We start from the raw sequence: 57,671 nt of genomic DNA on the forward strand, positions 1-57,671 counted from the left end.
GGTAATCCGCGCCTACGTCGAAAAACCGCGCACCACCATCGGTTGGAAAGGCCTGGCCTACGACCCGCGACTGGATGGCAGCGACGACATGGCCGCCGGCCTGAGCCTGTCCCGGGAACTGATGCGTGAAATGCTGCGCCTGGGCTTGCCGGTCGCCACCGAGCTGCTGCAACCGATGGCTGCCGGCTACTTCGATGACCTGTTGAGCTGGGTCGCCATTGGCGCGCGCACCACCGAATCGCAGATCCACCGCGAAATGGCCAGCGGCCTCGGCATGCCCGTGGGCTTCAAGAACGGCACCGACGGCGGCGTGGCCATCGCCTGTGACGCCATGCGTTCGGCCGCTCACCCGCACCGCCACTTCGGGGTCGACAGCCAGGGGCATCCGGCGATCATCCAGACGTCGGGCAACCCCGATACCCACCTGGTATTGCGCGGCGGCCACCGTGGGCCGAACTACGATCGCCAGAGCGTGGCGCAGGTGCACGCAGACCTGGCCAAGAGCAAGGTCGCGCCACGGATCATGGTCGATTGCAGCCACGCCAACAGCGGCAAAGACCCGCTGCGCCAACCGGCGGTGTTCAACGATGTGCTGGAGCAGCGCTTGCAGGGCGACACGTCGCTGATCGGCATGATGATCGAGAGCCACCTGTTCGAAGGCTGCCAGCCACTCGGCCCGTCGATGAAATACGGCGTGTCGATCACCGACGGCTGCCTGGGCTGGGACGGCACCGAGCAGTTGCTGCGCAGTGCTGCCGAGCGGTTGCGGGCACACAATCCCGCCTGACAATGAAGATCAAATGTGGGAGCTGGCTTGCCTGCGATAGCGGTGTATCAGTTACCTGACAGGCCGACTGATGCACCGCCATCGCGGGCAAGCCCGGCTCCCACACTGGTTCCTCACTGAGTTCAGGCTAGTGGATAAAGAGCCTCATCAAACTGCGCCAACTTCGGAAACACCAACGGCTGCTCATCCGCCAGCCCTTCCAGCCGCTGCTGGTAACTGCGCAGGAAATCCTGGCGCGCCTCGGCGCTGATATACGGCACATGCCACGCCACAAAAGGCTCCAGCACATCAAACCCGACATACGCCAGCGTGCCACGCAGAATCGGCCGCAGCATATCCTCCAATGGCCCATGAATCGCGCCCTCGCCAAACATATGCTCGCGCCCGCCCAGGGTCACCGTGACGAGCGCTTTCTTGCCGGCGAGCCCGCCCTGATCATAAAACCGCTTGCCGCCATAACACACGCCCGACACCAGTACCCGGTCGATCCAGCCCTTGAGCATTGCAGGCGCCGAAAACCAGAAGATCGGGAAGTTGAGAATCAGCAAATCGGCCCACAGCAGCTTGTCCAGCTCCTGCTGGATATCCGCCGCGATAGACTGGCTTTTCACCCCCAGTCGCTGCTCGAGCGCATACACCAGGTACTCGGGATTCTCCCGCGAAGTAAAGTCCGAGGCGCTGGCCACCGGGTTCCAGTTCATCGCGTACAAATCACTGACCTGCACCTCATGCCCCTGCGCTTGCAGGGTGGAAACGGCCTGGTCGCGCAAGGCCGCGGTGAACGACTGCGGCTCGGGATGGGCGTGGACAATCAACACCTTCATAGACATTCCTCAAGAAGTAAGCGCGGCCCGTTCGGCCAGCAGATGGTCGAGCCAGTCGGGGTCCATCTCCGGCTCCGATGAAAACAGCAGGCCGGTGTAGTCGTGGTAGGGCGGAGTGAAGATCGCGCTGCGGCTGCCCTGGTCCACGACCCTGCCGCGCTGCATCACCACCACCTCGTCAGCGATGGCGCGTACGGTGGCCACGTCGTGGGTAATAAACAGGTACGCCACGCCCAATTGCTGCTGGATACGGTCGAGCAGTTTCAGCACGCCTTCGGCCACCAGTTGATCCAGGGCGGAGGTCACTTCATCGCAAATGATCAACTGTGGGTCGGCCGCCAGTGCGCGGGCGATGCAAATCCGTTGTTTTTGGCCGCCGGACAGTTCACGGGGCTGACGCTCCATGAAGGTGGCCGGGTCCAGCTCGATCATCTCCAGCAGCTCGGCGACCCGGGCGCGCATGGCCTTGCCCTTGAGGCCGAGGTAGAAGGTCAGTGGCCGGCCGATGATATCGACGATGCGTTGGCGCGGGTTCAGCGCGGTATCGGGGATCTGATAGATCATCTGCACCCGTCGCAACTGCTCCTTGGTGCGCCGACGAAAATCCGCCGGCAACGCTTCGCCGTCATACAGCACCTGCCCTGCCGTGGCCGGCAGCAACCCGGTAATCAACCGTGCCGTGGAGCTTTTACCGCTGCCGGACTCCCCGATCACCGCCAGCGTCTGGCCGCGATACAGGCTCATCGATACGTCGTGCAGCACTGGCTGATGCCCATAGCTGGCGCACACCTGGCGCACTTCCAGCAACGGCACCTGCTGCTCGGGGCAGGCCTTGGGCTCGGTGCGAAAACTGCGCACCGCCCACAGGGATTTGGTGTAGTCCTGCTGCGGTGCGCTGAGCATGGTGCGGGTCTGAGCCTCCTCCACCAATTTGCCGTGGCGCAGCACCATGATGCGGTCGACCATTTGCGCGACCACCGCCAGGTCATGGCTGATATACAGCGCGGCACTGCCGAAGGTTTTTATCGCATCACGAATCGCCGCCAGCACTTCAATCTGGGTGGTGACGTCCAGCGCCGTGGTGGGCTCGTCGAAGATGATCAGGTCGGGGTGACAGGCCATCGCCATCGCAGTCATCACCCGTTGCAGTTGCCCGCCGGAAACCTGATGCGGATAACGCTGGCCGATGGTTTGCGGATTGGGCAGGCGCAGCACGCGGTACAACTCCACCGCCTCGCGTTCAGCCTGGGCACGGCTGACGCCGCCATTGATCACGGCGGTTTCCACATGCTGGTCAATCAGCCGATGGGCCGGATTGAACGACGCGGCGGCGCTCTGCGCAACGTAGGCAATGCGCAGCCCACGCAACTTGCGCAAAGCTTCGGGCTTGGCCTGCAACAGCTGGATGCCGTCAAAGCACACCGAGCCGCCGGTGATGCGGCAACCGTCGCGGGCAAAGCCCATGGCCGCCAGCCCCAAGGTTGATTTACCCGCGCCGGACTCCCCAATCAGCCCCAATACCTCGCCCCGCTGCAACGTCAGGTCGATGCCCTTGATCAGCGGATGCCACGCATCCTCATAGTGCCCTTCGATCTGCAGGTTGCGGATTTCCAATAATGGCTTGTCCATCCTCAACACTCCTTCAGGCCGCTGGATTTATGCAGCATCCAGTCGACGACAAAATTCACGCTGACGGTGATCAACGCCACCGCCAGGGCCGGCAGCAACGGGCTGATGTCGCCGAAGGTAATCAGCACCGCGTTGTCGCGAACCATGCTGCCCCAATCGGCAGTCGGCGGTTGAATGCCCAGGCCGAGGAACGACAGCGCGCTGATAAACAAAAACACAAAGCAAAAGCGTAAACCGAACTCGGCAATCAACGGTGCGGCGGCGTTGGGCAGCACCTCGCGAGTGACCAGCCACCACAGCCCTTCCCCGCGCAGCCGCGCGGCTTCGACAAAGTCCTGCACCACCACGGTCATCGCCACGGCGCGGGACAGGCGAAACACCCGGGTCGAATCCAGCAGGGCAATCACCAGCACCAGCGACGTGGCATTGGTGCCGACCACGCTGAGGATCAGCAAGGCAAAGATCAGTTGCGGGATCGCCATCAGGATGTCCACCACCCGCGACAATCCCTGATCGACCCAGCCACCCTTGATCGCCGCAACCAAGCCGCTCAAACCGCCCAGTAAAAACGCCAGCACCGTCGTCAAAAAGGCGATGCCCAGGGTATTGCGCGCGCCAAACACCAGGCGACTGAACATGTCCCGCCCGAGGTTATCGGTGCCCAGCAAAAACTGGCCGCTCCAGGGCGCAAACCCGTCGCCCACCACCTGGGTTTCGCCATAGGGCGCGAGCACCGGCGCAAACAGCGCCACCAGCACGTACAACACGATGATCAGCAGGCCGAACTTCGCGCTCAATGGCGCCCGGGCCAGTTGTGTGAGAAGGCTCATGGTCTACCCCTTGGGATGCATCAAGCGTGGGTTGGTGGCGATGGACAGCACATCGGCGCCGGTGTTGAGCAGGATGTAGGTGGCAGCGAAAATCAGGCTGCACGCCTGCACCACAGGAATGTCGCGCTTGGACACCGAGTCCACCAGCAACTGGCCGAGGCCCGGGTACACAAACACCACTTCGACCACCACCACGCCCACCACCAGGTAAGCCAGGTTCAGGGCGATTACGTTGACGATCGGCGCCAGCGCATTGGGCAACGCGTGGCGCCAGATAATCCGTGACTGGCTGATGCCCTTGAGCCGGGCCATTTCGATGTACGGGCTGGCCAGCAGGTTGATCAGCGAGGCGCGGGTCATGCGCATCATCTGCGCGATCACCACCAGGCTCAGGGTGGCGACCGGCAGCACCGAACGTTCAAGGATGGTGCCGAATGACGCCTCCGGTGCCAGGTTGGACAGGCTCGGAAACCAACCGAGCTTGACTGAAAACACCAGGATCAGCAGGTACGCGACGAAGAACTCCGGGAACGACACCGCGCTCAGGGCCGAGGTGTTGAGCAGGCGGTCGAACCAGCTGTTGCGGTACAGCGCGGCGAGCATCCCCAGCACCAGCGCCAAAGGCACCGAGACCAGCGCGGCCAGCGCCGCCAGGCGCAAAGTGTTGCCCAGGCGTGCGCCGATCAGCTCGGCAATGGGCCGCTGGTTGGCCAGAGACGCGCCAAGGTCACCGTGCAGCAGACGCAATAGCCATTGCACAAAGCGGCTCAGGGGCGGCAGGTCCAGGCCCAGCTGGGCGCGAAACGCCGCCACGGTTTCCGGCGTGGCAGACTGGCCGAGCATGGCCTGGGCGATATCGCCGGGCAGCATGCCGACGGCTAGGAAGATGATCACCGAGACGGCGAACAAAGACAGCAGGCCGAGGGCCAGGCGTTGGAGCACCAGTTTGAATAGGCTATTCATGTTCGGTTCTCATGAGTTGGGCATGTTCTCGACGGCGACAAATGTCCCCTGTGGGAGCTGTCGAGCTTTAGCGAGGCTGCGATGCAGGCGCCGCGGTTTAACAGGGCACCGAGGTGATGCCATCGCAGGCAAGCCAGCTCCCACACTTGATCTTCATTGCCTGAGCGATAGCGTTCGACACAAGAGTCACGCCTGCCACCACCGCTCGATCAGCCGCAACCCATCCAATTCGCCATACGGCGCCGTCAGCGGGCCATGGCTGACGCGGTTCGAGCGTGCCGCCACGGAGCTGGCAAACAACGGCACAATCGCCCCGCCATCGTCGCGGCACAGGCTCTGCATTTCGTTGTACATGTCCTGGCGCAACGGCGCGTTCATCTCGCCCCGCGCGGCGGTGAGCAACTGGTTGAAGCGGGCGTTATCCCAATGGGTTTCGTTCCACGCCGCGCCCTTGGCATAGCCGATGCTGAACATGCGGTCGGCGGTCAGGCTGCTGTACCAGAACGAGGTGGTGAACGGCTGCTTCATCCACACGTTGGAGAAGAACCCGTCCGCCGGCTCGCGCACCACGTCGATATCAATTCCGGCCTGGCGTGCCTGTTCCTTGAACAACACCGAAGCGTCCACCGCGCCGGTGTAGGCGGCGTCGGAGGCTTGCAAGCGTACCTTGAGCGAATCCACTCCGGCCTTGCGCAGGTAGAAACGCGACTTGTCCGGGTCGTAGGCGCGCTGCTCCAACGCTGCGTTGATAAAGCGGCTGCCGGGCTGGATCGGATGGTCATTGCCCACCAGGCCATAGCCATGCAGCACCGAGGCCAGCAGGGTCTCGCGGTTGATCGCATGCTTCATCGCCATGCGGATATCGTTGTTCTTGAACTCGTTGCTGTCGCACAACATCGGGAAGGTGTAGTGCTGCGCGCCCTTGGTTTCTTCGATGACCAGCGTGGGATTGCGCTTGAGCAGGGCCACGGTTTTCAGGTCGACTTTGTTGATCACGTCCACTTGCCCTGTGACCAGTGCATTCACCCGCGCGGCTCCGTCGGCAATCGCCAGCAGCTCGGCACTGGCGAAATGCGCCCGCCCCGGCTTCCAGTAGTCGGGGTTGCGCTCCAGGTCCATGCGCACGCCGGGCTCGAAGCTTTTCAAGCGATAACCGCTGGTGCCGATCCCGGCCTGCCAGTCGGCGGCGCCGTCCTTGGCGGGCATGATCACCAAGTGGTAATCGGCGACCACATAAGCGAAATCGGCATTGCCCGAGTGCAACTCGAACACCACCGCATCGGTGCCCTTGGCGCTGACACTGGCCACATCGCCGAGCACGGTCTTGGCCGCCGAGGTGGAGTTGGCCGCCAGGTGATGGTTGATCGAGGCCACCACGTCTTCGGCGGTCAGGCTTTTACCGTTATGGAAGGTCACGCCCTGGCGCAGTTTGAAGGTCCAGATGCGCGCATCCGGCGTCGACTCAAAACGCTCGGCCAATTCGGGGATGGCGGAGCCGTCCACCGCGATTTCAGTCAGGGTGTTGTACACCGCCGAAAACCCGACGAAGGTGAAGGTGTCGACCCACGAGCCAGGGTCGCGGGAGTCGGTGGTGCTGCCGCCGGCCAGCCCCATGCGCAGCACACCGCCCGGCTTGGGCGTGGCCTCTTCGGCGAAGGCCTGCAGCGGCAGGCCCATTGAGAATGCGGCGGCCACGGCACCGGCGACGGCGCTGTGTTTGAGGAAGTCCCGTCGGTGCATCGCTTGAGTCATTTTGTTGTTGTTATCGCTCATGGTGTTGCTCCTCTAAAGGTTCACACAGGCATGCTTCAACTCGATCAAGGTCACGCCGTTGCGCTTGAAACCGTTACGCAAATCCGTCTGCAGCTCATCCAGGTTCTGTGGCTCGCTGACCGTGCAACCGAATGCCCGCGCCAGGGCGGCGAAATCCGGGTTACGCGGCAGTACGCCGATGGGTTCGATATCCAGGTTCAGCATGTCGTCGCGAATTTGCCCCAGGGCATCGTTGTTCCAGAGCAACACCACCAGGGGGCTGTCCAGTTCTTCCACCGCCGTGGCCAGCTCCTGCGCGGTGTAGAGGAAGCCGCCGTCGCCCACCAGCACCAGGCCGGGCCGTTCAGGCGCACCGAACTTGGCACCGATACCGGCCGGCAGGCCAAAGCCCAAGGTGCCGTAGCCGGTGAGATGCAGCCAGCTACGAGTTGTGTTGCTGGGGAAGGCGTAGTTGCCGGTGTAGGCCAGTTGGGTCATGTCGCTGCTGATGAAGGCATTGGCCGGCAACTCGGCGGCGACGCGGTCGAGAATTGCCTGGTGAATCCGTTGCAACGGACCGTGCCCGTTGCTGATCGCCTGGCGTAATGTCGCAACCGCCCTGGTCGCTGAATCGGCGTTGCGTGGCGTGGCTGGCAGGCGCTCCAGCAAAGCCTGCGCGGTGTGTTGGGCATCGCCGTGCAACGCGACGGCACAGGGGTAGAAGTCGTTGAACTTGCGCGGGTCGATATCCACTCGTAGCAGCTCGCCGTTAATCGGCAGGCGTTCGCGCCAAAAATCGGTATCGGCCATTTCGGTGCCAATGGCCAACACCACATCCGCCTCGGCAATCAACTGCCAGCCGGGCTCGACGCACAAGGTGGACCCGGCATTCAGCGGATGCTCTACCGGCAACAGCCCCTTGCCGGCAACGCTGCTGAAAAACGGCGCGGCCAGTTGTGTACTCAAGCGCTGCAAGGCATCCGCCGCCAACAGTGCACCACCACCGGCAATGATCATTGGGCGCTTGGCACCGCTGAGTTTCGCCACGGCCTGATCGAGGCTTTCAGCCGATGGCAAACCACGCCCGGGGCGGCGCACCACGTCATTGCTCCAGTCCCGCGTGATCGGCGCCGACAGTACATCCAGCGGCACCGAAATATGCACCGGCCGTGGCCGTTCACTGTCGAATACCGCATAGGCCCGTGCGATCAGTTCCGGCAAATCCTCGGCGCTCAAGGCCACCGCGGAAAACGCGGTGATGGGCGCGGTCATCGCCCGCTGGTCCTGGGTTTCATGCAGGCAGCCCCAACCCTTGCCGAGGCTGGCGGTGTGGTTGACGCTGGAAATCACCAGCAACGGAATCGAGTCGGCATACGCCTGGCCGATAGCCGTGGCGGCATTGGTCACGCCCGGTCCGGTGATGATGAAACACACCCCTGGCTTGCCGCTGACCCGCGCATAACCGTCAGCCATGAAGCCGGCGCCCTGTTCGTGACGGGTCAATACGTGGCGAATGCCACTGCCGGGCAAGCCGCGATACAGCTCCAGCGTATGCACGCCGGGAATCCCGAATACGGTGTCGACGCCATAGTTGGCCAGTAATCGCACCAGGGCCTGGCCGCCGGTCAAGGTTTTGCTGTGCATCGTCATCTCCTTCACGCCTTGGCAAGACGGATCAATGCATCGACCGCCGTGGCGCCCCGGGCATTGACCAGCAATGGGTTTACATCCAGTTCCAGCAACTGCCCGGCGTTGGCACAGGCGTAGTCGGCCACCGCACGAATCGCCGCCACCAGCGCGTCCATGTCGGCCACCTCCCGCCCGCGAAAGCCTTGCAGCAATGCGGCGCTGCGCAGACTGAACAAGGCATTGCGGATCGCGTCGTCGGTGGTCGGCAGCAGCAGGCTGCGACTGTCCTTGAGCAGTTCCACGAGGATGCCACCGGCGCCGATCACCAACGCCAGGCCGAAATCGTTTTCGCGCTTGATGCCCACTATCAGCTCGGCCAGCGGTGGCGCGGCCATGGACTCCAGCAGCAGATAATCAAAAGGTACATCCGGCGCATACGCAGCGATTTGCTCACGCATGTGGGCCAGCGCGGTGATCAGTGCGAAGCCATCCCGCAGGTTGAGCGCCACCGCGCCGGCTTCGGTTTTGTGCGGCAGCTCGGCACTCACGGCCTTGAGTACCAGCGGGTAGCCCAGCACTTTTGCGTCGGCAACGGCCCGCTCGGGCGTACTCAAGACACCGGGCGGCGTCATCAACCCAAACGCGCGTAAGGCTTGCTTGGAGTCCCACTCGTTAAGCGACTGCCCATGTTCCTCAAGCGCCTGCGGGCACAGCGGAACCAGTATTGATTCGCCCCGAGCGAGCAGCGCCCGTCGATTATTTTGGTAATCGGCGATCCGGCCCCAGGCCATCAGCGCGTCTTCCACACCCTGTAACGCGGCAACACCCTGGGCATGCAGGCGCTCGCGGGCGTGGGCCGGCAGCAGTTCGGGGAAGGCCGAGGTGACAAAACCTGTCTTGGCGTGACGAACCAGTGCGCTGCAGAACAGGTCCAGCAGCAAGTCGCATTCCTTGCGCTCGCCGGTAAATTCGGCCGGGTAGTCGAGTACCAGCATCGCCGCATCCGCTTCGGTGCGTAGTGCCGTGTCGAGCATCGTGTTGAGGGCTTCGCGGTTGCCCCAGATGGCCGTGGTGAAATCCAGCGGGTTGACCAGGTTGGCGTAGCTGGGCAGTACCTGCGCCAGTTCCGAGCGCTGGATTTCATCGAGCTTGGGCAGGCTTAAGTCGTTGCGCTCGGCGTAGTCGGCAATCAACCCGGCATCACCACCGGAACAGGCCAGGGCGATCAGGCTGTTGCCCGCTGGCAGATTCCCGCAGGCCGCCGCCTTGAGGGTTTCGACAAAACTCACCGGCCCGCTCACCCGAATCACACCCAAGCGCGCAAACAAACTGTCGTACAGCGCATCGGAGCCCGACAATGAACTGGTATGACTCAACGCCAACTCGGCGCCGATCTGCGACACGCCGCTTTTCAGGGCGATGATCGGAATGCCTTTTTCCAGCGCCTTGTGGGCCGCACGCGCGAACCCCGGCACATTCTTCAAGCCTTCCAGGTGCAAGCCGATGGCCGTGACACGGGGTTCATCCAGCAGCACATCCATCAATTCGGCAACACCCAATTGCGCCTGGTTACCCACCGACGCCATATAGGCCACCGGCAGCGAACGGTCGCTCATGGACAGGTTGTAGGCGAAGTTGCCGCTTTGGGTCAGCACCGCTACGCCCTTCTCTACCGGCTTGCCGCCATGGGCCACCGGCCACAACGCCGAGCTGTGCAGGTAATCGAGCAGGCCATAGCAATTGGGGCCCAGCAGCGCCATCTCGCCCGCAGCCTCAAGCAGTTGTTGCTGCAAGGCCTGGCCCTCGGCGCCGGTTTCGGCAAACCCGGAGGCGTAGCAGATGGCGCCGCCGGTGCCGATGGCCGCCAGTTCGGCGACGCAGGTCAGGGTCAGCTCGCGATTGGTGGCGATAAATACCGCATCCGGGCCGCACGGTAAATCAGCCACGCGGCGCACGCAGGGAATACCGTCGAGGCTGTCATGCTGCGGGTTGACCAGCCACATCTGGCCGGCAAAACCACCCTCGGCGCAGCGCTTGAAGGCACGGGCCATGCTGCGCCCACCGACAAACGCCAGGTGACGGGGCGCCAACAGGCGCTTGAGGTTGTCGCGAGTAGCCTGGGACATAAGCGTTCTCCAACCCGATCAACGCAACAGTGGCCGCAACAGTTCGCGGGCAATAATGTGGCGCTGGATTTCCGAAGTGCCTTCCCAGATCCGCTCGATCCGCGCGTTGCGCCAGATACGCTCGACCGGCCCTTCATCCATCAAGCCCATGCCGCCGTAAATCTGCACGGCCTCGTCGGCAACCTTGCCCAACACTTCGCTGGCAAACAGCTTGGCCATACCGGCATCGCCATCGGTCATGCTGCCCTGGTCCATTTTCCAGGCGGTGTTCAGGGTCAGCAGTTCGGCTGCGCGAATTTGCGTGGCCATGTCGGCGAGCTTGAACGAGATACCTTGATAGGTGCCGATGGGCTGGCCGAATTGCTTGCGATCCGCCGCCCATTGCAGGGATACATCCAGCGCACGCTGGGCCTGGCCGACGCAGTTGGCCGCCACCATCACCCGGCCTGCGGTCAACCAGGCGTTGGCGACTTCCCAGCCTTTGCCGACTTCGCCGAGAACCTTGGAAGCCGGTACGCGGCAGTCGTCGAAGAACATTTCATAGGTGTGGTAACCGCGATTGCTGACGCACTTGGGGCCACGACGAATAGTCATGCCCGGCGTGCCCCGGTCCACCAGGAACGAGGTCACGGCGTTGCGCTGGCGACCGTTGTGTTCGTAGGTGTCGGTGACGGCAAACACGATGGCGAAATCCGCGTGCCCCGCGTGGCTGATGAAGTGCTTGCTGCCGTTGAGCACGAAGTCATCGCCGCTGCGCACGGCGCGGGTCTTGATCGCATTGGCATCGGAACCGGCGCCCGGTTCGGTCAGGGCAAAGCAGTCGACCTTCTTGCCCTGCACGCACGGCAACAGGTATTCGCCGATCTGCTCGCCGGTGCAGGCCATGAGGATTTTCGACGGCCGGGCGACAAACACATGCAGCGCCCAGGAGACCTTCGACAACTCCCGCTCGATCAACGCCTGGGACAGGTAATCCAGGCCGCCACCGCCCACTTCTTCCGGCATGTTGAAGGCATAGAATCCGGCGGCAATGGCCTTGTCACGAATCTGCGCTGCAAGATCCGGCGAGACTTCATCGGCCCGATCGACCGCCTCCTCGTGCGGCAACAACTCCTTGGCAACAAAACTGCGTACCGCGTCCACCAACATGTCTTGTTCTTGGCTGGGCTGGAAATTCATGGCGCTACCTGTCGATCGTTCGAGGGTGTTTTGAGGAGGGATTATTTGCCGGAGAAATTCGCTGGGCGCTTTTCCATCGAGGCGCGCAGGGCTTCAGCACCGTCGGCGCTGCGTCCACACAGCAAACCGGCGGCGAGTTCAGCCTGGAGCTGCTCGGGCAAGCCGCGTCCGGCGCCTTCGCGGATGAGGGTTTTGGTCTGGGCGAAGGCAAAGGTCGGGCCGTCGGCCAGGCGCGTCGCCAGGTCGGTGACGTGAGCTTGAAGCTGCTCATCGGCGACGACTTCGCCCACCAGGCCGGCGGCCAGGGCGCGGTCGGCACTCCACAGTTCGTCGAGGAACAGCAGGCGCTTGGCCTGTTCGCTGCCGATCAAGCGCGGCAAATGCCAGCTGGCACCGGCGTCCGGCGAGTAAGCCATGCTGGTGTAGCCGGCCTTGAAGCGTGCCGATTGGGCCGCCACACGCAGGTCGCAACACAGGGTCAGGTCCATGCCGGCGCCAACCGCCGTGCCGTTGATGGCGGCGATGGTGGGTTTGTCGAGGGTGTGCACGCGGGTCATCAGGGCGTGGGCGGTTTCGGTCCAGCCGTAGGTTTCGAGGGCGCCACGGGCTTCCGCGTCGGCCCATTCGGCGAGGTCGGCACCGGCGCAGAAACTGCGACCGCTGGCAGTCAACACCACCACGCGCACCGCCGGGTCACTGTTGAATGCGTCCAGCAAGGCATGCAGGTGCTTGAGGGTCGGGATGTCCAGGGCATTGCGCTGGGGGCCGCGATTGAGGGTGATCCAGGCAACGCCTGCCTGCACCTGAGTGAGCACGGACGGATCTGTAGTCATGGAATCCTCGAATTATTTTAATTGGCGTGAGGGGTGCGACATGGGGCGATACTAAACGAGTGTTCAGTAAGGAGGCAATCAGGTAACTGCAAATATTTTTCGAGGGGGGAATGCCGGCCCGGACATTGCGTCCAAGCGGCGCGGAATCGTCAGTTCAGGGTTTGCTCTGGAAGCGCTTGCGCCCGCCCGACTGCAAGCCATCGACCCAGGCCTCGCAGATCTGGATGCCCTGCTCCGGGGTGAAGGTGCCGGGATTTAGCCCAGACTCCAGCCACAAGCCGTCGAGCAAGGCGCTCAAGGCGATGGCCGCCAAATCGGCGTCGAACTGCTTCCAGCCCTCCTCCCCGGCCATGTCCACCAAGGCCAAACGCATGATGGTGCGGTACTCGCCATAGGAATGTTCGTGGGCCTGGTTGATCGCCGGGGCCGTCTTGACCGCGCCCCAGAATACCAGCCATGCATCCAGCAGTTGCGGGTCCAGCAGCTCCGGAGAAAACGAGCCGCGAAAGAACGCCGACAGCCGCTCCCTGGGGCTCGGCGGCGCCTTGGCCATGGCATCACGCAGCAGGTCCATCACCTGCCGGGTGATCGACCGATAGGCCTCGGCCACCAGCTCATCCTTGCCCGAATAGTGATGACTGATCAGCCCCACCGACACCCCGGCCTCGGCGCTGATCTTGCGGATCGACGCGCCCTGGAAACCATCGCGCTTGAGGCACACCAGCGTCGCCTGGACCAGATTGGCCTTGCGCAACTCCGGTTCCATGCGGGAGAAACGGGATTCCTGGGTCATGAGGCAGTGTCCTTGGGTAGAGTCGGCTGCACGACTCTACCTCACTCGCGGAACCCCGGCGACACCCGATCCAGCAACCGCAGCAATGCCGCCCATGCCAGTTGCATGGCGTCCGGGTCTGCCAGTTCGCCCTCTGCCAGCGGTCGGCCAGGCTCATTGAACTGGCGCTCGGTGTATTCACACACATCCGCGGGCGGCAGGATCAGCTTGCCACACGCCTGGGCGGCGATCTGGATATCGCAGGCTTTTTCCAGGTAATACATGCGCAGGAACGCCTGGCTGACTGTCTCCCCCACCGTCAACAGGCCATGATTGCGCAGCATCAACACCGGCTTGTCGCCGAGGTCGCGAACCAGTCGCTGTTGCTCGTCCATGTCCAGCGCCACGCCTTCGTAGTCGTGGTAAGCGACCTTGCCGTAGAACTCCATGGAAATCTGGTTCACCGGCAACAGCCCGCATTCCAGCGCCGCCACCGCGCAGCCTGCGCGTGTGTGGGTGTGCAGCACGCAGTGGGCATCTGCGCGGGCGCTGTGAATCGCGCTGTGAATCACAAACCCCGCCGGGTTGACGCCATGGCTTGAGGCCTCGACCGCGCGCCCGTCCAGGCCGATTTTCACCAGGCTGGACGCGGTGATCTCCTCGAACATCAGCCCATAGGGGTTGATCAAAAAGTGATGCTCGGGCCCCGGAATACGCACCGAGATGTGGGTGAAGATCAGGTCGCTCATGCGAAAGTGCGCGATCAGCCGGTAGCAGGCGGCAAGCTCATCGCGCAGCTGTTGTTCGGTGGCCCCAGTCATTTTTTATTCTCCAGGCGGGTGGGTGATGTGGCTGACGCTAATCCACTCACCAGTAAAAAAACAAGTTGATTTTTTACTGGCGCTGACCTCCTATAGAAAAATAATAACAACAGCGCCTGGAGTATCCGCACCATGTCGCCCCATGCCTTCCCGCATCTTTTTGAACCATTGGTCCTGCGCGGCAAACGCCTGAAAAACCGCATCATGTCCAGCGGGCACGACACCTCGATGCCCACCGACAACCGGGTCAACGAGCAGTTGATTGCCTACCACCGGGCACGCGCCGAGGGCGGTGTGGGGCTGATTGTGTTGCAAGTGGCCGGGGTGCATGACAGTGCCCGCTACACCTCCCATGTGCTGATGGCGACCGATGACAGCTGCATCGACGGCTATCGCCAACTGGCCGACACCTGCCACGCCCACGGCACCATAGTGCTGTCACAGATTTTCCATCCGGGGCGGGAAATCATGGAGTCTGCCGACGGTTTGCTGGCGGTGGCGTACTCGGCCTCCGGGGTTCCCAATGAACGGTTTCGGGTGATGCCCCGTGCCCTTGACCAGGCAATGATCGACGAGATCGTCGCAGGCTACGGCGCTGCGGCAAGGCGCCTGTATCAGGCCGGGATTGACGGCGTGGAAGTGGTCGCCAGCCATGGTTACCTGCCGGCGCAATTTCTCAACCCTCGGGTGAACCGCCGCACCGACGGCTACAACGGCGAGCTTGAACAACGCCTGCGTTTCCTGCGGGAAATCATCGCCGCCGTGCGGGCCGAAACCGACGAGCATTTCATCATCGGCCTGCGCATTTCTGCCGACGAGCGCGACCCCGAAGGCCTGACCGAAGATGATTCCCTGGCCGCCGTGCAACAGCTGCAATCACAGCTGGACTATGTGCACATCGTCGCCGGCACCTCGGCTTCCGTCGGCGGTGCGATCCATATCGTGCCGCCTATGGCTATTGCGCCGGCTTACCTGGCGACCGAAGCCGCAACGTTCAAGGCCAGCCTGTCGATTCCACTGTTTGTCACCGGGCGCATCAACCAGCCACAGGAGGCCGAACTGATGCTGCAACGTGGCCAGGCCGATGTGTGCGGCATGACCCGCGCGTTGATCTGCGACCCGCGAATGCCAGCCAAAACCTCAAGCGGCCATGCCGAGGATGTACGGGCCTGCATTGCCTGCAATCAAGCCTGTATCGGCCACTTCCACAAAGGTTTGCCGATCTCTTGCATACAACACCCAGAGACCGGCCGCGAGTTGCAGTTTGGCCAACTGCAACCAGCACTGCGGCGCAAGCGAATCATGGTGGCTGGCGGCGGCCCGGCAGGGATGAAAGCCGCTGCGGTGGCGGCCCAGCGCGGGCATGAGGTGACCTTGTATGAAGCCAGTGCCCAGTTGGGCGGCCAGGTACTGCTCGCACAGTTACTGCCACGGCGCAGCGAGTTCGGCGGCGCCAGCACCAACCTGCAACGCGAGATGGAACTGGCCGGGGTGCGCGTGATACGCAACACCCGCGTCGACCGCGCATTGGTGGAACGCGAACAACCCGACCTGGTGATCATCGCCACCGGCGCCGAACCCTATTGGCCGGCTTTCGAACGCGGCGGCGAATTGCAGGTGGTGGACGCCTGGCAAGTGCTGCGCAATGAAATCCCGCTGGGCCGTTCGGTGGTGGTGGTGGATTGGCGTTGTGACTGGATCGGCCCGGGCATTGCCGAACGCCTGACCCGCGCCGGCCATCAGGTGCAACTGGCGGTGAACGGCACCCATTGCGGCGAAAACCTGCCGTTGTACGTGCGTGATCAACTGGCTGGCGAACTGCATCGGCTGGGCATTGCGATCATCCCTTACGCCCGTTTGTACGGCTGCGACGACACCACCGTGTACCTGCAACACACCGCCAGCGGCGAGCCGATGCTGCTGGAAAATATCGACACCCTGGTGTTGTGCCAGGGCCATCAGCCAGTGGACACTCTGGGCGCAGAACTGGAAGGCCTGGTGGCGTTCCGGCGCATCGGCGATTGCCTGGCGCCGCGTACCGCCGAAGAGGCAATTTATGAAGGACTAAAGGTAGCGTGGGACATTTGAACGACCAACCGCCACAACTGTTTCTCGGCACCCGCATCCGTGGCCTGCGCAAGGCCCGGGGCATGACCCTCACGGCCCTCGCCGAATTGAGTGAGCTGACGGCCGGCTACATCAGCCAGTTGGAAAGGAACCTCGCCTACCCCTCGATCCCGGCGCTGTTCAATATCGCCCGTAGCCTGGGCGTGACGATCCAGTGGTTTTTTGCCAGTGAAACCACACCCGCAGTGGAAGACGAAGGGTTTGTGGTGCGGCAGGACAATCGCCAGAGCATTCACTATGAGGACGGCATCGTCGACCAGTTGCTGACGCCCCTGCCCAACCATCAGCTGGAAATGCTGCATTCGCGTTTCCCGCCGGGCACCTATAGCCAACAGAGTTATAGCCACGAGGGTGAAGAAGCGGGTTACGTGCTGAGTGGCAAATTCGAGTTGTGGGTGGGCGAGCGGCATTTTCAGCTAAATGAAGGGGACAGTTTCAGCTTCCCCAGCAGTGAGCCCCATCGGTATGGCAACCCCGGAAAGGTGGATGCGGTGGTAATTTGGGTGATTACGCCGCCGACGTTTTAGACCGCAGGTGTGCATGGAGACGTTGCCTACGGGAACTGGCGACGCTGGTACGCCGCTGCCCGGGGTGAAACGGAGTCACTACTGGCCTAGAAAACGGTAGTCGGCGCGGTAAGGCTCCACGTGCAGATCGCCATCGTGCTCACAACTGCCGCTGAACACCCCACCTTCGGTATGCAGCCGTTGCACCGCCACCACCGCAGACAACCCGCCAACCCCTTGATGGCTCACCACGTCCAGGCGTAACAGCGCAATGTCCCGCCCCGTTGCCCCCGGCGCCTGGGCAGCCACTTTGCCGACCACCGCACTGCGATCATTCAGTTCCCAGGTCGGCCCCGCAAAGTGCCGGCCCACTGTCTTGCCGTTGACCATCAAGGTCGCCAGCGGCTCGCGAAACTGCCAGGTCAATTGGCCATTGTTGTCCTTGGCGCAGTTGTAAATCTGTACACCTTCAGCGCGTACGGTCAACAGGATCGTTTTGGCGTCGCCGCTCAACGGGTCAGGCAAGTCCTGTGCTTGTGCCCTTTGGGCATCGATGGCACAGGCGATCAGCACGGCCATGCCAATCACTTGCAACGCCAGCAGCGCCAGGCGGTTACGGCGTGCCACAACATCAGGGTCGGTGCTGCTCATCACGCGCCTGCCAGGGAGAGTTTTAAGAAAAGTCAGTGCAATCATGTTGAAGTCCGTCTGGGATCAATTGTCAGCGTCTGCAGGATGAACAATTGGCCATCAGTTTTTATTCCCGATTATTTTTTCAACCGGGGCATTACCAGACTTCAACCTTGAGCTCCGTAAGCCGGCTGGCCGGCATTGGCAGCGCCTTGCCGCTGTGCACAACGCCATGGCGTGGAGATTCGCGCTTGAGATTGGGCACCGGTATGCGCCCGCCGCCGCGCACGGTTTGCGCGCCATTCATTTGGAATTTACTGTTGGAAAAATTCAGCCCCACACCGTTCTGGCGTTGGAAATAAATCCACCAGCGGCCTTCCTCGAACTTCATGAATGCAAAGCCGCGGGGGTAGGCATCCTCGCCATAGTCATCAAAGGTCATCGCCGTGGCGAAGCCCAGGCCATGGCCATCGAAGCGACTCAGGTATTCCTTGTTCAGGTAATCGCTGCCGCCCTGCACGTGGTACACCCGGTAGGTGGTGTCATCGATATGGTCGATCAGGATCGAACAACCGCTGAAGTCCGGCGTGAACACGTAGCCGGTGGCGCCCGGGTTGGCCGGGATGTCGCAAAAACTGCCCTGGGGTACCCAATGGCCCATCAGCGGTCGTTCGATCTTGCCGTATTCCCCGGGCTTATCCAGGGTTGCCAGGCGGTAACCGCCAGCTTTGTGGTCGTTCACATCAAATACATTGATGCCCGTGATCAACCCCGAGGGGATGCGCTTGGCGGTCATGAAGTTCTGTTGCAGGAAGAGCTTGGGGGAGGAAAAAGCGTTCATGCACTGGGTGGTCATAGGTGCTCCTGACGAGAGAGAATTCATCAGTCTCACGTCAGCAATAGAGGCTGCCTGAATCACGCGAAACCATAAGAAGAACACCCTCCCCCGGCGCTTTATTCCATGATTTTGCTCAATCGGATCCAGCCACTTCCATACGTAAAATTGCCTTATTCCCAAGCACTCACAACGGTTAGCCTGCGGCCCTGCGATGCCTTGCGCACGCAACCCCGACTCGCTCGATGACTGGCGCCCACGTGAAGAAACTCTCGATACTCCTATTGCTCGCCGGGCTGCTTCAACTGCCGCACGTGCTCGCGGCGCCGGCCAATATCGCGGTGATTTCCTTTGCGGAAAAGCCGTTGCACCTGATTCGCGCAACCACCCTCTACACCGTGGGCGCAGGCACGCATCTTCAAGGCGGTGACATTCTGCAGACCGGCGCCGCCGGCATCCAGATCGAAGGCCTGGCGCCGGCCATTGTTGCCCTGGGGCCCGACACGCGAATTCTGATTGCCACCAACAGCAAGGCCGCGCAAATCAACCTGCTCAATGGCTGGTTGAAACTGCAGCCCACCAGTACAAACGCCCACGCCAGCCTGGCGGTCAACGCCCAAGGCCTGGCGTTCAACGTTACCAACAGCGCCAGCGTGGTCCACGTTGGGCCACGCCAAACCGACATGTTCGTCGAAGACGGCAGCCAGCCCGTTACCGAACTGGACAGCCATGGCAAGGCCAGCCGCACACTCACCCTTAACCACGAAGACTTTGCCCAACGTGCTGGTGATGCGCCTCTCAAAACCGTCGCACGACCAGAACAGGCATTTGTCGACGCCCTGCCTCGGCCCTTCCTCGATCCGTTGGTGGCGCTGGGTAAAAAAACCGCCACCGCACCCGCACTGAAAAAAGAACGTGACGTCACCTACGACGACATCGCGCCCTGGGTCGTCAGCCCGCTGAACCTCAGCCAGCAAATGCTCGCCAGCCGTTTCGCCCCGCGCCTCACAGACCCGGCGTTTCGCCAGGCCGTGAAGACCAACCGTGGCGGCGTGCTGGAGTGGGAGATTGAACTGCTGCGCCTGGAACGCCGCAAAAATTCTCATTAACGGCCTGCTCGTCGTTCAACCTCGCCTGCACCCAAGGGGCCTTATGAAACTGTCGCTCGCGGTAAAATTCAACGTGGTGTTCCTCGCCGTATTCGTGGTTGGCTTTATCGCGACCAGCGTCGCCACCAACTACATGCTGCAGCAAAGCGCGCGCCGGGAAACCCTGGAAACCGCGCGCCTGCTGATGCGCTCGGCCACCGCCGCCAGCACCTACACCGCCGAGCAGATCGTACCGCTGCTGGAGAACCGCCTGAAGTTCCAGTTCCTGGCGCAATCGGTGCCAGACTTTGCCGCCATCTCGCACCTGCAGGAACTGCTCAAGTCTTACCCGGACTATGCCTACAAGGAAGCCACCCTCAACCCCACAAACCCGCGGGACCTGGCCGACGACTGGGAAAAAAGCCTGATCAACAACCTGCGCAGCCAACCCGGCGCCGATGAACTGGTGGGTGAGCGCAGCGACAAGAATGGCCCATCGCTGTACATCGCGCGGCCGATCCAGATCAAGGACGGCGCTTGCCTGGCCTGCCACAGCACCCCGGACGCGGCGCCCAAGACCATGGTCGACATCTACGGCGCGGTGAACGGCTTTGGCTGGAAACTCAACGACACCATCGGCGCGCAACTGGTCTCGGTGCCGCTGGCCCTGCCGTTGCAGCGGGCCAACAGCATGCTGCACAGCTACATGCTGTCGATGCTGGGGATTTTCGCGGTGCTGTTGGTGGCCTTGAACGTGGCGGTGCACTTGTTTGTCACCCGGCGCCTGCGGCAGATGTCGGCCCTGGCCGACCGGGTCAGCCTGGGTGAAACCGAGGTGCCGCCGATGGACGTCAGCGGCAACGATGAACTGGCACGCCTGGGCCAATCCTTCGGGCGCATGCGCACCAGCCTCGCCAGCGCCATGAAGATGCTTGAGGAGTAGGTACACCACCATGCTTGAACAACTCGGCAAATACCGCATCGACAGCGTGCTTGGTAAAGGCGCCATGGGCACGGTGTACAAGGCGTTCGACCCGCACATCGCACGCACCGTGGCGCTCAAGACGATCCGCAAGGAGCTGTTCGGCGACAGCCATCACGCCGAACTGGTCAGCCGCTTCAAGAACGAAGCCCAGGCGGCCGGACGGCTGATGCACCCCAACATCGTCGCGGTCTACGACTACGGCGAGGACGAAGGTTCGGCCTACATTGCCATGGAGTTTGTCGAAGGCACGCCGCTCAACACCCTGCTGGCCGCGCAAAAACCCCGCGACCTGAGCCACAGCCTGGGCTGGATGCGCCAGTTGCTGCAGGCATTGGAATACGCCCACTCCAAGGGCGTGGTGCACCGCGACATCAAGCCGGCCAACCTGCTGATCACCGCTGACGACCAGGTCAAGGTCACCGACTTCGGCGTGGCCCGCCTCGACTCCTCGACACTGACCCAGACCGGTTCGATGATCGGCACCCCCAGCTACATGTCTCCGGAACAGTTCTGCGGCGAGCTGATCGACGGGCGCTCGGACGTATTCTCCGCGGGCATCGTGCTCTACCAGTTGTTGACCGGCGAGCGACCGTTTTCCGGTTCGGCCACCATGGTCATGCAGCAGATCCTCAACCAGACGCCGGTGGCGCCATCCAGCCTCAACCTGACCCTCGACCCGGCGCTGGACAGCGTGATCGTGCGCGCCCTGGCCAAGCGCCCGAGCGAGCGCTATCCCTCGGCCCAGGCGTTTCTCGACGACCTGCAAGGCTTGATCGGCAGCACCACCACCGGCACCTGGATCAACGCCGAGATCGACGACGACCGCACTGTGCTGATGCGCCCCAACACGCCCCTGGCCAGCGCTGTACTCACTCCGACCGTGGCCACGGAGCCCTTGGAAACCCTGACCCCGTGGAAACTCGCAGTGATGCCGGAACTGGAGTCGCTGCTGTCCCACCAGATCGGCCCACTGGCGCGTTTCCTGGTACGAAAGAGCCTGAACGCCTCGGAAGATTTCGAGGCGATTTGTGCCGCGCTGCTGCCGCATATTCCTTCAGAGCGCGGCCGCGAACAGTTTGCCAGCGCCAGCCAGTCGCTGTTCCAGCGCTTGAACCCACCCACAGCTGCCCCGGCAATCATCAGCGAACCAACGGTGGTGACGCTGCTCCGCGAACCCACCCAGGCTATCGAACCCGAGATCGACCCCGCCTTCAGCGAAATGGCCGAACGCCGTCTGGCCGTGCTGATTGGTCCTATCGCACGCATCGTCGTCAGCCGTGCGGCCCGCGCCACGCCCTTGCGCCAGCCGTTCCTGCAACGCCTGGCCGAACACATCGAGAACGAGGCCCAGCGCCTCGCCTTCCTCCACAGCTTTGAGCCCACCCCATGACCGATTCCAGCCTCAGCCGCCCCGGCCAGCACCGCCTCGCCACGGCGCTTGCCTGCGGCCTGAGCGACGTCGGCCCGGTACGCGAGAGTAACGAAGACAACTTTCTGCTGGATACCGGCCTGCACCTGCTGGCGGTGGCCGACGGCATGGGCGGCCATGAAGCCGGCGCCCTGGCCAGTACGCTGGCCCTGACCTGCCTGCGTGAACATCTGGCGGCTCACGCCACCGGCGCGCCGGCCTGCTCCAGCGACCCCGATGCCACCTGGTCCGACCCGGCGATGCAGGCAGTGAGCGTGCTGCATGACGCCATCGACCAGGTCAACGCCCAGGTGTACGCCCGCAACGTCGCCCGGCAGATGAGCGAAGGTAATGGCATGGGCACCACCCTGACCGGCCTGTGGCGCCCGCAAAACCAAGGCCCGCTGCTGGTCTTCCATGTGGGTGACAGCCGCCTGTACCGTTACCGCGACGGCGAGTTGGCGCTGTTGACCCGCGACCAGACCTGGTACCAGCAGGCGCTGGAAGCCGGCAAGGTCGACCGCCTGCCGGCGCGCAACCTGTTATTGCAGGCCATCGGGCCGGCAGCACGGGTCGAACCGCAGATACGCGTGCATCCGGTGCTGCCCGGCGACTTGCTGATGCTGTGCAGCGACGGCCTGCATGGCTGCGTGCCGCATCAGGAAATCACCCAGGTACTCGCTGCGGCGACCCGCCACTCCCTGGAAACCGCCTGCGAACGCCTGCTGGACCTGAGCGTGGAGTACGCCGGGCGGGACAACGTGACCGTGTTGCTGGCATTTTACGATCACTGAGGGCACTTATTCAGTGCACACAAAAACGCAACACTGAACTGCACCGAATGTGATGGCCGCGCCACATTCGGGTTTATATAGTCATCCCTACTGCAACCCGCCATGAGCCAGCCGGCCCATCACAAGGAAGCGTTCGATGACTGACCTGCACACCCTTACGGCCGCTGAACTGCTGGCGCAATTCGCCAGCCGGCAACTCGCGCCCATCGACTATTACGACCAGCTCCTGGCCCATATCGACCGCTGGGAGCCGCAGATCAACGCGCTCTACGCCTTCGACCCGCAACAGGTACGCCAGCAGGCCCAAGCCTCCACCGAACGCTGGAACAAGGGCCAACCCAACGGCCCCCTTGACGGCGTACCGGTGACCCTCAAGGAACTGATAGCCACCGAAGGCGTGCCCATTCCCCTCGGCAGCGCCGCCACCCGCCTGACCCCGGCCCTCAAGGACGCACCGCCTGCGGCCCGTATGCGTGAAGCGGGCGCGGTTATCCTGGCCAAGACCACCAACCCGGATTTCGGCATGCTGTCTTCCGGCCTGTCGAGCTTCCACGGCATCACCCGCAACCCCTGGAACACCGCCAACAACACCGGCGGCTCCAGCTCCGGCGCCGCCGCTGCGGCCGCCGCCGGCTACGGCCCGCTGCACGTGGGCACCGACATCGGCGGCTCGGTGCGCCTGCCCGCCGCCTGGTGTGGCCTGGTGGGATTCAAGCCGACCCTGGGGCGCATCCCCATCGACCCGTATTACACCGGCCGCACCGCCGGCCCCATGACCCGCACCGTCGACGACTGCGTGCTGCTGATGCAACACCTGGCCCGCCCGGATGCCCGCGACGCCACCAGCCTGCCGCCGCTCACCACGCCATGGAGCAACCAGCCGCTGTCGGTCAAGGGCTTGCGCGTCGGCCTGATGCTCGAGCCCGGAGTAGGCATGCAACCCGAGGGCTTCGTATGTGAAGCGGTGGAAAAAGCCGCACGGCTGTTCGAAGCCCATGGCGCCAAGGTCACGCTGGTCCCGCCGATCATGGACCGCGCGCAGCTCGACGGCCTCGACCATTTCTGGCGCGCCCGCCAGTGGGGCGACTTGTCGGCCCTGAGCGGCGAGCAGTTCGACAAGGTCTTGCCGTATATCCGCGACTGGGCCGCGCCGGGCGCCGAGATCAGCGGCGTACAAGCGGTGAAGGGCTTCAACCAGACCTTCGAGATGCGCCGCCGCGCCGCGCAGGTGTTCACCGAACTCGACCTGGTGCTCTCCCCCACCAACCAGGTCAACGCCTTCCCGGCCGAATGGCCATCACCGAGCAACGACCCGCAACTGCCGTTCGAACACATCGTGTTCACCGTGCCGTGGAACATGGGCGAGCAACCCGCACTGTCGATCAACTGCGGTTTCGCCGCCGATGGCATGCCCATCGGCCTGCAGATGATCGCCCCGCGTTTTGCCGATCAATGGCTGCTGCAAATCGCCAAAACCTATGAGAGCTGGCGTGGCGTAATCCACCACTGGCCGAATCCTTCCTGACTTTGACACTGTAGGAACTGCCCACCCACACGCCAGCTCCAGGCCTACTCGGCCGGGAGCTCGGACGACCTATAACTAAAATCGAGGGGCTGGTATGCACACTGAGCAATTGACACGATCCGATCCTGATCACGCACCCGAAACACCGTCCCCGGACGCCGGTAAAAAGAGCATCTTTGCCGTGGTCCTGGGTAACGCCGTGGAGTTTTTCGACTTTGGTGTGTACGCAACCTTTGCGGTGATGATCGGCCACACGTTTTTCCCGTCCGACAGCGCCTTCGTCAGCTTGATGCTGTCGGTCACCGCCTTCGGTATCGGCTTTATCGTAAGGCCACTGGGCGCGGTGCTGATCGGCGCCTACGCCGACCGCGTCGGGCGCAAACCGGCGATGCTGTTGACCCTGGTGATGATGGCCGTGGGCACCGGCAGCATCGCGATATTGCCCGGCTACGAGACCATTGGCATCGCCGCGCCGATCCTGCTGGTGGTCACCCGCATGATCCAGGGCCTGGCCTGGGGCGGTGAAGCCGGCCCCGCCACCACCTACATCCTCGAAGCCGCGCCACCGCACAAACGCGGCACCTACGCCTGCTGGCAAGTGGTTGCCCAAGGCGTGGCCGCGATGGTGGCCGGGCTGGTGGGCTTCACCCTGACCAAAGTCATGTCTGCGGAAGACCTCAACAGCTGGGGCTGGCGCGTGCCGTTCGTATTCGGCCTGCTGGTGTTGCCGATCGGCATCTACATCCGGCGCAACCTCGCCGAAACCTTCCACGGCCACGGCGAAAAGACCAGCACCGGCGACCTGGTGCGGGAAGTCTGCGGCAAGCACCGACGGGCGCTGGTGCTGGGGCTGCTGATCCTGTCCGGCAGCACCATCACCCAGTACTTCCTCAACTACATGACCACCTTCGCCCTCACCGAGCTGAAGCTGCCCACCAGCATCTCCATGCTCTCGACCCTGGTGGCCGGTGCCGCCATGGCCGTGTGTGCGGTGGCGGGCGGCATGCTCTGCGACCGCTTCGGGCGCCGGGTGATCCTGATGACACCCCGGGTGGTGCTGCTGTTGATCCTGTTCCCGGCCCTGCAATTGATGACCGAGCACCCAAGCCCGGCGACCTTCCTGCTGACCCTGGCGGTACTCTCGGGCCTGCACGGCATGAGCGGCGCGGCGTTGATCGTGTTGCTGGTGGAAAGCTTCCCGAAATCCGTGCGCTCCACCGGTTTTTCCATCGTCTATGCCTTCGGTGTGGCCGCGTTTGGCGGTACCGCGCAGATCATCATCACCTGGCTGATCGGCACCACCGGCGACCCCATGTCACCGGTCTGGTACCTGCTGATCGCCAACCTGGTGTGCCTGACCGCTGCCTGGTTCGCCAAGGAAACCCGCCCGTCGCTGCCAGGCAGCCCGGCCCGCGAAACCCGGCTCGCAGAAGCCCCGGTTCGCTGAACACCTCTTCCCTCTGTCCCGCGTCTTTTCGCTGCTGACCGGCAACGCCCACGGGCCGTTGCCGGGACGGCCGCCTTACGTCTGATTTGTATGGGGATTTACCATGTATCCACGTCTTTTGCTGGCCGTCACCCTGGCTTCCAGCACCCAGGCTTTTGCTCAGGACAACGCTCAGGCCAGCGCACCGGGCTTCCTTGAAGGCAGCACCCTGGACCTGAATTTGCGTCACTACTATTCCAACCAGCACACCAAACGCACTACCCACCTGAGCATCAAGAAAGCCGGCGGCATCGAGCCCACCCGTGTGCGGGAAACCTGGGTGCAGACCAGCATGCTCAAATACAGCTCCGGCTACACCCAGGGCCTGATTGGCGTGGGTGTGGACGCGGGAATCTTCAGCGCGGTCAACCTGGAACGTGGCCACGGCAAGGTCGCCAATGGCGGCGACCGCGTGCTGGTGGACGGTGACGGCGATGCGATTCCCACCTGGAGCCGCCTTGGGGTGGGCGACGTGCGTTTTCGCCTGTCGAGCACCGAGATCAAGGCCGGCCGGCTGATGACCGACAACCCGATCCTGCGCTACAAGGACAACCGCGCCCTGCCCTCCAGCTTCCAGGGCGTGGGCCTGTTCAGCAACAAATTCGATTGGCTGTCGGTGCAGGGCGGCAGCTTCGAACGGGCGATTCCGCGCACCGGCACCGGCGCTGAAAAGCTCACCACCACCTTCGGCAACCGCGCCTACAGCGGCGCGCGCATCAGCTATCTGGGGGCCACGGTCAAGCCGGGTTACGGGCTGGAAGCCAGCGTCTACGCGTCGCGCTTTGAAGACATGTGGGACCAGACCTACGTCGGCCTGACCCACCGCATCGGTGACAAAAGCGACATCGCCCTGAAGACCGCCTTCAACTACTACCACACCAGCGATTCGGGGGCGAAAAACCTCGGCTACATCGACAACAACGCCGCCAGCCTGGCCTTCACCGCCACGCACCTGGCCCACAGCCTGACCCTGGCGTGGCAACAGGTGTTCGGCGACGAATACTTCGACTACGTGTGGGAGTCCACCGGCAACTACATGGCCAACTCGCTGTATTCGGACTACAACGGCCCCAACGAAAAATCCTGGCAACTGCGCTACGACCTTGATTTTGCCGCCTACGGCGTACCCGGCCTCACCGCCAGCCTGTGGCACGCCAAGGGCTGGGGCATCGACGGCACCCACTACGATGGCGACCGCAACGGCCACAACACCGGCTACAACGTGCGCGGCCTGGACGACGCCAAGCACAACGAAAACGGCTTGATGCTGGCCTACGTGATCCAGTCCGGGCAACTGAAAAACACCGTACTGCGCACCATCGTCTACAACCACCGTGCCAGCGGCGGTCAGATTGACGGCAGCTACGACGAGTTCCGCCTCGTTGCCAACGTGCCGATCAATATCTTCTGAGGCTCAGTTCAACGAACACCGCTGCATCGCCCCCGCCAGCATCTCCTGGCACTTGAGCACCGCCACCGACCGGGGGCGGTTGCGGTAGACGCAGAGGTCGATGCGGATGCGTCCGAGGTCGTCATCGGCGATTGGCACGGCGACCAGGCCGTCGCCCAGGTCCCGTACGTCTGCTTCTACCTGGGGCAGAATCAGCACCGCTGCCCGTTGCCGGGCGAGACTTTTTTGCACTTCCAGGGAGCTGGTGGTGAATATCGGTTCGAGCGTCACACCGCGTTTTTTTGCAGCCATTTCCAGGGCCTGGCGCACGCCGTAGGCCGAGTCGGGGATTGCCAGGGGTTGGCCTTCCAGTTCGCTTAATTCGATGCTTTCGCGCAGGGCGAAGGGGTGTTCGGCGCTGACCAGCACCCGGTGCCATAACTGGCAGTGGGCGGTGACTTCGACGTCGGCGCGCTCTTGCAGGTAGAACGCCAGGCCCAGGTCTGCCTCGCCGCTGCACAGGGCGTCGAGGGTGGCCGATGCGCTGGCGATCACGATGTTGAAGGTGACCTTGGGGTGGGCGCGATAAAAGGTTGCCAGTACTGGGGCGAGCACGGTGGAAACGATACTTTCTGACACATGGATGCTGATGTTACCGGCCACCTGGCTTTGGCGGCTGGCGATGACTTCGCGTACCTGGTCGAGGCCGCGCAGGGTTGAGGTGACTTGTTCGGCGAGGCATTCGCCTTCTGCGGTGAGGCGGATGCCGCGGGGGCCGCGTTCAATCAGGGCGGCGCCGAAGTAGTGTTCCAGGTGTTCGATCTGGCGGCTGACGGCGGTGGGGGTGACGTAGAGACGCTCGGCGGCCTTACGCAGGGAGGCGCAGCGGGCGACTTCGTGGAAATAGCGCAACGCGCGTAGTTGCATGGTTTGGGGTTCCTGCGCTGGGGGTGTTCCTTGGGCATACGCAATTACTGCGCCATTCAGGGGCATATCCGTTGTTGCGGTAACGGCCGCTATTGGTTCCGCTCTTACAGCGGGTCACTTTTGGCAAACGCCCCAAAAGTAACCAAAAGGTCTTTGCCCCACCACTCGGTGCCTCGCTTAGGCTCGGCATGCCCGCAATCAGACCCGTCTCCGCGGGCCGCCGCGACGGGCCATCCATGGCCCGGCGCGGCTAAATCGGCATCCTTGCCGATTTACCCGCTACACCGTGCCTGCTTGCGGCCATCGTGGTTGACGGGGCCTGCAGATCAAGGTCAAAAGCAAGAGCACGGCGGCCTGAAAGCCGACCTGAGTGTTAAAAGCCAGATCAAAAGCTGTAGGAGCTGGCTTGCCGGCGATGCAGGCAACTCGGTTTCTCAGACACCTCGAGGCGATGCCATCGCAGGCAAGCCAGCTCCCACATTTGAACCGTGCCTGCTTTAGCTTTTGATCTGGCTTTTAACACTCAAGCCGGCCTGTAGGCCGCTGTGTTCTTGATCTGCTTGTGATCTTGATCTTAGGCGCCCCGTCAACCACGCTGGCCGAACGCAGGTAGTACGGAGCGGGTAAACCGGCAGGACGCCGGTTTAGCCGCGACGGGGCAGGGACGCCCCGTCGCGGCGGCCCGCTTCGTGCTGCCGGAGTTGAGGGCACACCGAGCCTAAGCGAGGTGCCGAGTGGTGGGGCAAGAGCCCTTTTGGTTACTTTTGGGGCTCTTTTCCAAAAGTGACCCGCTGTAAGAGCGGAACCCATAGCAGCCCTGACCGCAACAACGGATATACACACCAACCCCATTTACGACCCATCCAAACCAAAAGCGACCCCCTCCATTGACGCCCCACCCCAATCCCCTATTAGGAAGATTCGGTGTTGATGCTGCAAACCATCGCGCAGCCGGACGCGCGGGACGGGTTGATCGGCTGGTTTCGCCGATGATGCCGATCACCGCGTTCGAGGCCGGGCACAATGTGCCGCCGGGTTCTGGCCTTGATGAATGGATGGAGTGGACGCCGTCTACCTATCCCTTCAACTTGACCCAGCAACCGGCAGCGTCGGTGCCGTGCGGGCTGGCGGCGAACGGGTTGCCGGTGGGATTGCATGTGGTGGGCGCGCGGTTTGCAGACGAGCAGGTGCTGCGGGTTTGCCAGGCATATGCCAAGGCTTTCCCGACCGAGCATCTGCAAGCCCCAAAAACCCCAACCTGAAGCGCAAGCAATTTTCAGCGACTGACCAATAACCCTGTGGTGAGCGGGCTTGCCCCGCGCGGGGCAAGCCCGCTCACCACAAAAGCCAGGCACCTGCACTGATCGCATTCCAATCGCGCATCGCTCTACAATGTCCCCCATTCACTCCCGGGGGTTTCATGGACATCGAACTGGCACGCACCTTCCTCGAAATCACCCGTTGCGGCAGCCTCGCCGCCGCGGCCGAGAAGCTGCACGTCACCCAGACGGCAATCACCGCCCGGGTGAAAAACCTCGAAAGCCAGCTCAACAGCACGCTGTTCGTGCGCAACCGTGCCGGTGCCCGCCTCACTCCGGACGGCGAGGCTTTCGTGGTCTACGCCAACCAGCTTGTCCAGACCTGGGAAGCCGCACGCCGCGACCTGCCGTTGCCCGACGGCTACCGTAATGTGCTGCACATCGGTGGCGAAGTCAGCCTGTGCAACCCACTGATGCTCGGCTGGGCCCAGGCCCTGCGTGAACACATTCCCGGCCATGCGTTGCGCACAGAAATCCGCGAAGGCGAGTACCTGTTGCGCCAACTGGAGCTGGGCGTGCTCGACGCCGCGCTGGTGTTCCAACCGCAATACTGGCCGGGGTTGCAGGTGGAGCAGGTGCTGGAAGAAAAACTGATTTTGGTGCAACTGGCGGCCCGCCCCGAACCCTACGTGTATATCGACTGGGGCCAGGGCTTTCGCCAGCAGCACGACGCCGCCCTGCCGGACAAGGCCCGCGCCGCGCTGAGTTTCAATCTGGGACCGCTGGCCTTGCAGTACATCCTGGAGCACGGCGGCGCCGGGTATTTCCGCACGCGGGTGGTACAGAGCTACCTGGACAGCGGCGTGATGCAGCGGGTGCCCAAGGCGCCGGAATTCAGCTTTCCGACGTACCTGGTGTATTCCCGCGAGCGCGACTCGGCGGTTTTGCAGCAGGCGCTGGGGTTGCTGCGGGCCGTGGTGGAGGCGGAGAAGGATTGGTCGCAGCGCTGGGATCCGGTGATTTGATCGGGCGCCCATGTTAGCCTCCTACTGTTTTCTCCTGGTTTCCCCCTGCCGATGAACAAGAAAAAGTCCGTCACCATCAGCGACATCGCCAAACGGGTCAACATGACCACCATCACGGTGTCCCGGGCGTTGAGCAAGCCTGACCTGGTCAAGCCCGCCACCCTGGCGCGGATTCTCGAGGTAGCGCGGGAGCTGGACTATGTGCCCAATGCCTTTGCGCGCGGGCTCAAGCGCAGTGAAAGCCTGATCATCGGCGTGATCACCGCCTCGGTCGACAACCCCTTCTACAGCGAAATGATCAAGGCGATTTCCCGCGAGGCGAAAAAGCACGGCTACACCATCATGCTGGTCGACACCGACGAGCTGGAAGAACTCGAAAGCAAGGCAGTCGACACCCTGCTGGGCTACCGCGTGGCGGGGATCATCCTGTCGCCGGTCTCGGACGAGCCCAGCTACCAGCCGGATTATCTGGAGCGCCTGGGCAACGGCAAGACCCCGGTGGTGCTGCTCGACCGCACGCTTCACGACAGCCCGTTCAGCCGCGTGGTACTGGACAACTACCACAGCGGCATCGAGGCGGCGCAGTACCTGGTGCGGCAGACCCCAGACCTCAAGCGCCTGCTGGTGCTGACCGGGCCCGAGCATTCGCGCATCACCGTGGAGCGCCTCAAAGGCCTGAAAGAAGTGCTGGCCGAACACCCTCAAGTGCACGTCGAGGTGTGCGCCGGCGACTACACGCTGATGCCTTCCTACCTGCACACCCTCGACTACCTGGCCGAGCACTCGGCGCCGGACGCGATCATGGGTTTCAACCAGTTGATCACCCTCGGCGCGTTGCGTGCGCTGCGCATGCACAACATCGCCCACGACAGCCTGACCATCTGCGGCATCGACCGCCTGCCCTTCGCCGACATCTTCGGCGTGCCGATTGCCTGCGTGGCCCACGACGCGTCACTGGCCGGCAGCAGCGCCGTGCGGCTGCTGCTGGACCGCCTCGAAGACCCGCACAAGCCGCGGGACAAGGTGGTGATTGCGGGCAAGCTGGAGAACGGCTAACGGCTGGTGTAGCCGCCGTCGATCGGCAGGCTGACACCGCTGATCATGCTGGCGGCATCACTCAGCAGGAACAACACCGGCAGCGCCACTTCCGCCGTTTCAGCAAACCGCCCCAGGGGAATCGCCGCCAATGCCGGGTCGCGTTTGGCGGGCGCCGACCAGGCCATTTGCGCCATGGGCGTGAGGGTCACGGTGGGGTTGACGCTGTTGACTCGAATCCCGAAACGGCCCCATTCGGCACATTGCACGCGGGTGATGGCATCCAGTGCAGCCTTGGAGGCGCAGTAGCCGAGGTGATCGTCCAGCGCTACCAGTGAGGCCTGGCTTGAGACGTTGACGATGCTGCCGGGGATCTTTGCTTCGATCATCGCTGCAGCGATTCGGCTGGCGACCTGGGCGGCGGCGCGGGCGTTGACGTTCATCACCTGGTCGAAGGCTTCGGCGCTGATGGCAGCGGCAGGTTCCAGGCGGGAAATGCCGGCGCAGTTGACCAGGCCGTGCATCGGCGGCAGGCCTTGCAGGGCCAGGTCCAGGGCGGCGCTGTTGGCGATGTCCAGGCACAGGGTTTCGCAGCCGAGTTGGGCCAGGGCCTGGGCGTCGCGACCCAGGGCGAAAACCTGGGCGCCGCTGGCGATCAGTTGCAGGGCGATTTCCCGACCGATGCCGCTGCTGGCGCCGGTGACGAGGATGCGCTGGTGGGTAAAATCAAAAGTGGCGTTCATGGCAGGTATCCCGGAAACAATGAAGATCCAATGTGGGAGCTGGCTTGCTGTGGTGAGGGGGCTTGTTGTGGTGAGGGGGCTTGTCCCCCGCCCGGTTCACCACAGATTGATGGGGCTGCTTCGCAGCCCAGCGCGGGGCAAGCCCGCTCACCACAACAAGCCCACTCACCACAGCAAGCCCGCACCCACATTTGGATCAGTGTTCGCTTAATTCAATTGCAAGCTGTGCATCACCGGTTTCAACGCCGGGTACAATTTCAGATACTCGGCAAACGCCCGGTCATACACCCCGACATTCCCCGCCTCCGGCTCCGCTCGCAGTTCAAGTTGCACCCAGCCCTTCTGCATCTCCCGGTCATCCACCAACCCCACCGCATGGGCCGCCAGCAACGCTGCGCCCAGTGCTGCCTCTACCTCTTGCACGATGGTGTAGACCGGGTAATGGGTAATGTCCGCGATAATCTGCATCCACAAATCCGAATGGCTCGCCCCCCCCACCACAATCAACCGTGGATCAAGGGAGTGCGCCCCACGGGTGCCCGCTTCAATATTGTGCCGCAGGGCAAAACTCACCCCTTCGAGTACCGCGCGGTACAGGTGGATACGGCTGTGATACAGGTTCAGCCCGACAAAGCTGCCGCTGGCCCGGTCATCCCACACCGGGCTGCGCTCGCCCATGAGATACGGCAGGAACAACAGCCCTTCACTGCCCGCCGGGATTTTCGCGGCGCTCTGCTCCAGCAGCCACAGGCTGTCCTGGCCCGTGTCCTTCGCCCGCTGCTCTTCCGCCTGGCAGAACTGCTCGCGAAACCAGCTCACCGACGCCCCGGCTGTGATCGCGCCGCCGAAGATGTACAAGTCTCGGTGGCCGTTATAGACATGCGGCATGCTGACCAGCCCATGCCGTGCATCCACTTGTTGATTGAGGTAACCCCAACACATGCTGGTGCCGATCATCGCCACATGATTGCCCGGTCGGGTCACCCCGGCCGCCAATGTGGCCATGGCCGCATCCACGCCTCCGGCAAGGATCGGCGTGCCGGCCTGCAAGCCCAATCGCCGGGCCCAATCCTCCAGCAAACCACCGACCACTTCCCCCGAATAAAGCAAGCGCTCCGGCATCATCGCCAACGGAATCTCCAGCGCCGCCAGCATCTCGGCCGACCAGCCCCGCCGGGCCACATCGTAGACGCCACCGATGTTGCCGGCGCTGCTGTGATCCACCGCCACCTCACCGGTCAGGCACCAGTTGATGTAGCTGTTGGGCGGCAGCAGGTAGCGGGTGTTGGCCCACACCTGCGGCTGATGCTGCTTGAGCCAGAGCATCTTGGTGAAGCCGTAGTAGCTGTCTACCGAGTTGCCGGTGACCGCGAACAGCTGCTCCAGGTCCGCATGCTCGCGCACCCACTCCACCTGTTCGCCCGCGCGCCGGTCCATCCAGATCAGGCACGGGTGCAGCGGCGTGATCTGCGCGTCCACGGCAATCCCCGAGCCGCCGTACAGGCTGCTGATGCACAGCGCCTTGACCTGCTCTTTCGCCACACCGGCCTTGGCCATGCACTGGGCGACGCAGGCCTCAACCGCATCCAGCCACACCTGCGGCCACTGCTCGGCCCAGCGCACTTTCGGGGTATCCACGCGATACCCCTGGCTGTGCTGGGCGATGATCGTACCGTCACCGTCCACCAGCAGCGCCTTGGTGCTTTGCGTGCCGATGTCCACACCCATCACGTAGTTCATCTCAGACCACCGGCTTCAACAGCACCTTGATCGACTTGGTCGAGTTGGCCAATTCAAACGCCTCGGCCCAGTCATCCAGCCCGAAGTCATGGGTCACGATGCCCTTGGACGTCACCAGGCCGCGCTCGAACAGATCGATGGCCACCGGGTAGCAATACGGCCCCAGGTGCGCGCCGCGTACGTCCAGTTCCTTGCGGTCGCCGATGATCGACCAGTCGGCGCTGGTCTCGGCGCCAAACACGCTGAACTCGACAAACCGCCCCAGCTTGCGGATCAAATCCAGGCCTTGGGTAACGCCCGCCGGCACGCCGGTGGTTTCGATGTACACATCGCAGCCGTAATTGTCGGTCAGGCCGTTGATGATCTCGCGAGCGTTTTCCCGGGACGGGTTGATCACCACGTCGGCACCATATTTTTTCGCCAGTTCCAGGCGCTCGTCGACCATGTCGATCACCACCAGTTTTTTCGGGGTCTTCAGCGCAGCCACCTGCACCATGCACAGGCCCAGGGTACCGGCACCGGCGATCACCAGCACATCATCCAGCTGGATCTCACCGCGGTTGACGGTGTGAATCGCGCAGGACATCGGCTCGATCAGCGCCGAGTCTTCCAGCGACACCGACTCCGGAATCCTGTGCACGATGGCGGTCTTGGGAATACGCATGTACTGGGCCATGCCGCCTTCGGCCACTTCCTTCTGGAAGCCGAAGATGTTGTGCACCTCGCACATCCAGTACTTACCGGACTTACAGAAGCGGCACTTGCCACACGGCACGATCTGCTCGGCGATCACTTTGTCGCCGACCTTCACCTCAAAGTGCTCCTCGGCGCCCTCGCCCGCCTCCACCACGTAGCCGAAAAACTCGTGGCCCGGCACCACCGGCGCCTTGACCCACGGGTTATCGCCGCCCCAGAACATCGCCGCACCCGAGTGGCATTTGCAGTCACTGGCGCAGATGCCGCAGGCGGCGATGCGAATCACCAGCTCGTTGACCCGCGCCTGGGGTTTGCCGATGCGTTCCAGGCGGTAGTCTTTGGGGCCGTGGCAGACGACAGCCTGCATTTCGTTGTGCTTATCCATGATGTGCTGACCTTTCTTGAGCATGAGAGAACCCCTCGCGGCCGCCATGGCCGCGTGGAGATAACCGGTTTACTTGTGGCGCTGACGGCTGATAAAGATCGCCAGCAAAATGATCCCGCCCTTGATCACACTCTGGACGTAGGGCGAGACCCCGAGCATGTTCAAGCCGTTGTTCAATACGCCGAGCAGCATGGCGCCGAGCAAGGTGCCGACAATCACCCCGCGCCCGCCGGCAATCGAGGCGCCGCCCAGGACCACGGCGGCAATTGCGTCGAGTTCAAACGACACCCCGGCATTCGGCTGGCCGCTCATCAAGCGCGAGGTCAGCACCAGCCCGGCAATCGCAGCGGTCAGGCCACTGATGGCGTACACCAGCAACTTGAAGCGCGCCGCCCGCACACCGGACAGGCGCACCGCTTCCTCGTTGCCGCCGATCGCGTAGATATAGCGGCCGATGCGGGTGTGTTGCAGCAGCACATAGGCCGCCAGGTACGTCACCAGCATGATCAGGATCGGCACCGAAATACCGAACAGGCTTTCGCGGCCAAAGAACCCAAACCACTCCGGCAAACCGGAAATCGGATAGCCGTCGGTGTACATCAGGCCAAACCCACGGGCGATGCCCATGGTCGCCAGGGTGACGATGATCGGCGGCATGTGCAGGTAGGCGACGAACAGGCCGTTGCCGATGCCGAAGGCCACGCCGATCAGCATCCCGGCGCCGATCGCCAGGCCCGGCGACAAGCCCGCGACCATCAACCCGGCGGTCAAGGTGCCGGACAACGCCATCACCGGCCCCACCGACAAATCGATGCCGCCGGTGAGAATCACGCAGGTCATGCCCACTGCGATAATCGCGTTGATCGACACCTGGCGCGCGATGTTCGACAGGTTGTTGGCGGTCAGGAAGTTGTCGCTGGCGAAGATCATCACCAACGTCACCACCAGCAACCCCACAAAGGGATAAAACGCCGGTGAACGAATCAACCGCGCCAGGTTCAGGCGCAGCCGGCTCGGCCCCACGGCATTAATGGACGTATTCACTTGAGCCCCCTGTTGCATGGCGCATGACCTCTTGAGGATTGACGGCAGACGCTTCCAGTACCTTGACGATGGCGCCCTTGTGGAACACCGCGACGCGGTCGCACATACCGATGACTTCCGGCAGTTCCGATGAAATCATGATGATTGCGTAGCCTTGTTCGGTGAGGTTGCGCATCAGTGCGTAGATCTGCGCCTTGGCGCCGACGTCGATGCCCCGGGTGGGCTCGTCGAACACCAGCACGTCGCAGTGATGGTTGATCCAGCGGGCAATCACGACTTTCTGCTGGTTGCCGCCGCTGAGGTTGAACACCCGGCTCTCGCCGCTGGGGGCCTTGATCGACAGTTGGCGCATCAGCGCTTCGACGCTGGCACATTCCTTGTCCTTGTCGATCAGGCCACTGGCGTTCTGGTACTTGGGCAGGTTGTTCAGGGAGATGTTTTCGCGGATGCTGAAATCGGTAATCAGCCCCTCGCTCTTGCGACTTTCGGGCAGTAACCCGATGCCATGGGCCAAGGCCTGGGCCGGGTCGTCCAGGGTGATTTTTTCACCGCGCAGCCACACGTCTTTGCTCACCGACGGCAGCGCGCCCATCATGCCCAGGGCCAATTCGGTGCGCCCGGAGCCCACCAGGCCGGCGAAGCCTAAAATCTCGCCCTTGTGCAATTCAAAGTGGTTGTGGGGGCCGTTGCGCACCAACTGGATGTCCTTGACCTGCAGCAACAGCGGCCCACGCTCGGTGCTGGGTTTGGGCGGAAAGCTGCATTCCAGGCGCCGCCCCACCATCATTTCCACCAGGCGGTCGATATCGCTGTCGGCCACATCAGTAACGCCCACATTGCCGCCGTCGCGCAGCACGCTGATGCGGTCGCACACCTGGAAAATTTCCTCCAGATGGTGAGAAATAAAAATCACCGCCACGCCCTGGCGCTTGAGCTCACGCATGATCTCGAACAGCAGCTCGGCTTCACTCGGCGTAAGGGTGGCGGTGGGTTCATCGAGCACCAGCAGCCGCGCATCCAGGGCCAGGGCCTTGGCGATCTCGACAAACTGCTGCTCGGCCACGCTCAGGTGCTTGACCGCGCATTGCAGGTCGATGCTCACGCCGAGGCGCTTGAACAATGCCTCGCTGGCCTCGACCATTTCGCGCTTGCGCAACAGGCCAAAGCGATTACTCAGCTCATGGCCGAGGAAGATATTTTCCACCGCCGTAAGGTAGGGAATCAGGCTGAATTCCTGGAACACGATGCCAATACCGGCGGCAATCGCATCGCGGTACGTCGCGAACTGCCGGGCCTGGCCGTCGATCAGTATCTGCCCTTCGTCCTGATGCTCGACCCCGCCCAGAATCTTCATCAGGGTCGATTTACCCGCGCCATTTTCCCCGAGCAAGGCATGAATCTCGCCGCGCTGCACTTCCAGGTTGATCGCCTTGAGGGCTTGCACCCCCGGGTAGCGCTTACAGATATTTTCCAGTTTCAGAAGACTGCTCATACCGCCGACCTCGCATTCAGATGGATGACCTGTGCCCCACGCCTGGCGTGGGGCCCGGGCGGTTTACCAGCTGAAATCCTTGGCCTTGGCCTGGTCGATCAGGGTGATGTCCACCGGGATCGTGGCCGGTACTTGCGAGCCCCATTTCTTGGCCAGGGCGATGCCAAGGGCCAGGCGGATCTGGTCACGCGGGTACTGCGCGGAGGTGGCGATAAATTTGCTGCCGGGTTTCTGGATGGCCTTGATCGCCTCCGGCGCGCCGTCGACGCTCACCAGTTTGACGTCCAGGCCGCTGGCTTCAATGGCCGAGAGTGCACCGAGAGAACCGTTGTCGTTGACGCTGAAAATGCCCTTGAGGGTGGGTTGGGCCTGCAGCATGTTTTCGGTGACGGTCAGCGCCTGGTCACGTTCCTGCTTGCCGTTCTGGATGCTCACGATCTTGATGTCCGGGTGCTTGGCCACGGCCTCCTTGCAACCGCGTACGCGTTCCAGGATCGGCACTACGGCGATGCCGTCGAGGATCGCGATGTTGCCTTTGTTGCCGATGTTCCTGGCCAGGTATTCGCAGGCCTGGAAGCCGGCGTCGAAGTTTTTCGAACCGACGAAGGAATCCAGCGGGCCTTCGGCCTGGGCGTCGACCGCGACCACCACCACACCCGCGGCGTGGGCGGATTTGACGGCCGACTGCACGCCGACCGAATCGGTTGGGTTGATCAGCAGGATGTCGATGCCCTTTTGCAGCATGTCTTCGACGTCGCTGACCTGTTTGGACACGTCGTGGCGGGCGTCGGTGATGATCAGCTGCGCACCGATGGTCGCCCCGGCTTCCTGCAGGGCGTCTTTCATGGTGACGAAGTACGGGTTGTTGATTTCCTGGAAGGAGGCGCCGATGCGGATGGGCGCGGGTTTGGTCTCGGCATACGCCAGGCCGGCGGTACCGATATTGATGCTAAAAGCCAACAAACACAGGGTTTTCGGAAGCATTTTCATGGCAAGGATCTCTGTTTTGTTTTTATTTTTAGAGCAAATGTTATCGTTAACATTTTGTGAAAAGCTAGCAAGGAAATTGAATCGGCGCAAGGGGGCATGGAACCGCTGGCGCTGTTTTTGACACAGAGGGACGAGCGGTTATCCAGACCGTGAAAAAACCCGGATGAGAGGTGAATGACCATGGGCGCGATATTGAATATTTTGAAGGCGATTGCCATGCCGATCCTGAAAGCGATTGGCTTGGGTGCTATCAGCGGCGGCGCCGCGTTTGGGGCCGACAAGCTGCTCAAATCGGCTACCAAGGACAAACCTGCTGCCGTTACCCAGGATGAATCGGCAGCAAAAAGTGCCGAGGTCTTCGTCCCGGCCGTTCAGCAAACATTCGCAGACCGTGCAGAGTTCCCAGTGAACGCGAAGCCTTCAATGGCTACAAATGCCGCCCCTGTGCCTGCAACCCCAACACTCCCCAAGAGCCCTGTCGCCTCGCTGGCCCAGGTGTAACTCACGCCGAGCTGCGATCCGCCAGCATATCGGCAAATGTCGACGCCCCCGGCAAGCCTGCAAAGGTAATCGTCGTGGGCGCCAACAGCGGCGAGCCCTCGGTCCAGAACATCGAATGCCCCGCCAGCACGCCCTCTTCCACCGGTGCCTGGGGTGACGGCGGCGGCAATGCCCTGAGCGCCGAATCAAACGCGGCCAACGTAAACCCTTCAACCAGGGTCGACAGTGCCAACCGCTCGACCTGCGCGTACCATTCGCCATCCTGCTCAAACCGTGCGAGGGGCGATACGTCTTCGCTCGCCACCGCCACCGTCAACGGAAAATAGCGCCCCACCCGGTCCACGCTGGGCAACATCACGCCGGCCCAGCCCTGTTCGCCACACACCCCCGCCGCCAAGGCAAAGCGCCACAGCGGACTGCACAAATACACCTCCAGCCAGCCTGCCCCAAGGCGCTCGCGGCTGTGTTGCAAGCCGCTTTGCAGCCACGCGTCCCAGGGCCGCAAAAACGCTTCGGGCAACCGGCGACTGACAAAATCCCCATGGCTTGGGACCTTGCCGAAAAAACCCGTCAACTGCTGATCCATGCCCAATCCCTATAACGTCGTCGGGCAGCGAAACTGCTCGAGCGCATCCCGCCGGAACGGGTTGATCACACTGCTGGCCCGCAATTGATACACCACCCGATGCCCTTCCACATCGAACGTGACTTGCAGCAACTCACCCTGGGCACTGACCGCTGCCTTGTCCATCATCCGCAGCCAACCCCAAGGCCCATCGGCCCGCAGCGGGCTGACCAGCGCCGGCGTCGCCTGCAGTCGCACCAGCCCGCCTGCCTTGCCGCTGGGCAGGCTGATGCCGGTGAAGTCCGCCACACTGCCCGCCTCGTACACCACCGGCTGGCCATCGATGTCCAGGGTCACCTGGGTCAGGGCCGGGTCGGCACTCAGGGTTTTCAGGTCAAAACGCAATGACGGCTGGCGTGCCCCCGCCACGAAGAACATGTCCCGCAGGCGCGCGCCACGCTGGAACTGGTTGAGCACGTCCTGGGAGATGTTCAGCGGCGTCACGCCGCTGGAACGCCAGCGCCATTGGCTGCCGCTCATGTCGACATACGGCGCGAGGTTCTTGCTGAAAAAGTCATCCATCAGCCCGCCCGGGCCAAAGAACTTGCCGAAATCATCGGCGGTGGCATCGCGGCTGGAGCTGCGCACCAACGGGTAACGATCGGCGATTGCTGCCCGGCAGAACGGCGCACCCGAGGCTTCCCACAATGCATTCAAACGGGCCTTCTCGTTGCCCAGGGTCAGCGCCGCACCGCCGGCTTGCACATCACGCAGTAATGTCGACAACGGCGCCGGCTGGGTATCGCTGGCACGCTTCAAGCGCTCCAGCACTTCCCCGGTGGGCGCCGGCGCGGCGCTGCGCCGGGCAGCATCGGCGCTGTCGAAGTATTGGCCGGCGTCTTTGAGCGAGGCCAGCATCTCATCCACAGGTTGCGGGCTGGTGCCGTTGCCCACCAGGCGATGCAGCGCGGCGAAGTGCTGGTCTACCGGATTCGCGCTGGCATCCACCGTCGGGGCCGGGGCGTCGCTGCCCAGGGCGGCCTGGAGCTTTTGCGTGGCGGCGGCGATTTTGTCGCGCACACGCTGGTCGGTGTCTTTGCTGGCGGCCGAGGTCAACGCGCCTTCCAGGGTGGTTTCCCTGGCTACCGCCAGCAGCAGCGCGCGCAGCGGTGAATCGTTGGCCGCCAGCACGTTGGTCACCAGGGACGCCTGGCCAAGGCTGGTCAACGGCACCAGGTGCACGTCGCCAAGAAAAGTGTCCCATTGGCGGATGTAGTCGGCGTAGTACAGCTCCAGTACCGCGGCTTGCATGGCGGCACTGCCGCCGGCGATTTGCGCCGATTCCTGGCGGTCGAGCACCCAGCTGTCCTTGGCCATGTCGGCCACGGCTTGTGGGGCCTTGTCGGTGAGTTCGCGATAGCCGGCGATGCGATACACACCACTGACCCCACGAGACAACGGCTCGCCGCTGCCTCGGGTGAACAACGACGATACATCGCGGCCCACCGCGCCATTCACGCTCAGTTCCGGCAAGTGTTGCTGCTCCACCTGGCGCTTGACCCGGTTATAGATGCGCTGGGAAAGCGGCATGCTTGCCAGGGCCAGGCGCACTTTGGCGATCAGCGCACTGTCGAGTTGCACCGGCTCGGCTTCGTCGTCGGCTTGCAGCAATGCCGAGACGTGATCGGACAACTGCTGCAACTGCGCCGGGGTGGCCTGGGCCAATTCACGTCGCCAGTCGACATCCACCCACGCCTGCACAGAAGCGGCATCGAAGAACTGCCGCTCACCCAGCATCAGGTAGGCCCGCAGGGTTTCGTAGAGGAACTCCTGGTTGCTGGCATCGCCCCGGCGCAAGGCGTTTTCCATATTCGCCACGATGTGCGGCAGCAAGGTGCTGCGCAACAGGCGCCGGTACAAGGTCACCGCGCCCGCCCCCAGCTTGTTGCCCTGGTACAGGCCCATGCGACTGAGCAGCGGCACGCTGTTGTCGCCGTCGCTGTAGCCATCGGGCAACGCGCGGGCAGCATTAAGCAAGGGCAAGGTCACCAGCACATCGCCTTCGGTTGGCAGTTCCCTGGCCAGTTGCGCAACGTTGGCGGCCGCGGTTGCCGAATCGCCGATCAGTTGCAGGTTGCGGTTGTAGCTGATGGTCATGCCCAGCAACAGCAGCACGAACGCCGCCGACGCGACGATCCGCCCGCCCCGCGCCCGCAAGCGCCGGCGACGCTCTTCCTGGTGGTTGACGCCCGCCAGCCCGGCCTCCTTGAAGATCACTTCGCGCAGCAGGCGGGTGATGAAGTAGCTGCGGCCACTGGCAACATTCGGTGCCAGCACCTTGCGGCCCAGGCCAAAGGACGCCGCCAGTGAGGTCAGTACCCGGTCAATCGGGCTGCCTTCCTGGGTGCCGCTGGTAAAGTACACACCGCGCAGCAACGCCGGTTCCTGATAACGGTTGGCCTCGAAGATGCTGTTGAGAAACCGCGTGAGGCCCTCGCCCAGGCTGGCGAATTGTTGCGGGAAGCTGTAGAGCAAGGCCCGGCGCGACAGGTCCCGCTCTTGCTGTACGCGCTCCAGCACTCGCCCCTGGAGCTGGCGCTCCAGGGCATCGAATTCAGCGGGGAACGACGCCAGGCCGGTGTCGGCTTTCGGGTCTTGTTGCAGCGGGAAGGTCACGCCCCACACTTGGGCCCGCTCCTCACGGCCAAAGGTCTCGAAAAATTCCGAGAAGCCCGCCAGTAAATCGCACTTGGTGATGATCACGTACACCGGAAACCGCAGGCCCAGGCGCTCATACAATTCGTTGATCCGCGCCCGAATCGCCAAGGCCTGGGCCTGGCGCTGGGCTTCGGTTTGCTGCAACAGGTCGCTGACGCTCAGGGCCACGATCACACCGTTGACCGGGCGCTGGCGACGGTGTTTTTTCAGCAGGTCGAGAAAACCACCCCAGGCGGCCTTGTCCACTTCGGTGTAGCTGTCCTGGGTGGTGTAGCGCCCGGCTGTATCGAGCAGTACCGCTTCATCGGTAAACCACCAGTCACAATGCCGGGTGCCGCCGACCCCGCCGATGGCCCCGCTCCCCATCGCTTCACGCAGGGGAAACTGCAGGCCGGAATGAGTCAGCGCAGTAGTCTTGCCACTGCCCGGCGCGCCCACAAACATGTACCACGGCAGTTGATACAGATACTGCCCGCTCATCTTCCAGCCGGGGTTGGCCTTGCGCAGCACCGCCATCGCAGAGCGCATACGCTCGCCCAGTTCATTCACTTCTGCCTGGGATTCACGCTCGCCCGCCGGCACTTGCGCAACCCCGGCCATCAACCCGCGATTGGCCCGCCAGGCACGCCACACACGCCAGGCAAAGTAGCCGGCCCACACCAACACAAACACCCCGATCAAGCCCCAACGCCGTGCTTCCGGCGCCAACGGCTCGGTGCCGTTGAACGCCAGCAGCGGGCCTTCGTACCACACCAGCAGCGACAGCAGCGCCACGCCGATCAGCGACAACAACCACGGCTTGAGCAACCACAGGATAAAGCGCTCCACCGGGGACCATAACAATGAAAAAAACGAGGACAGGTTCATGGTCTATTGCGCCTGGGAGGGGATCAGCACGGTGATGTCGACACGCCGGTTACGCGCACGATTGGCCGGTGAATCATTGGGAACCAGGGGTTCGGTCTCACCCCGGCCTTCGCTGCGGTATCGCTCGGCCGGCCCTGCGCGTTGCCCCAGCAGGCGCGCGACGGTCTTGGCGCGGGCCTGGGACAGGTCGAAGTTGGAGCCCAGCCGCGACGTCGCCGAAGGCCGCACGTTGTCGGTATGCCCAACCACCACCACATCCCCCGGCACCGTGGCCAATGCATCGCCGATGCGGTTGAGCAAACCGTCGAAGTTGCTTGCCACTTCAGCACTGCCGGAAGCAAATACACCATCGCCGCGCAGGGTGATTACCGAACGGTCGGCGCTGTCTTTGACCGTGACCAGGCCCTGGGCGACTTCCGGCGCGAGGAACCCCGACAGGCGCACCGGCGCAGGTGTTGCAGGCGCCGCCACCTTGAGCGGCGACGCCACACGAATCGCCCCCAACTGCGCGAAAACCGGATCGGACGCACGATTAAGCAACCAGCTGTAGGTCAACTGCACACTCAACAGCAGCACCGCCGCTACCGTCGCCAGTACCCACAACGGCACCCGGCGCAACATCGACGCCTGGGGCGCCTCGGCACCGCGCCAACGGGGCGACAGGTCTTGTTCACGGTTGTCGCGCTGCTGCTTGATCAGTTGCAGCAAGCGCTCGCGCAACAGGCCCAGTTGGTCGAGGCCGCGATCCAGCACCCGATACCGCCCTTCCAACCCCAAGGCCATGCACAAATACATCAGCTCCAGCACGTGGATATGGGTGCGTGGGTCCTGGCTGAGACGCTGCAAAATCATGAAGAATTTTTCGCCGCCCCAGGCTTCATTGTGAAAGGTCACCAACAGGCTGCGGCTGCCCCACACACCGGCGCCCCATGGCGTACTGGAAATGGTTTCATCCACCAGGGTGCACAGCGCGTAGCGCGCCGCCGCCACGGTTTCGACATCCACCTGGCTGGCCCGGGCCTGGGCCTCGAACGCCTGCACCGCCTGGATCAGCCGCTGGCGCAGGCTTTCCATGTCGGGCATGGCAGTCAGCATGCGCAGGGGCACCACGAGGTCAAGCAATGGGTTGGCGGCCCGCACCAGCGGGTTGAGGCCCAGGCCCTTGAGGACCAGGGCGGCGCTCTGCACATCGGCCACCGGGCTGGCTGCCGGCAGAGGCCGGCGCCCGCCGGGCGTGGGGATCAGCAGGGTGCGATCCGGGTCCTGGGCGCCATCGAAAGTGTCATTCACGTCAGTCACCTTGCCTTAGCGCCGAATGGCCCAGAACTGCATGTCCAGCCCCGGGAAGACCCCGGCGATGTGCATGGCAAACCCCGCCGAATTACTCAGCTGTTGCCAGTAATCGCTGCTGCGGTCGAGTTCGAAATAGGTGAAGCCGGCGTGGAACGGCAGTTGCCGTGGTGCCACCGGCAGCGGGCGCAGGCCGATACCCGGCAGTTGCAGATTGACCAGGTCGCGGATCTTCTCCACCGAGCCGATCTTGACCTGCGGCGGGAAGCCGTTGCGCACGCTTTCGGCCGGCATGTGTGCCTGCACCGCGAGGATGAACGTGGCCGAGCGCAGCAAATCCTGGTCGGGCAGTACCGCCACGCGGATCCCGTATTGGCGCTCTTCCAGGGGGATAGCGATGGCCCGCGCGTCCATCACGGTCGACAGCGAACGGCGCAGGTCGAGCATCACCGGGGCGAAGGTTTCAGCCAGCGCGTCATGGCGGTACACCGGGTAAGCCGAGGCGCGCTTGTCGGCCTGGGTAAAGGTCGCCAGTTCGCCGGCCAGGCCGGTCAGGTCGCGGTACAACTGCTCCGGGTGCAGGCCGCTCATTGCCGCCAAATGCCGCACCAGCGGCTGGCTGCGGTTGAGCACCTGCAGCAGCAGGAAGTCGGCAATCTCGGCCGCGCCGCTGCCGTCCGGGCGGTTCAGGCGTGCCGCCAGGGCTTCACCGCGTTGCTGCAACAGGCCGAGCAATTCATCGACAAACGCCCCAAGGTGTTCGGCAGCGCGGATGTCCAGGCATGGCGGGCAGTAATCGCGGTCGAGCACCACGCTTTTGTCGGCGCGTTTTTCCACCACATGGGCGATGCCAAGGGTGGTGTAGGCGTCGGCCACGTCACCTTCAAACGCCAGGCGCAGGCGCAGTTTGCCGATGCTCATCAGCGCGCTGCTGTCCAGGCCGTTGCTGTCCCAGGCCTCGTACTCGCTGCTGCGGTGGCGGGCGAAGTTTTCGAAGCCTGGGTTGTCGTCGACTTCGGCCACGCCGGGGCGCAGGCTCGGCAGCGCCAGCACCACTTTCAGGTCGCGGGCGTCTGCGGGGATTTCCAGAGGCAGCGGCATTTCATCGTCGAAGGGCTGGCCGACCGGCGTACCGTCGGGCAGTACGCCGCTGTACGCCAGCAATGACAACTTGCCCAGGGCCAACTGCTGCAGGTCGATTTTCAGGCTCGAAAAACCATGGGCGTAGGCGCGCAAGGTGCTGACCCGGGCCTCCAGCTGCGCCTGTAAAAAACGGTCGTGTTGTTGCAGGTGCTGGGGCTGCAACAACATGCCTTCGGACCAGACTACTTTGTTATTCCAGGACATAAATTCTTCTCATTGGCCGGTGCGCAACCGCGCGACCTGCTCTTCATAAGCCACCGAAAACAACTCACCGAACAGGCGCTGCAAGTCCTCGTCGGCATCCCGGGCCAGGTCCTCGTAGCGTTCTACCAGGCGGTCCCACAAGCGCGCTTTGCGCCGGGCGGGCATCCACTTGTCGAGGGCGCCGTGGGTGGTGCGGCGTTGCTCCACCCGGGCCGGGTCGAAGCGCTGCACCACCGCGCCCAGCGCCGCGTTCATGCCGGCGATCACTGCCAGTTCATGGGCCTTGAGGTCGTCAAATGCCGCGCCCATGGCCTTGACCGGGCGCATGTAGGCCGGGGAATCGGCAGTGAGCATTTGGGTCAGGGCGCTGTGGGGGTCGGGGAAAAACTTGAGCGGGTTGTTGGAGTGGGCGCCGATCATGGTCATGTCGATATGGCTTTCGCGTTTGGTCAGGGCGCGGGCCATGAGTACCGCCATGGTGCCGCCGGTGGCGGTGCGCAGCATTTCGCCGACCAGGTGCGCAAGCTCGACGGGGGTACGGGTGGTGTGCAGGTTTTCCAGGCCCAGGCCTTGGAGCAAGGCCTTGAATACCGCGTCGTCACTGACGGGCTCGCTCTGCTCCAGTGTGGGTGCGGGCTTGTGTGGGAGCGGGCTTGCTCGCAAATGCAGTGGCTCAGTCAATGCATCCGGTGGCTGACCCACCGCTTTCGCGAGCAAGCCCACTCCCACATTTGGATCGTGGGCAGCCACAGGTTCCGGTGTCAGCCCAAAGAGCGGATTGTAGTCTTCAGGAATGACCTGGGGCTCCACATGCATCACCGGCAACGTAAACGCCTGCATCTGCGGCGCCACATGGTCGCTTTCAGTGCCGCGAAATGCCGGTTCCACCCGCCCCATCAGGTTCAACCCCAACGGGTCGGAGAGCGGCACCGCCCCGTCAAACAGCGAGCCGCCTTCCAGAATCCGCGCCCCGGCCAGGGCATCATGCAGCACCACCGGCGCCACCACCTCCGGCTCGCGATACACCTCCAGCGCCGGCAACGGCGCGGCCACCGGCGCAGGCGGCGGGACGAACAGCGGCGGCAGAATGCGCGTGGCCATGGCGTCGTCCGGCACCTCGATCTCGGGTTGCTCCAGGCGCACTTGCAGCCCGTAGTCGCCAATCACCAGGCGGTCGCCCTCCTCCAACGCCCGCTCACGGCCATTGCCCAGCGGGCGCTCATTGACCAGGCTCGGGTTGCTGCCGGTGTCGGTCAGGTAGAACTGCACACCACGCAACTCGATGCGCGCATGCACACGGGAAATGTATTTACCCGGGTCATCCAACGTCAGGTCATTGTCCGGACCACGGCCAATCGAACCGCCGGCCTCGGTAAACCGGCAGATCACCTCACCGGGCATTGGCTGGTCGCGGTAGCTCCTGACCAGAAGAATCAAATTCAGCGGATTACTTGCCATCGTCGGCCTCCTTCGGTGGCAGCGGCACCCCGGCCGGGCCGGTGGCTGCTGTGAGCGCAAGTGCAGTGGCCGCAGACGCGGCTTCAGGCAGGGGAATCGGAATGGTCGAGGCGATAATCATCGCCGGCGTAAGGGTCAGAAAGGTGCTGCCGACCTTCAGCGTGATGGTCGCGCCGGCCTCGATCACCACGTTCATGCCGCCCTTCATGTACATGTCCATGCCGGCCGTGACGCCGGTTTTCAGGCCGCCATTGATGATCATGTTGGTGCCGGCCGACAGCGAGACATCGCCGGTGGCTTTCTCATTGCGATGGCCGCCCACCGAGGAATGCCGGTCGCCGCCGACCTTCTCGCGCAGGTCCTGGTCGACCTTGGAATGCCGGTCGCCGCCAACCCAGTCCAGGGAGTCCTTGAGCACGCGCTGGTCGAGGTTTTTCTGCGCATGCAGGAACACCTGCTCCGAGCCCTTCTTGTCTTCGAAGCGCAGCTCGTTGTAGCCACCGCCGCCCTTGGACGAGTTGCTCTTGACCGTCGAACGGGTGGCGTTCTCGGGCAAGGCATAGGGCGGCATGGTCTCGGCGTTGTAGACGCTGCCGGTGACCAGCGGCTGGTCGGGATCACCTTCCAGAAAACTCACGATCACTTCCTGGCCGATGCGCGGCGTGAACAGGCTGCCCCAGCGCTTGCCGGCCCAGCCCTGGGCGACGCGAATCCAGCACGAGCTGTTTTCGTCATGTTTGCCCTCGCGGTCCCAGTGGAACTGCACCTTGATCCGCCCGTATTTGTCGGTCCAGATTTCCTCGCCTTGCTTGCCCACCACCATGGCTGTCTGCGGGCCCTGCATCAGCGGTTTACGGCTGTTGCACGGGGCGCGAAATTGCTGCTGTTTCGACAAGGCGGTGAAGTCACAGGTCAGCACCGGCGCCGGATGGGCCGGCGGCGTCGGTTCGTAGGTGTCCGAGGACAACGCATAACGCGCCTCCAATAACAGGAACTGGGCGTTCTGTTCGCTGCGCGGGTGTTCGGTCAGGGTCATCAAGGCGCCGGGAAACAGCCCACGGGCGCGGGTGGCGCCGGTGACACGCTGGGTGCCGGTGTGCAGGGACTCGATCAACGTGCGCGCATAGGTTTCGCCCTGCTTGCGCTCGGTGTACTTGCCTGGATAGTCATAGCGCTCGTGGCTCGACTGCGGGTAACTGCCGGCCAGGGTGGACTTGGCCAACAGGTTGGCAGAAGGCTTTTCAAAGTCGAAATCCTGCAGGGTGTAGCCGCCCGGCTCCACGTCACCGCTCATGCGCCAGTCGTAGATCACCTCGCTTTCGCGCATCGTGTGGTCTTCGGCGGGCATGAAACGCACCTGGGCATAGCCCGGTGCCGGTGAATGGGCGCCATAGGAGTCGGCCAGTACCAGGGTGTGGCGCCCGGCCGCGCTCTTGAAGAAGTAATAAATGCCTTCTTGCTCCATCAGCCGGCTGACGAAGTTGAAGTCGCTTTCACGGTACTGCACGCAGTAGGTCAGTGCCGGGTAGCTACCGCTCAGGCCAGAGGTGTCGACATCGGCGATGGTGTACGGGGCGAACACCTGCTTGAGGATGTCCGGCACGCTCAGTGCCTGGAAAATCCGGCAGTCGCTGGCCAGGGTCAAGAACCACAGCCACGGGCGCAACACCGCCTTGTAGGTGGCGAAACGGCCCTGGCGCCCGGTAAACGAAAAGTGGCTGACGTGCCCGCTGAAATAACGACTGCCGCCTTTGGGCAGGTCTACCGCCACGCTCATCTGGGTCGCCAGCAGGTCGTCGATATTCAGGTCGGTGCGCTCGCTGTACAGCTCAAGCGTGTACTCGCTGAGCTGCGACAGGCCTTCCCGGGCCTGCATGCGCCGGAACAACAGCACATCGGCGCCGAGCACGCTGCTGACCTGGATCTCGCGCCGGGTTTGGGTGGTTGCCATGGTGGTTTTCTACCTAGAGCGGAGTCGTCGGGCGGGAGTTGGGCACCCGGTAAACCATGCCGCCATGCCCGCTCGCGACCCCGGGCAGCATCACAAAGCCCATCTTTTTCCAGAACGCACACGAGGCCTCGTCCAGGGACGTCAGGCGAATCTCGCAGTTGGGTTTGTTGCCGTAGTCGCGAACCGCGTAGTCCATGCCAAAGGCCGCCAGGGTCGAGCCCAGCCCGCTGCCCGCTACACCGGCAAATACGTCTTCGATCTTCCAGGTGGGGCCTTCCTTGAACATCACCATCAACCCCACCGCGTCGTCGCCCTCATAGGCGGCGAAATAGGCGACCTTGGCCTGCTCTTGTGCGGTGTCGTTGGAGCGCGCGGTGCTGATGGTGTTCATGGTCGCGATGACTTCTTGCGCGGCCGGCGACTGGGCCAGCATGGCGGCCTCGCCAATGGCTTCGCGAAAGCCTTGAAAGTCCACTTTGCGGCAGCTGAATGCGCTGTTGATCCGGGGCATCGTATGTATCCCTGAGAGTTGAGGAACGTAGACACAACAGCCGGGCGCAGCGGTTTATTCCGTAGCGCCGCGGTTTTCTACTCAAGCGCCCAGTTGCACCAGGTAATGCTCGTCAAACTTCATTTCCTTGCGCACACCCGCGCCCGACAGGTAATTGAGGTAGTGCTTGTAGAGCATCTTGAAAAAGTCGAGCTTGCGGGTCGGCCCCACGCGGTACTCGCCCGAGTTGGGGTCGAAGAACGTCATGCAGTTGCGGTCGGCGTAGATCCCGCATACGTGGGACGGCCCGCCCCCTTCAAAGGTGAACAGCCAGACGTAGTAGCCCGGCTGTGTGCTGTCGATATGCTGGGCCAGGGTCGCCAGCCCGTCGAAGCCCTGGGCCTCGACCGACGAGCTGTCGCCCAGGCCACAGATGTTCGGCAGGTTGGCCTGGATGCGCCTGGTGTTATCCAGGATCAGGGTGGTGTTGAACGCGCTGCAATAGCTTTCGATCCGGCACCAGGTGTCGTCCCGGCTCAGGAACGCACACCGGTTGGCAGCCGACTCGGCCGGCGCCTGCAAATGCCGGTTCAACCAGGCGAAGGTCGCCCCCACACAGGCGCCGCCGGCCAGGCTGGGCATGGCTTGCAGGTAAGGGTTCTTGGTCAGCTGCGAGCGCTGCTTGAACTTCGCCACCCGGAACCACTTCATCGCGATCGGGGTTTTCCACGCTACGTAGGGCATAGGTTCACTGCTCCTCGAACAGGTAAGTAAATTCGCCGGCGTCGACGCTCACCTGCACCCTTGTCGCCGGCGTACCCGCCAGCAGCCGATTGAGGAATTCGGTGCTGATGGCCGGCAGCATCGAGTTGGTCAGGATCGCGTCGATCATCCGCCCGCCGCTTTCCAGCTCGGTGCAGCGGCTGGCAATCAGCTGCACCACCTCGTCGCTGAAGCTGAACGGGATCTTGTGGCCGTCGCTGATACGCTTGGCGATACGCCCCAATTGCAGGCGGATGATGCTGCCGAGCATGGCGTCGCTCAGCGGGTAATACGGGATCACCACCAGGCGCCCGAGCAACGCGGGCGGGAACACTTCCAGCAACGGTTCGCGTAACGCCTTGGCGATGTCATCCGGCGCGGGCATGGTCTGCGGGTCGCGGCACAGGCGGCTGATCAGCGAGGTGCCGGCGTTGGTGGTGAGCAGGATCAAGGTATTCTTGAAGTCGATGATCCGGCCTTCGCCGTCCTCCATCCAGCCCTTGTCGAACACCTGGAAAAACAACTCGTGCACGTCCGGGTGAGCCTTCTCCACTTCGTCCAGCAGCACCACGCTGTAGGGTTTGCGGCGCACTGCTTCAGTCAGTACGCCGCCTTCGCCGTAACCCACATAACCCGGCGGCGCACCCTTGAGGGTGGAAACGGTGTGGGCTTCCTGGTACTCGCTCATGTTGATGGTGATGACGTTCTGCTCACCGCCATACAACGACTCGGCCAGGGCCAGCGCGGTCTCGGTCTTGCCCACGCCGGAGGTGCCGGCGAGCATGAACACGCCCACCGGTTTGCCGGGGTTGTCGAGGCCGGCGCGGGAGGTCTGGATGCGCCGGGCGATCATGTCCAGGGCGTGGTTCTGCCCGATGATGCGCTGGGACAGCCGATCAGCCAGGCGCAGCACGTTTTCGATTTCATTCTTGACCATGCGGCCCACGGGAATCCCGGTCCAGTCCTGCACCACCGAGGCCACGGCCTGTTCGTCGACACTGATCAGCACCAGCGGGGTTTCGCCCTGTTGTGCGGCCAGCTCGTCCTGCAATTGGCGCAACTCCAACAGGCCGGCTTCGCCCTCGGTGGCGTCCGCCAGTTGGCCGCGCAACCGTAGAATCTGTTCCACCAGCGCCAGCTCGTTGTCCCAGCGGCTTTCCAGGCCATCCAGGCGCTCGCGCTCAGTGGCCAACAGCGCCTCGACGGACGCATGGCGGCTGGCGGTGTCGACGCCAATCGCGGTTTCGCGCTGAATGATCGCAAGCTCGGTTTCCAGCGATTCAATACGGCGCCGGCTGTCATCCACTTCCGCCGGCGTGGCGTGCAGGCTGATGGCGACACGTGCACAGGCGGTGTCGATCAGGCTGACGGCCTTGTCGGGCAGCTGGCGCGCCGGGATGTAGCGGTTGGACAAGCGCACCGCCGCTTCCAGGGCCGAGTCGAGGATCTGCACCTGGTGGTGCTGCTGCATGGTCTGGGCGATGCCCCGCAGCATCAGCAAGGCACGGGCTTCGTCGGGCTCGTCAACCTGCACGGTCTGGAAGCGCCGGGTCAGGGCCGGGTCTTTTTCGATGTGTTTCTTGTACTCGGCAAACGTGGTGGCGCCAATGGTGCGCAAGGTGCCACGGGCCAGCACAGGCTTGAGCAGGTTGGCCGCGTCCCCCGTCCCGGCCGCACCGCCGGCGCCCACCAGGGTGTGGGTTTCGTCGATAAACAAGACCACCGGTTTGACGCTGGCCTGCACCTCGTCAATCACCGAGCGCAGGCGCTGTTCGAACTCGCCTTTCATGCTCGCACCGGCTTGCAACAGGCCAACGTCGAGGGCCAGCAGTTGCACATCCTTGAGGCTCGGCGGTACGTCGCCCCGGGCAATGCGCTGGGCAAACCCTTCGACCACGGCGGTCTTGCCCACACCCGCCTCGCCCACCAGGATCGGGTTGTTCTGGCGCCGGCGCATCAGGATGTCGATCACCTGGCGGATCTCTTCGTCGCGGCCGACGATCGGGTCCATCTTCGAATCCCGCGCCTGCTGGGTGAGGTCGACAGTGAAGCGCTTCAACGCTTCCTGCTTGCCCATGGCCGCCGGGGCCAGGGCGCCGGTGTCTTCACCGGGCACCTGGAAGCCGTCGCTGGCGGTCATCTGCGCTTCGGGCGAGTCCTTGAGCAACGCGCAGAATTGCTCGCTCAGGTCTTCGATGCCGAGCTTGTTGAACTCGCGCGACACGCCGTACAAGCCGTTGCGCAGGCCCGGGGTTTTGAGCAGCGCCAGCAGCAAATGCCCGGAGCGCACCTGGGATTCGCCGAACATCAGGGTCGCGTAGACCCACGCGCGCTCCACCGCCTCCTCGACCTGGGACGACAGGTCCGTGACCGAAGTCGAACCGCGGGGCAAGCGGTCCAGGGCGGCCGTCAGGTCCCGCGCCAGCACAGCCGGGTCGAGTTGGTAATGCTGGATCAGGCGCTGCAGGTCGGAGTCGGTCAGTTGCAGGATCTGCTGCAACCAATGCACCAGTTCCACGTAGGGATTGCCGCGCATCTTGCAGAACACGGTGCTGCTTTCAATCGCCCGGTAGCACAGGCTGTTGAGTTTGCCGAAGAGCGCGACGCGACTGATATCAGCCATGGGCAGGTCCTTGTGAAGTATGAGAGATACGCGGGTTGATCAGCAGTTGCCGGTCATCCGCCAGGGGCGCCTTGCTGCTCAACCAACTGGTCCAGCCCAACGGCGCAGAACCCAGGCGCAAGCCAGGCAGTTGTTCTTTCTTGACGATCAGGTTCACGTCCCAATCCATCGCCAGCCCGACGTATTGGCGCACCCAGTCCTGCACGCGCTTGAGGCTGTCGCCCCCGGGCAGCAGGCGGCGGGTTTGTTCAAGGTCCAGCGGGCCGATCAGCAGGCGGAATTTGTGCTGGGTGTTCCAGACCTTTTTGCCCATTACCGTGGTCTGGCCGAGCACCGGTGCGTCGGGGCCACTGCGCAGCGCGCACAGCCCATCGGCGGGCAAGGTCATCCAGTGGCCGACGAATTGTTCGACCTGCACCGGCACTTGCAGGTAGTCCGTGAGCAACGCGGCTAACCCTTCGGCGTTGCGGGTTTGCGGGCCAAGGCGCCCGGCGAAGTGCAGCTTGGCCACATCCGGCACCGTGTCGCGGCCCAGCATCGACGGCATGCCGATGCCGATCAGCGAGCCCAGGTACTGTGCAAAGCGGTCGGCCTGCGGACGGTCCAGGCTCACAGCCGGTTGGGCGCTGGCCCAGGCCCGGTAGAACAGGCTGATCATGCGGTGATGGAACACGTCGCAGAACGCGGCCAGGGTCGGGTCATTGAGGTTGCGCTGGCGGTCGCGGATGTATTCGCTCAAGTGAATCGGCAGCGGCCCATTCGCCCCCAGCAAACCGAAGAAATTCAACAGCAATTTTGGCGTGACACCGGGGATGAGGCTGTTGATCATTGCCGGCTCGAACGCCAGCGACGGTTGCTGACCGAACCGCACCGCTTCATCCGCCGGGCGTGCCGCCTGGCCGATCCGTGGCAGGTGCGCGAAGGCGCACTCCAGCTGGCGCAGCGCCGCGTGAAAATCGAAGCGCGCCGGGTGTGCTTCCAGGGCACTGAGCAGGCTCAGAGGATCTCGCATCGCCCCACCCTCGCCGGCCACTGCATGATCACCCCACGGGCGGTGCCCTTGATCACCGTTTCGGTGAAGGAATTCAGCGATACGTACTTGGCAAAAAACTGCTCCAGCACCGAGCCGAGGATAAATACGCCACTGCCTTCAAATGCCGACTCATCGAGGGTCACGCTGATCTGCAAGCCACGGCCATAGGTGATCGGCCCGGGCAACGGCAAGCGGCGCACGATGCTTTCGGCGCTCACCGAGCGCAGGCCTTCGATCTGTTTGTGGGCAGCTTCGTCGTCGATCCGGCAATACAGGCGCAGCAGGTCACGCAAGGCGCTGGCGCCCTGCTCTTTGTCCTGGTCCAGCAACGACAAGTAGTTGAGGGACAAATGGCTGACCAGGCGCCAGGCCGTTTCACCTTCGGCAAACGACGGCGCCGGCACCGTTGGCCCGGCCACACACCGCACCGCCTGCACCGGCGCACCGGACTCCACGCTGAAGTCGGTCTTGCCGCTGCCCACCGGCATGCTCAACACCAGGTCGCGGTTGCTGCACAGGGTGTCGATGCCCAACTGGCGCAGGCTGCTGCGGTGCGGCGCCTCCTGGGCATCCACCAACGACATGAACAGTTCACTGCCGATGTAGCTGGAGCGCGGGCCCTGGCGGCGTTGTTGCTCCGAGAGCAAGCGCGCATCGCGGCGCACCTGGTAAAACGCCTTGGGCGGCGTGCGCGCGTGCAGGTCATTGGCGCGGTAGAACGACTCGAACGTCTGGCTCGCCTCGGCGCCGCTGCCATAGCCGGTGACGCCTTCGACCTGGTAGATCTCGTAGTCCATCGGCCGGGTGCGGTCGGGGATCACGTGATATTCCGATTGCTGGTCCGACAGGTGCACGCGCTCGGTGCGCATCGGGAACAGGTTGATTGCCGGGGTGCAATACAGCCCGAAGTTGGCCGCGTTGACGCTGTGTTCCAGCAACGGGTCGAGTTTCTTGAACAGCACGATCACGTCCAGCTGTTCCGAGGTGCAGCGACTCACGCTGTCAGCCAGCCCGCCCAGCTCGGCAAACAGGAAGCGCTGGGGCATGGCGAAGTATTCCTGCAACAGCCGGTAGCCCTGGAACGATCGGGCGCCGGTGGGCAGCAAGGCTTCTTCATCGCTGTAGCCGAGGCCGCGGATAGCGGTCTTGGGCAGGAACTGGTGCCAGTCCACATGCTCCTGCACCGGCATCACCAGCACCCCGGCGGCCTGGGCCAGCAGTTGTTCGAGGATGCGCGAGGGCAAGGCTTCGCCGCCGCGGATGTGCAGCGCCAGCTTGTCCAGGGCCAGGTCGCTGAAAGTCAGCCCTGCGCCGACGCGCAAACGCAGGCGCAATGCGGCCTTCACCCCGCCGAGGCGCGCCAGGTCGACGCCGCCGACCTGGCCGCCACAGGCAAAGTAACGCGCCTCGGCCAGTTCCACCGGCCACAGGGTCACATCGTGAGCGGTGCGAAACTCACAGGCGGTCTGGTCGCCCTTGCCCAGCTGGCTGTGCAAGGCCGTGCCGCGCGACACCTTGAACCCGGCGGCCAGGCTGCCTTCGCTCATGTCCGGCTGCAACTGCACCACCGCCATCGACGGCGTGGGCGCGAGGTACTGCGGGTACACCAGCTCCAGCAGGTGATTGGTAAACCGTGGGAACTCGGCGTCAATCTTCAACTGCACCCGCGCGGCGAGAAAGCTGAAGCCCTCCAGCAGGCGCTCCACATAGGGATCGGCGCAGGCGTAGGTCTCAAGCCCCAGGCGGCCGGCGACCTTGGGATAGTCACGGGCGAATTCGCCGCCGACTTCCCGCAGGTGGGCCAGTTCACGTTCGTAGTAGCGCAGCAGTTTGGCGTTCACCGCACGTCCCTTGTCTCGATATCGAAGACCCTGGCTTCACCGGCTTCCAGGTCCAGCTCGGTCTTCAGGTACAGGCGCTCGGGCAGCGGCTGGCCCCAGAGTTCGCCGTGGATTTCAAAGGCCATCTGGTTGGGGATGGCACTGGTGCCCAATGGCACCACACGCAGGCTGTCGCGCAGGATCCGGGGCTCAAAGTCCCAGATCGCCTGGCGAATGCGTCGGGCCAGCTCTTCGCGGTCCAGGCCGGCGGCGGTCTTGCCGGACAGATCCGGCAAGCCGAAATTGATCACCGATTGCGCGGCCAACGGATGCCCACCGAGTTCGCGAAAACTGCCCAGGCTGGTGCTGTTGAGCAGCCAGCCAAGGTCACGCAGCACTGCCTTGCGCAAGCCGGTCATGGACAAGATGCGCTTGTCCCGGGACTCGACGGCGTGCTCGGTGTCGTCATCGCTCAGGCGATCGAGCAAGGACGGCTGCAGGCGTTCGCGGCTGGTGAGTTCAGCCATGGGGTTGGCCTTGAATCGGGGTCATAAAAACTCCTTGAGCCGGACGCAACCTGTGTGGGAGCTGGCTTGCCTGCTCCCACAGGTTCTGTGCCAGCCTTAGATTTTTGCGTTGGCTTCCAGGTCCCACTTCTTCGGCGTGCCGGTGATCACGGTGTCGCCGGTGAAGGAGTCGTACTCGTAGCTGATGGTGGTGAAGTTGATGGAGATGGTTTCGCTCGGGCGCTCGCCGTTACTGCTGGCCGAGTAGGAGCTGATGATGGCTTTGCCCAGGATGATCTTGAGGAACACCTGTTGCTTCTTGTCCGGACCGCCGGTCTGGATGAAGTGGATTTCGGCATCCCCCAGGCTCTTGCCGCACACCGCTTCCATGAACAGGTCGGCCGAGGCCAGGTCGGTGGCCTTGGTCAGGGAAATTTCCGAGAACGAGGGGTTGCTGGTGTCACGGTCGGCGCCGCCACCGCTGGTGGAAATCGCCCGGCCGACGCCCATCTGGATCGCGTCGATGGTGATCCAGTCCTTGTGCGCATCGACGGTGGACGTGCCTTTGATTTGTTTGCCTTTGAAGTTGAGCAGGATCATGTTCAGTACCTTGGTTTGGGTAGGAAAGCGTTATCAGGAAGCTTTGGTCGACGGCAGTTTGGAGACCAGGCGCAGCGACACGGTCAGGCCTTCGAGCTGGTAGTGCGGGCGCAGGAAGAACTTGGCGCCGTAGTAACCCGGGTTGCCTTCGATCTCCTCCACCACCACTTCGGCGCCGGCCAGGGGTTTGCGGGCCTTGTCGGCATCGGTTGCAGTAGCCGGGTTGTGTTCCACGTAGCGGCCGATCCAGTTGTTGAGCCACACCTGCATGTCTTCGCGCTCTTTGAACGAGCCGATCTTGTCGCGCACGATGCACTTCAAGTAATGAGCGAAACGGCAAGTGGCAAACAGGTACGGCAAGCGCGCGGCCAGGTTGGCGTTGGCGGTGGCGTCCGGGTCGTCGTATTCGGCAGGCTTGTGCATCGACTGGGCGCCAATGAACGCCGCCAGGTCGCTGTTTTTCTTGTGCACCAGGGGCATGAAACCATTCTTCGCCAGCTCTGCTTCACGGCGGTCGCTGATGGCGATTTCGGTTGGGCAAGTCATATCGACGCCGCCGTCATCCGTCGGGAAGGTGTGCACGGGCAAGCCTTCCACCGCACCGCCGGATTCGATGCCGCGAATCTGCGAGCACCAGCCGTAGTGCTTGAACGAGCGGTTGATGTTTACCGCCATGGCGTAGGCCGCGTTGGCCCAGGTGAAATCCTTGCTGCCGACGGTGTCGGTGGTTTCTTCAAAATCGAAGTCTTCCACCGGATTGGTCTTGGCGCCGTACGGGGCACGGGACAGGAAGCGCGGCATCGCCAGGCCCACGTAGCGCGAATCTTCACTGGCCCGGAAGCCGCGCCAGGCGGCGTGCTCGGGGGTCTGGAAGATCTTGGTCAG

At 63.3% G+C, this 57,671-nt stretch carries 47 protein-coding genes and 1 pseudogene (2 of these 48 running past the window's edge); 14 read left to right on the forward strand and 34 right to left on the reverse strand.

Annotated elements, in window-relative coordinates:
- On the forward strand, positions 1-787 hold the 3' portion of the coding sequence (locus tag ACZRN6_RS05340) for a 3-deoxy-7-phosphoheptulonate synthase (RefSeq protein WP_322144565.1). The gene continues 290 nt to the left of window position 1, outside the view; 787 of the gene's 1,077 nt are visible here — the last part of the coding sequence; the start codon falls outside the window, past its left edge; it ends in the stop codon at positions 785-787.
- Between the two features lie 122 nt (positions 788-909).
- On the opposite strand, the gene ACZRN6_RS05345 is transcribed toward ACZRN6_RS05340, so the two are convergent.
- From ACZRN6_RS05345 to ACZRN6_RS05395, 11 genes are all read right to left on the reverse strand, one after another.
- On the reverse strand, positions 910-1,611 hold the full coding sequence (locus tag ACZRN6_RS05345) for an NAD(P)H-dependent oxidoreductase (protein WP_464007362.1): 702 nt from the start codon (positions 1,609-1,611) through the stop codon (positions 910-912).
- 9 nt (positions 1,612-1,620) lie between these two features.
- Complete coding sequence (locus tag ACZRN6_RS05350) at positions 1,621-3,240, reverse strand: ABC transporter ATP-binding protein (RefSeq protein ID WP_464007363.1); 1,620 nt, start codon at positions 3,238-3,240, stop codon at positions 1,621-1,623.
- 2 nt (positions 3,241-3,242) lie between these two features.
- Positions 3,243-4,070, reverse strand: coding sequence for an ABC transporter permease (locus ACZRN6_RS05355; protein ID WP_322144562.1), 828 nt, complete (start codon positions 4,068-4,070; stop codon positions 3,243-3,245).
- A 3-nt stretch (positions 4,071-4,073) separates the two neighbouring features.
- Positions 4,074-5,033, reverse strand: a complete 960-nt coding sequence (locus tag ACZRN6_RS05360) for an ABC transporter permease (RefSeq protein WP_464007364.1) — start codon at positions 5,031-5,033, stop codon at positions 4,074-4,076.
- Positions 5,034-5,219: 186 nt separating this feature from the next.
- Positions 5,220-6,806 carry an ABC transporter substrate-binding protein gene (locus tag ACZRN6_RS05365; RefSeq protein ID WP_322144560.1) on the reverse strand — a complete coding sequence of 529 codons (1,587 nt, stop codon included), beginning with the start codon at positions 6,804-6,806 and terminating at the stop codon, positions 5,220-5,222.
- 12 nt (positions 6,807-6,818) lie between these two features.
- Positions 6,819-8,429 (reverse strand): 5-guanidino-2-oxopentanoate decarboxylase, encoded by a 1,611-nt coding sequence (locus ACZRN6_RS05370; RefSeq protein WP_464007365.1) that lies wholly within the window; start codon positions 8,427-8,429, stop codon positions 6,819-6,821.
- An 11-nt stretch (positions 8,430-8,440) separates the two neighbouring features.
- On the reverse strand, positions 8,441-10,540 hold the full coding sequence (locus ACZRN6_RS05375; RefSeq protein ID WP_464007366.1) for an acetate--CoA ligase family protein: 2,100 nt from the start codon (positions 10,538-10,540) through the stop codon (positions 8,441-8,443).
- 18 nt (positions 10,541-10,558) lie between these two features.
- Positions 10,559-11,719, reverse strand: a complete 1,161-nt coding sequence (locus ACZRN6_RS05380; RefSeq protein WP_322144557.1) for an acyl-CoA dehydrogenase family protein — start codon at positions 11,717-11,719, stop codon at positions 10,559-10,561.
- 41 nt (positions 11,720-11,760) lie between these two features.
- Complete coding sequence (locus tag ACZRN6_RS05385; RefSeq protein ID WP_464007367.1) at positions 11,761-12,552, reverse strand: enoyl-CoA hydratase/isomerase family protein; 792 nt, start codon at positions 12,550-12,552, stop codon at positions 11,761-11,763.
- A gap of 154 nt (positions 12,553-12,706) precedes the next feature.
- Positions 12,707-13,345: a TetR family transcriptional regulator C-terminal domain-containing protein gene (locus tag ACZRN6_RS05390; protein WP_464007368.1), complete on the reverse strand. Its 639-nt coding sequence runs from the start codon at positions 13,343-13,345 to the stop codon at positions 12,707-12,709.
- Between the two features lie 41 nt (positions 13,346-13,386).
- Positions 13,387-14,145: a class II aldolase/adducin family protein gene (locus ACZRN6_RS05395; protein ID WP_464007369.1), complete on the reverse strand. Its 759-nt coding sequence runs from the start codon at positions 14,143-14,145 to the stop codon at positions 13,387-13,389.
- Between the two features lie 132 nt (positions 14,146-14,277).
- Between ACZRN6_RS05395 and ACZRN6_RS05400 the strand changes: the two genes are divergently transcribed.
- Together ACZRN6_RS05400 and ACZRN6_RS05405 are read left to right on the forward strand one after the other, a co-directional pair.
- Complete coding sequence (locus ACZRN6_RS05400) at positions 14,278-16,233, forward strand: oxidoreductase (protein WP_464007370.1); 1,956 nt, start codon at positions 14,278-14,280, stop codon at positions 16,231-16,233.
- Positions 16,230-16,799, forward strand: coding sequence for a cupin domain-containing protein (locus ACZRN6_RS05405; RefSeq protein WP_416152120.1), 570 nt, complete (start codon positions 16,230-16,232; stop codon positions 16,797-16,799). The genes ACZRN6_RS05400 and ACZRN6_RS05405 overlap by 4 nt, the downstream gene beginning before the upstream one ends.
- A gap of 78 nt (positions 16,800-16,877) precedes the next feature.
- Here ACZRN6_RS05405 and ACZRN6_RS05410 read toward each other — a convergent pair whose 3' ends face one another.
- Positions 16,878-17,429, reverse strand: a complete 552-nt coding sequence (locus ACZRN6_RS05410; RefSeq protein WP_464007371.1) for a DUF3455 domain-containing protein — start codon at positions 17,427-17,429, stop codon at positions 16,878-16,880.
- A 136-nt stretch (positions 17,430-17,565) separates the two neighbouring features.
- Positions 17,566-18,264: a hypothetical protein gene (locus tag ACZRN6_RS05415; RefSeq protein WP_464007372.1), complete on the reverse strand. Its 699-nt coding sequence runs from the start codon at positions 18,262-18,264 to the stop codon at positions 17,566-17,568.
- A 224-nt stretch (positions 18,265-18,488) separates the two neighbouring features.
- Here ACZRN6_RS05415 and ACZRN6_RS05420 point away from each other — a divergent pair, with 224 nt between their 5' ends.
- The 7 genes from ACZRN6_RS05420 (at position 18,489) to ACZRN6_RS05450 (ending at position 26,940) form a co-directional block, all read left to right on the forward strand.
- Positions 18,489-19,352, forward strand: a complete 864-nt coding sequence (locus ACZRN6_RS05420; protein ID WP_464007373.1) for a hypothetical protein — start codon at positions 18,489-18,491, stop codon at positions 19,350-19,352.
- 43 nt (positions 19,353-19,395) lie between these two features.
- On the forward strand, positions 19,396-20,274 hold the full coding sequence (locus tag ACZRN6_RS05425; protein WP_464007374.1) for a Tll0287-like domain-containing protein: 879 nt from the start codon (positions 19,396-19,398) through the stop codon (positions 20,272-20,274).
- Positions 20,275-20,284: 10 nt separating this feature from the next.
- The gene (locus ACZRN6_RS05430; protein ID WP_464007375.1) at positions 20,285-21,706 is read left to right on the forward strand and encodes a serine/threonine-protein kinase; all 1,422 of its coding nucleotides are present in this window, start codon (positions 20,285-20,287) and stop codon (positions 21,704-21,706) included.
- Positions 21,703-22,518, forward strand: coding sequence for a PP2C family protein-serine/threonine phosphatase (locus ACZRN6_RS05435; protein WP_464007376.1), 816 nt, complete (start codon positions 21,703-21,705; stop codon positions 22,516-22,518). Before ACZRN6_RS05430 ends, ACZRN6_RS05435 begins: the two co-directional genes overlap by 4 nt.
- A 136-nt stretch (positions 22,519-22,654) precedes the next feature.
- Complete coding sequence (locus ACZRN6_RS05440; RefSeq protein ID WP_464007377.1) at positions 22,655-24,043, forward strand: amidase; 1,389 nt, start codon at positions 22,655-22,657, stop codon at positions 24,041-24,043.
- 94 nt (positions 24,044-24,137) lie between these two features.
- The gene (locus tag ACZRN6_RS05445; RefSeq protein WP_322144544.1) at positions 24,138-25,490 is read left to right on the forward strand and encodes a citrate-proton symporter; all 1,353 of its coding nucleotides are present in this window, start codon (positions 24,138-24,140) and stop codon (positions 25,488-25,490) included.
- A gap of 103 nt (positions 25,491-25,593) precedes the next feature.
- Positions 25,594-26,940 carry an OprD family outer membrane porin gene (locus ACZRN6_RS05450; RefSeq protein WP_464007378.1) on the forward strand — a complete coding sequence of 449 codons (1,347 nt, stop codon included), beginning with the start codon at positions 25,594-25,596 and terminating at the stop codon, positions 26,938-26,940.
- 3 nt (positions 26,941-26,943) lie between these two features.
- Here the strand turns inward: ACZRN6_RS05450 and ACZRN6_RS05455 are convergent, their stop codons facing one another.
- Positions 26,944-27,846, reverse strand: a complete 903-nt coding sequence (locus ACZRN6_RS05455; protein WP_464007379.1) for a LysR family transcriptional regulator — start codon at positions 27,844-27,846, stop codon at positions 26,944-26,946.
- A gap of 971 nt (positions 27,847-28,817) precedes the next feature.
- On the opposite strand from ACZRN6_RS05455, the pseudogene ACZRN6_RS05460 reads away from it, so the two are divergent.
- From ACZRN6_RS05460 to ACZRN6_RS05470, 3 genes and pseudogenes are all read left to right on the forward strand, one after another.
- Positions 28,818-29,108 (forward strand): annotated as a pseudogene (locus ACZRN6_RS05460) (amidase family protein); the annotation flags it as partial.
- Positions 29,109-29,266: 158 nt separating this feature from the next.
- A complete protein-coding gene (locus ACZRN6_RS05465) occupies positions 29,267-30,130 on the forward strand; it encodes a LysR family transcriptional regulator (protein ID WP_322144541.1) in 864 nt (287 codons plus the stop codon).
- Positions 30,131-30,181: 51 nt separating this feature from the next.
- Positions 30,182-31,186 (forward strand): LacI family DNA-binding transcriptional regulator, encoded by a 1,005-nt coding sequence (locus ACZRN6_RS05470; protein WP_322144540.1) that lies wholly within the window; start codon positions 30,182-30,184, stop codon positions 31,184-31,186.
- Here the strand turns inward: ACZRN6_RS05470 and ACZRN6_RS05475 are convergent.
- The 6 genes from ACZRN6_RS05475 to ACZRN6_RS05500 form a co-directional block, all read right to left on the reverse strand.
- Entirely contained in the window at positions 31,183-31,908 is a 726-nt protein-coding gene (locus ACZRN6_RS05475; RefSeq protein WP_322144539.1) for an SDR family oxidoreductase, read from the reverse strand. The genes ACZRN6_RS05470 and ACZRN6_RS05475 overlap by 4 nt on opposite strands.
- Positions 31,909-32,115: 207 nt before the next feature.
- Positions 32,116-33,648 carry an FGGY-family carbohydrate kinase gene (locus ACZRN6_RS05480; protein WP_464007380.1) on the reverse strand — a complete coding sequence of 511 codons (1,533 nt, stop codon included), beginning with the start codon at positions 33,646-33,648 and terminating at the stop codon, positions 32,116-32,118.
- Position 33,649: 1 nt separating this feature from the next.
- Positions 33,650-34,729 carry an alcohol dehydrogenase catalytic domain-containing protein gene (locus tag ACZRN6_RS05485; protein WP_322144537.1) on the reverse strand — a complete coding sequence of 360 codons (1,080 nt, stop codon included), beginning with the start codon at positions 34,727-34,729 and terminating at the stop codon, positions 33,650-33,652.
- A gap of 69 nt (positions 34,730-34,798) precedes the next feature.
- Positions 34,799-35,791: an ABC transporter permease gene (locus ACZRN6_RS05490; protein WP_464007381.1), complete on the reverse strand. Its 993-nt coding sequence runs from the start codon at positions 35,789-35,791 to the stop codon at positions 34,799-34,801.
- Complete coding sequence (locus ACZRN6_RS05495; protein ID WP_464007382.1) at positions 35,757-37,265, reverse strand: sugar ABC transporter ATP-binding protein; 1,509 nt, start codon at positions 37,263-37,265, stop codon at positions 35,757-35,759. The genes ACZRN6_RS05490 and ACZRN6_RS05495 overlap by 35 nt, the downstream gene beginning before the upstream one ends.
- A 63-nt stretch (positions 37,266-37,328) precedes the next feature.
- Complete coding sequence (locus ACZRN6_RS05500) at positions 37,329-38,255, reverse strand: substrate-binding domain-containing protein (RefSeq protein ID WP_322144534.1); 927 nt, start codon at positions 38,253-38,255, stop codon at positions 37,329-37,331.
- A gap of 180 nt (positions 38,256-38,435) precedes the next feature.
- Between ACZRN6_RS05500 and ACZRN6_RS05505 the strand changes: the two genes are divergently transcribed.
- On the forward strand, positions 38,436-38,756 hold the full coding sequence (locus tag ACZRN6_RS05505) for a hypothetical protein (protein WP_464007383.1): 321 nt from the start codon (positions 38,436-38,438) through the stop codon (positions 38,754-38,756).
- Position 38,757: 1 nt separating this feature from the next.
- Here ACZRN6_RS05505 and tagF read toward each other — a convergent pair whose 3' ends face one another.
- The 14 genes from tagF to tssC form a co-directional block, all read right to left on the reverse strand.
- A complete protein-coding gene (gene tagF, locus ACZRN6_RS05510) occupies positions 38,758-39,342 on the reverse strand; it encodes a type VI secretion system-associated protein TagF (protein WP_464007384.1) in 585 nt (194 codons plus the stop codon).
- A gap of 9 nt (positions 39,343-39,351) precedes the next feature.
- Entirely contained in the window at positions 39,352-42,906 is a 3,555-nt protein-coding gene (gene tssM, locus ACZRN6_RS05515) for a type VI secretion system membrane subunit TssM (protein WP_464007385.1), read from the reverse strand.
- Between the two features lie 3 nt (positions 42,907-42,909).
- Complete coding sequence (gene icmH / locus ACZRN6_RS05520) at positions 42,910-44,196, reverse strand: type IVB secretion system protein IcmH/DotU (protein WP_464007386.1); 1,287 nt, start codon at positions 44,194-44,196, stop codon at positions 42,910-42,912.
- A gap of 15 nt (positions 44,197-44,211) precedes the next feature.
- Positions 44,212-45,543, reverse strand: a complete 1,332-nt coding sequence (tssK, locus tag ACZRN6_RS05525) for a type VI secretion system baseplate subunit TssK (RefSeq protein WP_464007387.1) — start codon at positions 45,541-45,543, stop codon at positions 44,212-44,214.
- Between the two features lie 9 nt (positions 45,544-45,552).
- Positions 45,553-47,001: a type VI secretion system-associated FHA domain protein TagH gene (gene tagH / locus ACZRN6_RS05530; protein WP_464007388.1), complete on the reverse strand. Its 1,449-nt coding sequence runs from the start codon at positions 46,999-47,001 to the stop codon at positions 45,553-45,555.
- Positions 46,991-48,952: a type VI secretion system Vgr family protein gene (locus ACZRN6_RS05535; protein ID WP_322144527.1), complete on the reverse strand. Its 1,962-nt coding sequence runs from the start codon at positions 48,950-48,952 to the stop codon at positions 46,991-46,993. The genes tagH and ACZRN6_RS05535 overlap by 11 nt, the downstream gene beginning before the upstream one ends.
- 13 nt (positions 48,953-48,965) lie before the next feature.
- Entirely contained in the window at positions 48,966-49,463 is a 498-nt protein-coding gene (locus ACZRN6_RS05540) for a GNAT family N-acetyltransferase (RefSeq protein ID WP_464007389.1), read from the reverse strand.
- A gap of 81 nt (positions 49,464-49,544) precedes the next feature.
- Positions 49,545-50,186 carry a hypothetical protein gene (locus ACZRN6_RS05545; protein ID WP_322144525.1) on the reverse strand — a complete coding sequence of 214 codons (642 nt, stop codon included), beginning with the start codon at positions 50,184-50,186 and terminating at the stop codon, positions 49,545-49,547.
- A 4-nt stretch (positions 50,187-50,190) separates the two neighbouring features.
- Entirely contained in the window at positions 50,191-52,827 is a 2,637-nt protein-coding gene (gene tssH / locus ACZRN6_RS05550) for a type VI secretion system ATPase TssH (protein ID WP_464007390.1), read from the reverse strand.
- Positions 52,820-53,839, reverse strand: a complete 1,020-nt coding sequence (gene tssG, locus ACZRN6_RS05555; protein ID WP_464007391.1) for a type VI secretion system baseplate subunit TssG — start codon at positions 53,837-53,839, stop codon at positions 52,820-52,822. The genes tssH and tssG overlap by 8 nt, the downstream gene beginning before the upstream one ends.
- Positions 53,824-55,701 carry a type VI secretion system baseplate subunit TssF gene (tssF, locus tag ACZRN6_RS05560; protein WP_464007392.1) on the reverse strand — a complete coding sequence of 626 codons (1,878 nt, stop codon included), beginning with the start codon at positions 55,699-55,701 and terminating at the stop codon, positions 53,824-53,826. The genes tssG and tssF overlap by 16 nt, the downstream gene beginning before the upstream one ends.
- On the reverse strand, positions 55,698-56,207 hold the full coding sequence (tssE, locus tag ACZRN6_RS05565) for a type VI secretion system baseplate subunit TssE (RefSeq protein ID WP_322144521.1): 510 nt from the start codon (positions 56,205-56,207) through the stop codon (positions 55,698-55,700). Before tssE ends, tssF begins: the two co-directional genes overlap by 4 nt.
- A 96-nt stretch (positions 56,208-56,303) precedes the next feature.
- Positions 56,304-56,786 (reverse strand): Hcp family type VI secretion system effector, encoded by a 483-nt coding sequence (locus tag ACZRN6_RS05570; RefSeq protein WP_177090991.1) that lies wholly within the window; start codon positions 56,784-56,786, stop codon positions 56,304-56,306.
- A 33-nt stretch (positions 56,787-56,819) separates the two neighbouring features.
- Positions 56,820-57,671, reverse strand: the 3' portion of a protein-coding gene (tssC, locus tag ACZRN6_RS05575) for a type VI secretion system contractile sheath large subunit (RefSeq protein ID WP_322144520.1). Its footprint extends 648 nt past the window's final position; the window shows 852 of its 1,500 coding nt (coding positions 649-1,500); its start codon lies beyond the right edge, outside the window; the stop codon is at positions 56,820-56,822.

It is taken from the genome of Pseudomonas sp. A125 (genome assembly GCF_055409485.1).

What these genes read in the sequence shown, in the direction of transcription:
- ACZRN6_RS05415 (WP_464007372.1), bottom strand. Translation starts at nt 18,264, where the DNA reads ATGACCACCCAGTGCATGAACGCTTTTTCCTCCCCCAAGCTCTTCCTG.
- ACZRN6_RS05475 (WP_322144539.1), bottom strand. Translation starts at nt 31,908, where the DNA reads ATGAACGCCACTTTTGATTTTACCCACCAGCGCATCCTCGTCACCGGC.
- ACZRN6_RS05500 (WP_322144534.1), bottom strand. Translation starts at nt 38,255, where the DNA reads ATGAAAATGCTTCCGAAAACCCTGTGTTTGTTGGCTTTTAGCATCAAT.
- ACZRN6_RS05380 (WP_322144557.1), bottom strand. Translation starts at nt 11,719, where the DNA reads ATGAATTTCCAGCCCAGCCAAGAACAAGACATGTTGGTGGACGCGGTA.
- ACZRN6_RS05365 (WP_322144560.1), bottom strand. Translation starts at nt 6,806, where the DNA reads ATGAGCGATAACAACAACAAAATGACTCAAGCGATGCACCGACGGGAC.
- ACZRN6_RS05345 (WP_464007362.1), bottom strand. Translation starts at nt 1,611, where the DNA reads ATGAAGGTGTTGATTGTCCACGCCCATCCCGAGCCGCAGTCGTTCACC.
- tagF (WP_464007384.1), bottom strand. Translation starts at nt 39,342, where the DNA reads ATGGATCAGCAGTTGACGGGTTTTTTCGGCAAGGTCCCAAGCCATGGG.
- ACZRN6_RS05450 (WP_464007378.1), top strand. Translation starts at nt 25,594, where the DNA reads ATGTATCCACGTCTTTTGCTGGCCGTCACCCTGGCTTCCAGCACCCAG.
- ACZRN6_RS05410 (WP_464007371.1), bottom strand. Translation starts at nt 17,429, where the DNA reads ATGAGCAGCACCGACCCTGATGTTGTGGCACGCCGTAACCGCCTGGCG.
- ACZRN6_RS05540 (WP_464007389.1), bottom strand. Translation starts at nt 49,463, where the DNA reads ATGCCCCGGATCAACAGCGCATTCAGCTGCCGCAAAGTGGACTTTCAA.
- ACZRN6_RS05570 (WP_177090991.1), bottom strand. Translation starts at nt 56,786, where the DNA reads ATGATCCTGCTCAACTTCAAAGGCAAACAAATCAAAGGCACGTCCACC.
- ACZRN6_RS05350 (WP_464007363.1), bottom strand. Translation starts at nt 3,240, where the DNA reads ATGGACAAGCCATTATTGGAAATCCGCAACCTGCAGATCGAAGGGCAC.
- tagH (WP_464007388.1), bottom strand. Translation starts at nt 47,001, where the DNA reads ATGGCAAGTAATCCGCTGAATTTGATTCTTCTGGTCAGGAGCTACCGC.
- tssE (WP_322144521.1), bottom strand. Translation starts at nt 56,207, where the DNA reads ATGGCTGAACTCACCAGCCGCGAACGCCTGCAGCCGTCCTTGCTCGAT.
- ACZRN6_RS05360 (WP_464007364.1), bottom strand. Translation starts at nt 5,033, where the DNA reads ATGAATAGCCTATTCAAACTGGTGCTCCAACGCCTGGCCCTCGGCCTG.
- ACZRN6_RS05440 (WP_464007377.1), top strand. Translation starts at nt 22,655, where the DNA reads ATGACTGACCTGCACACCCTTACGGCCGCTGAACTGCTGGCGCAATTC.
- ACZRN6_RS05375 (WP_464007366.1), bottom strand. Translation starts at nt 10,540, where the DNA reads ATGTCCCAGGCTACTCGCGACAACCTCAAGCGCCTGTTGGCGCCCCGT.
- ACZRN6_RS05400 (WP_464007370.1), top strand. Translation starts at nt 14,278, where the DNA reads ATGTCGCCCCATGCCTTCCCGCATCTTTTTGAACCATTGGTCCTGCGC.
- tssH (WP_464007390.1), bottom strand. Translation starts at nt 52,827, where the DNA reads ATGGCTGATATCAGTCGCGTCGCGCTCTTCGGCAAACTCAACAGCCTG.
- tssM (WP_464007385.1), bottom strand. Translation starts at nt 42,906, where the DNA reads ATGAACCTGTCCTCGTTTTTTTCATTGTTATGGTCCCCGGTGGAGCGC.
- ACZRN6_RS05445 (WP_322144544.1), top strand. Translation starts at nt 24,138, where the DNA reads ATGCACACTGAGCAATTGACACGATCCGATCCTGATCACGCACCCGAA.
- ACZRN6_RS05490 (WP_464007381.1), bottom strand. Translation starts at nt 35,791, where the DNA reads ATGCAACAGGGGGCTCAAGTGAATACGTCCATTAATGCCGTGGGGCCG.
- ACZRN6_RS05495 (WP_464007382.1), bottom strand. Translation starts at nt 37,265, where the DNA reads ATGAGCAGTCTTCTGAAACTGGAAAATATCTGTAAGCGCTACCCGGGG.
- ACZRN6_RS05385 (WP_464007367.1), bottom strand. Translation starts at nt 12,552, where the DNA reads ATGACTACAGATCCGTCCGTGCTCACTCAGGTGCAGGCAGGCGTTGCC.
- ACZRN6_RS05390 (WP_464007368.1), bottom strand. Translation starts at nt 13,345, where the DNA reads ATGACCCAGGAATCCCGTTTCTCCCGCATGGAACCGGAGTTGCGCAAG.
- tssG (WP_464007391.1), bottom strand. Translation starts at nt 53,839, where the DNA reads ATGCGAGATCCTCTGAGCCTGCTCAGTGCCCTGGAAGCACACCCGGCG.
- ACZRN6_RS05505 (WP_464007383.1), top strand. Translation starts at nt 38,436, where the DNA reads ATGGGCGCGATATTGAATATTTTGAAGGCGATTGCCATGCCGATCCTG.
- ACZRN6_RS05425 (WP_464007374.1), top strand. Translation starts at nt 19,396, where the DNA reads ATGAAACTGTCGCTCGCGGTAAAATTCAACGTGGTGTTCCTCGCCGTA.
- ACZRN6_RS05485 (WP_322144537.1), bottom strand. Translation starts at nt 34,729, where the DNA reads ATGGATAAGCACAACGAAATGCAGGCTGTCGTCTGCCACGGCCCCAAA.
- ACZRN6_RS05420 (WP_464007373.1), top strand. Translation starts at nt 18,489, where the DNA reads ATGACTGGCGCCCACGTGAAGAAACTCTCGATACTCCTATTGCTCGCC.
- ACZRN6_RS05535 (WP_322144527.1), bottom strand. Translation starts at nt 48,952, where the DNA reads ATGGCAACCACCCAAACCCGGCGCGAGATCCAGGTCAGCAGCGTGCTC.
- ACZRN6_RS05470 (WP_322144540.1), top strand. Translation starts at nt 30,182, where the DNA reads ATGAACAAGAAAAAGTCCGTCACCATCAGCGACATCGCCAAACGGGTC.
- ACZRN6_RS05480 (WP_464007380.1), bottom strand. Translation starts at nt 33,648, where the DNA reads ATGAACTACGTGATGGGTGTGGACATCGGCACGCAAAGCACCAAGGCG.
- ACZRN6_RS05395 (WP_464007369.1), bottom strand. Translation starts at nt 14,145, where the DNA reads ATGACTGGGGCCACCGAACAACAGCTGCGCGATGAGCTTGCCGCCTGC.
- ACZRN6_RS05430 (WP_464007375.1), top strand. Translation starts at nt 20,285, where the DNA reads ATGCTTGAACAACTCGGCAAATACCGCATCGACAGCGTGCTTGGTAAA.
- ACZRN6_RS05435 (WP_464007376.1), top strand. Translation starts at nt 21,703, where the DNA reads ATGACCGATTCCAGCCTCAGCCGCCCCGGCCAGCACCGCCTCGCCACG.
- ACZRN6_RS05455 (WP_464007379.1), bottom strand. Translation starts at nt 27,846, where the DNA reads ATGCAACTACGCGCGTTGCGCTATTTCCACGAAGTCGCCCGCTGCGCC.
- ACZRN6_RS05465 (WP_322144541.1), top strand. Translation starts at nt 29,267, where the DNA reads ATGGACATCGAACTGGCACGCACCTTCCTCGAAATCACCCGTTGCGGC.
- ACZRN6_RS05355 (WP_322144562.1), bottom strand. Translation starts at nt 4,070, where the DNA reads ATGAGCCTTCTCACACAACTGGCCCGGGCGCCATTGAGCGCGAAGTTC.
- ACZRN6_RS05370 (WP_464007365.1), bottom strand. Translation starts at nt 8,429, where the DNA reads ATGCACAGCAAAACCTTGACCGGCGGCCAGGCCCTGGTGCGATTACTG.
- tssK (WP_464007387.1), bottom strand. Translation starts at nt 45,543, where the DNA reads ATGTCCTGGAATAACAAAGTAGTCTGGTCCGAAGGCATGTTGTTGCAG.
- ACZRN6_RS05545 (WP_322144525.1), bottom strand. Translation starts at nt 50,186, where the DNA reads ATGCCCTACGTAGCGTGGAAAACCCCGATCGCGATGAAGTGGTTCCGG.